This is a genomic window from Caballeronia sp. dw_19, from assembly GCF_018449515.1.
Lineage (GTDB): Bacteria > Pseudomonadota > Gammaproteobacteria > Burkholderiales > Burkholderiaceae > Caballeronia.
Genome location: NZ_JAAVUQ010000017.1, coordinates 1 through 57,671, shown reverse-complemented (window position 1 = coordinate 57,671; position 57,671 = coordinate 1). Strand labels below are relative to the sequence as shown.

Below are 57,671 nucleotides of genomic sequence, written 5' to 3'. Positions count from 1 at the left end.
ATGCAGCAGCATCGTCGTGCCGATACCCACAGCCCCGCCCGCCACCGCCGCCACCACCGGCTTCTGCGCGGTACTGATGCGGCGCAGGAACTGGAACACGGGCGCGTCCTGCTTTGCCGGCGGCGCCTTCATGAAGTCCTCGATATCGTTGCCCGCGCTGAACGTATCACCCACGGCGCGAATCAGCACCACACGCACGGCCGGATCGTTTTCAGCATCGAAGAAAGCGTCGGCCATGGTTTGATACATCGCGGCCGTCAGCGCGTTCTTGCGGGCCGGACGGTTGATGGTGATGCTCAGCACGCCGTCGACGTGTTCGGTGATGATGTCCATTCTCGTCTCCTGAACGAATCCTGAATGAAGAAACGGTTCGCGAACCGGATGGTGCGCGAACCGTCGTTTTGCATTGGCTAATAAGCGCTTACATCCGTTCGATAATGCCCGCCGCGCCCATGCCCGTTCCCACGCACATGGTCACCATGCCGTACTTCAGGTTGCGCCGGCGCAAGCCGTGAACCACGGTCGCGGCACGAATGGCGCCGGTCGCGCCAAGCGGATGACCCAACGCAATCGCGCCGCCAAGCGGATTGATCTTCGATGGATCAAGTCCGAGGTCCTGAATCACAGCCAGCGATTGCGCCGCGAACGCTTCGTTCAGTTCGATCCAGTCGATATCGTCCTGAGTCAAACCCGCCGCTTTCAACGCGGCAGGAATGGCTTCCTTCGGCCCGATGCCCATGATTTCCGGCGGCACGCCGCGCACCGCGAAACTCACGAAACGCGCGAGCGGCGTCAGGTTGAATTGCTTCAGGATTTTCTCGCTGACCACGATCAACGCGCCTGCACCGTCCGACGTCTGCGAGCTATTGCCCGCCGTGACCGACCCCTTCGCGGCGAAGACGGGGCGCAGTTTGGCGAGCCCTTCCATGGTCGTACCCTCGCGCGGACCCTCGTCGTTCTTTATCTCGCGTGCGTTGACGCGAATCTCACCCGTTGCCAGATCCGGGAAACGTTCGTTCAGCGTGAACGCCGCGATTTCATCGTTGAACTCGCCGGTGCGTTGGGCTTCCAAAGCGCGCCGATGCGATTCCACCGCGAACGCGTCCTGCGCTTCACGGCTGATCTTCCAGCGCTCCGCCACGCGTTCTGCCGTCAGGCGCATGCCGTAAGCAATGCCGACGTTCTCGTCACGATCGAAGATATGCGGCGACAGCGACGGCTTGTTGCCCATCATGGGCACCATGCTCATCGATTCACATCCACCCGCAATCATCACGTCCGATTCACCGACGCGAATCCGGTCGGCGGCCATCGCCAACGCGGTCACGCCCGAGGCGCAAAAACGGTTCACGGTCACGCCGCCCACGGTGTTCGGCAAGCCGGCCAGCAACGCGCCAATTCGCGCCACGTTCAGCCCTTGCTCGCCTTCGGGAATTGCGCAACCGATGATCGCGTCTTCAATCAGCTTCGTGTCCAGCCCCGGCACTTGCGCCACGGCTGAACGAATCGCGTGGACCAGCAGCTCGTCGGGCCGCGTGTTCTTGAAGATGCCACGCGGCGCCTTGCCGATAGGCGTCCGGCTCGCGGCGACAATATATGCGTCCTGCACTTGTTTGCTCATTTGCAGCTCCTTTGTTGACCAGAGTTGGCGTGTCGGCTGGAGTTAGCGCTTCAGCGCCTACTCCAGCCCCATAGCGCCTTACTCTGGTCCCATGCATCTATTTGCTGTACGCCCGCGTTAGTTACGAACCGGCTTGCCGGTTTGCAACATGCCCATGATCCGTTCCTGCGTCTTTGCGGTGCCGAGCAGGTCGACAAACGCGCGACGTTCGAGCGCCAACAGCCATTCCTCATCGACGAGACTGCCTGCTTCCACATCGCCGCCGCACACCGCTTCCGCGATACGGCTCGCAATCAGGAAATCGTGGTCGCTGATGAAACGGCCATCGCGCATATTCACGAGCGACGCCTTGATGGTCGAGATCGCCGAGCGCCCTGCTACGGGGATTTGCGTGGCACGCAACGGCGCACGATAACCAGCTGCCGAAAGAGCACGTGCTTCCTTCTTCGCGATATCGAGCAATTCGTGCACGTTGAAAACGATCGTGTCGGACGGTTTGAGATACCCCATCGCGCGTGCTTCCAGCGCCGATGCTGAAACCTTCGCCATCGCGGCATTTTCAAACGACTTCTGCAAGAACTTCAAAAGATCGCTGGTTGCGTTCACGGCGCCGGCTGCGCTCGCTGCGCGCAACGCGGCTTCCTTCAAACCACCGCCCGCCGGCACGAGACCCACACCCACTTCCACCAACCCCATATAGCTTTCAATGTGCGCCACGCGCTTCGCAGAATGCAACGCGAGTTCACAACCGCCGCCGAGCGCAATACCCGACACGGCGGCAACCACCGGCACGCTCGCATATTTCACGCGCAACATGCCTTGCTGGAAGTTCTTCACGAACGGTTCGATCCCCTTCGCGCCGCCCATCATGAACGCGGGCATGGCTTCTTCGAGATTCGCACCGGCCGAGAACGCGCCGCCCGGATTGCCGAGCTTCAACGCGGACGTTTGCCAGATCACGACGCCCTTGTAATCGGCTTCGGCGAGTTCGATCGCTTTCGTCAAACCTTCGATCACCGACGGTCCAATCGTGTTCATCTTGCTTTTGAACGACACGATCACAACGTCGTCTTCGCCTGCACGGTCATCGACCCAGGCGCGCACGGCATCGGTTTCGAACAGCGTCTTGCCGTAGGTTTTCGGATCGATACCCGCTTCACCGATCAGCGGTGCGCGGAACACCTGCTTGTTATAAACATCAAGCGATGAGCGCGGAATGAATTTAGAAGCCGTAGCCGACCACGATCCTTCAGCCGTATGCACGCCGCCCTTCTCGGCCACCGGACCGTCGAACACCCACGAAGGCAACGACGCTTTCGACAACGCCTTGCCTGCGTCGATATCTTCCTGCACCCACTTCGCCACTTGCGTCCAGCCAGCCGCTTGCCAGCTTTCGAACGGACCTTCGTTCCAGCCGAAACCCCAGCGGATAGCGAGATCGATATCGCGAGCATTGTCTGCAACGGATTCCAGATGCACGCCGATGTAATGGAACACATCGCGGAAAATGGACCACAGGAACTGAGCTTGCGGGTTTTCAGACTCACGCAAAAGCTTCAACCGCTCCGCCGGCGGACGCTTCAAGATACGGCCGACGAGTTCATCCGCCTTGCCGCCGCCATCGACGTACGTTCCCGTCTTCGGGTCCAGCACCTTGATTACTTTGCCTTCCTTCTTGTAGAAACCAGCGCCCGACTTTTGCCCCAACGCGCCGTTCTTCACCAAACCGGCGAGCACGGCCGGCGTTTCATACAACGCGAGGAACGGATCGTCCGGCAGGTTGTCCTGCATCGTCTTGATGACGTGCGCCATGGTGTCGAGACCGACCACATCCGCAGTACGGAACGTCGCGGATTTCGCGCGGCCGAGACGTGCACCGGTCAGGTCATCGACTTCATCGAAACGCAGTCCGAACTTCTCTGCTTCCGCGATCACCGCGAGAATCGAAAACACGCCCACGCGATTCGCGATGAAATTCGGCGTGTCCTTCGCCCGCACGACGCCCTTGCCCACCACGCTGGTCAGGAACGTCTCGAGTTGGTCGAGGATCTGCGGTTGCGTGGTATCGGTCGGGATCAGTTCGACCAGGTGCATGTAGCGCGGCGGATTGAAAAAATGCACGCCGCAGAAACGCGCTTTCAACTCGTCCGAAAAACCCTTCGACAACTCCGTGATCGACAGCCCTGACGTATTCGTCGCGAAAATCGCCTTTTCACCGATATACGGCGACACCTTCTTGTATAGGTCGTGCTTCCAGTCCATACGCTCGGCGATGGCTTCGATCACGAGATCGCACTCTTTCAGCTTCTCGATATCATCGTCGTAATTCGCGGGCTGGATGTATTGCGCGTCGTCCTTCACGCCAAATGGCGCGGGCGACAGCTTCTTCAGATTCTCGATCGCTTTCAACGCGATGCCGTTCTTCGGACCTTCTTTAGCCGGCAGGTCGAACAGCAGGACTGGCACCTGGGCGTTGATCAGGTGCGCAGCGATCTGCGCGCCCATCACGCCGGCGCCGAGCACGGCCACCTTGCGTATGTTCAGATTGCTCACGTTGTGTCTCCGGGAGAGGTATTCGAAAAGACGATGCGCTACGCCATTCAAAACGTAGATAACGTAGCGCAGTGCAAAAGAGGCCTAGAACAAGGCTTCGTCGTAGTCCATCAGCGTCTTCGATCCGGCGCGCGCCGCGCGAATCGTCGATGCCGTTTCAGGCAGCAGCTTGGCGAAGTAGAACCGCGCGGTGGCGAGCTTCGCTTTGTAGAACGGATCGCCTTCGGCTTCCTTATCCAGCGCGATACGTGCCATGCGCGCCCAGAAATACGAGAACACCAAGTGCCCGACAGTACGCAAATACGGCACGGAAGCGGCGCCGACTTCGTCCGGATTCTGCATCGCCTTCATGCCGATTTCCATGGTCAGCTTCTGCACCTTATCGCCAATGTCCGCGAGTGGGTTGATGAACTCCTGCATCTCCGGCTTCACGCCTTCTTCTTCCACGAAGTCGGTGACGAGCTTGCCGAACTTCTTCAGCTTCGCGCCCATGTCGCCGAGAATCTTGCGGCCGAGCAGGTCCAGAGCCTGAATGGAATTCGTGCCTTCGTAGATCATGTTGATGCGGGCATCGCGGACGTATTGCTCCATGCCCCACTCGGAGATAAAGCCATGGCCGCCGTAGATCTGCATGCCCATGTTCGTGCCTTCGAACGCGTTGTCCGTCAGGAACGCCTTGATGACCGGCGTGAGCAGCGCGACGAGATCGGCGGCGTCTTTACGCGCGGATTCATCGGCGTGGGACAGTTCTTTATCGATGTTCAGCGCAGCCCAGTACGTGAACGCGCGGCCCGCTTCGGCGTAGGCTTTTTGCGTCAACAACATACGGCGAACATCCGGATGCACGATGATCGGATCGGCGGCCTTCTCCGGCGCTTTCGGACCCGTCAGCGAACGCATTTGCAGGCGTTCCTTCGCGTACACGAGCGAGTTCTGATACGCGATTTCCGTCAGTCCCAGCCCTTGCATGCCGACGCCCAGACGCGCGGCGTTCATCATCACGAACATGGCATTCAAGCCCTTGTTCGGTTCACCGACAAGCCAGCCCTTCGCGTTATCCAGATTGATCACGCACGTTGAATTGCCGTGAATGCCCATCTTGTGTTCGATGGAACCGCACTTCACGCCGTTGCGTTCACCAGGAGCGCCCGCGTCAGTCGGAATGAACTTCGGCACGATGAAAAGCGAGATGCCCTTGGTCCCGATCGGTGCGCCCGGCAAGCGAGCCAGCACCAGATGCACGATGTTCTCGGCCAGATCATGTTCACCGCTGGAGATGAAAATCTTCGTGCCGATGATGGCGTAGGATCCGTCACTGTTCGGTTCGGCCTTCGTGCGCAGCATTCCCAGATCCGTGCCGCAATGCGGTTCGGTCAGGCACATGGTGCCGGTCCAGGTACCGTCCACAAGTTTCGGCAAGTACGTTTTCTGCAGCTCCGGCGCGCCGTGCGCGTGAACGCATTCATACGCGCCATGCGACAAGCCGGGGTACATCGTCCAGGCCTGGTTCGCCGAATTCAGCATTTCAAACAGCGCGTTGTTCACGAACGCGGGCAAGCCCTGGCCGCCGTATTCCGGATCGCAACCCAGCGCCGGCCAGCCCGCTTCCACGTATTGCTTGTAGGCTTCCTTGAACCCCGCCGGCGTGCGCACGACGCCATCGCCTTCGTACGTGCAACCTTCGCGGTCGCCAATCTGGTTCAGCGGAAAAAGCACCTCGGCGCAGAACTTGCCGGCCTCTTCGAGAACCTGATTGATGGTATCCGCGTCGAGGTCGGCATGCTTCGGCATGTTCTTGACCTCGGCTTCCACGTTGAGCAATTCATGCAAGACAAATTGCATGTCACGCAGCGGCGCTGTGTACTGTCCCATTTTTCTTCTCCAAGTGTCCAGGAAGCTTGAGCCTTGGTCGCCGCCGAATCTGCTTTACAGCATGCCCTCTGCCGATTCGCCCGACGCCTAACGGCCGTTGCTTTGATACGAAATAATCGTTTTTTCCAGCGCGTCCCGCGTCAGTTGCACTGCTTCCGGCAAGTGCAGGAAACGCGCATCATGATGCAGGCCGAGCGTGAAGCTATAGAGTTCAAACAGCATCAGCGCAGGATCTGTGTCCGGGCGCAAATGCCCTTCATCTTTCGCCTGGTTGATCGCACGCGTGAGCGCCGCTCGCCAGGTGGTCACGCTGTGCACGAGTTGCTCGCGGACCGCGCTGTCGGCACGATCGTCGTATTCCACCGCACCGCTGATGTAGATACAGCCCGTTGTCACTTCCTCGATGCGCTTTTCCATCCAGCGCGCCAGCATTGAACGCAAGCGCGGCAAACCGCGCGCTTCGCGCAGGCTCGGGTAGAACACTTCGTCTTCAAAGCGACGGTGGTATTCCTTCACCACCTCCACCTGAAGATCCTCGCGCGAGCCGAAATGCGCGAACACACCGCTCTTGCTCATTTGCATCCGTTCGGCCAGCAAGCCGATCGTCAAACCCTCAAGCCCGTCCCTGCTTGCCAGGTCCAGCGCAGCATCGAGGATCGCGACTCGTGTCTGTTCGCCTTTTCGCATGATCTTTACCGTTTTCGTTGAATCGAAATAAAATCGAACGGCCGTACTATTGTTATAGCTAGCCGCTCATGAAACAAGCTTTTTATTAGAAACCGGGGTCTAACTTGTGACTATATCTATCGGTTGAGTCTTAGTTTGTCCCGGTTTATAGGCGGACAGCCAGTCGGGGCGGCCCGGGTTTGACCGCACGGCGTTTTTTACGCCTCAATCGTAGCGGCCGATGGTGAGCATTTTCATCATCGTGCGATACGTGTTGTAGGCGAGCCAGTTAAGCAGACGCTCACCAACGGAGCGCGCCGCGTATTGCTCGACGGTAATCGGGCGGCCGTCGTGGAAGGCGGCCAGGATAGCGTCGCGCAGCTTCACGATCTCGTTCTCGTGATTCACCAGCACCATGTTCGCCTCATTGTTCAGCACGAGGCTCAATGCGTCCAGATTCGATGATCCAACCGTAGCCCAGTTCGAGTCCACCACGGCCACTTTGCCATGCAGGATGGTTTTCTCGTATTCCGCGATCCGCACGCCGTACTTCAGGAGATTGCGATACAGGAACGGCGTGGCGTAATCGAGCGCGACAAACTCCTTTCGCCCGATCACCAGTGTGACGCGTACGCCACGCTGCGCTGCGCGCGCCAGCGCGCGGCGCAGCTTGCGCCCCGGCATGAAATACGGATTCGCCAGCATCACTTCTTTTTCCGCGTGCGAAATCGCGGCAAGATACGCCTTTTCGATTGCGCGCCGATTGAGCAGGTTGTCGCGGGCGACGAACGCCACGCACGGTTGATCGACCGCGTGGATCAGGCCCCGTCGCGCTCGTAAGCGTGCTCGCAATGCGCGCCGGTTCGTCCTCGACGATGCCCCCGGCGTAGCTTGCTGATCCTGCGGCCGCGGCGCCAGCGGCTTCACGCCGAGGCGAATCCGTTGCCATTGGAGATCGAAGGCTTCCCGCACGTCCTTGACCACCGGGCCTTGCGCCTCCAGCGCAAAATCCCAGCGCGCGTGGTCGAGATGGACGCCGTTCTGCTCGAAGTCATCGACAATATTGATGCCGCCGCAGAACGCAATGTGATGGTCGATAACCGCCAGCTTACGGTGCGTCCGCGAAAAACCGAGCTGCCCGAACAGATGCGGGTTGTACACGCGATGCTCGACGTTCGCCTGCGCCCATTCGTCGAAGAGCGGAAGCTTCGCCGTGCCGATACCGTCCGTGATCACGCGTACATGCACGCCGCGCCGGGCCGCGTTCATCAGGGCGGTGGAAATGGCGCGGCCGGCTGCGTCGTCGCTGAAGATGTAGGTCTCAAGCGAAACGTCGTGCTGCGCGGCGTCGATGCGTTCGATCAGCGCCGGGAAAAATTCCGCGCCGGATTTGAACAACCGCACCGTGTTGTTGATGGTGAAGCACAACCGTACTGGCCGGCGTCCGCCAAACAGGGCTAGTTTGAGTCGCGCAAACCGCCGTTTGGGCGTGCCGAAACCGATCACCGGTTGTGCTCCGCGAGACGCTCGGGCAATTGCAGGATCGCCTCACGATTCGACGATGAAAAACACTTCGCTGCCGCCTCACGAAGCGGCAGCCAGAGAAAGGCGGTGTGCTCGCGCGGCGCGAGCGTCACTTCCACGCAATGCGGGACGAGCAGGCTGAACTGGTGCTCGACGTTACGCACGACGCCTTCAGCATAGCGATGCCGCCATTCAGGATAGATGTCGTATTCAATCTGGTGATGCCAGTCGAGCAGCGAACGCTCCGGCACGCCCGGGCTGCCGACCACGATCCCCGTTTCCTCGGCGACCTCGCGCGCTGCGGTCAGGACCAGCGGTTCGTCGATGTGATCTTTTGAACCCGTCACGGACTGCCAGAAACCCGGCCGGTCGAAGCGCTCGATAACGAGCACGTCCAGTTCGGGCGTATGGATGACAACGAGGACAGACTCGGGAATTTTCGGCGGCTTGGACATGGTGGGAACGTTGCGGCCTTTATAGAAGGCTGGCCGAAGAATGTAACCTAAAAACGGGACAAGGCGCACCGGGCGGCGGTTTCGTTTCGTCTGTTGCAAATGGGGGACGGGGCGGGGGTTGGCGCGGACAATCGGCCCCATAAACGAAAAAGGCGCCTGCGGCGCCTTTTTCGTTTCAACCATTGTGACTCGTTACGCTTACTGCGGCTTCGGCTCCGGCGCGCGCAAACGAATATGCAGTTCCTTCAACTGCTTTTCGTCCACTTCGCTCGGCGCTTGCGTCAACAAATCGGTCGCGCGCTGCGTCTTCGGGAAAGCGATCACGTCGCGGATGGAATCGGCGCCTGCCATCATCGTGACGATCCGGTCCAGCCCGAACGCAATACCACCATGCGGCGGCGCGCCGTACTGAAGCGCGTCAAGCAGGAAGCCGAACTTGATACGCGCTTCTTCAGCGCCGATCTTGAGTGCGCGGAACACCTTGCTCTGCACTTCTTCCTGATAAATCCGCACCGATCCGCCGCCGATTTCCCAGCCGTTCAGCACCATGTCATAGGCCTTCGCGAGGCAGCGGCCCGGGTCCGTTTCCAGATATTCCAGATGCTCGTCCTTCGGGCTCGTGAACGGGTGATGCGCAGCCACGTAACGGTTGTCTTCCTCGTCGAACTCGAACATGGGGAAGTCGGTCACCCACAGCGGCTTCCAGCCCTTTTCGAACAAGCCGTTCGCACGGCCGAATTCCGAATGGCCGATCTTCAGACGCAACGCGCCCAGGCTGTCGTTCACGACTTTCGAACGATCCGCCGCGAAGAAAATGATGTCGCCGTTCTGCGCGCCGGTCCGCTCGATGATCGCGGTGATCGATGCATCATGCAGGTTCTTCACGATCGGGCTTTGCAGGCCGTCGCGACCCTTCGCGATGTCATTCACCTTGATCCAGGCCAGACCCTTCGCGCCGTAGATGCGCACGAATTCCGTGTAGCCGTCGATCTCGCTACGCGACATCTCGCCGCCACGCGGCACGCGGATTGCCGCCACGCGGCCGTCCTTGGAATTGGCCGGCGTGCTGAAGACCTTGAAATCGACGTCGCGAACCGCGTCCGTCAGGTCCGTGAATTCCAGCTTCACGCGCAGATCCGGCTTGTCCGAGCCGAAACGGCGCATGGCTTCCGAGTACAGCATGACCGGGAATTTCTCGTCGAGCGCGACGTTGATCGTTTCCTTGAAAACGTGACGGATCATCGCTTCGAACAGATCACGGATTTCCTGTTCCGTCAGAAACGACGTTTCACAGTCGATCTGCGTGAATTCCGGCTGACGATCCGCGCGCAGGTCTTCGTCGCGGAAACATTTCACGATCTGGTAGTAGCGGTCAAAGTTCGCCACCATCAGCAATTGCTTGAACAATTGCGGCGACTGCGGCAGCGCGAAGAACTGACCCGGGTTCGTACGCGACGGCACCAGGTAATCGCGCGCACCTTCCGGCGTGCTCTTGGTGAGCATCGGCGTTTCAATATCGATAAAACCCTGCGCGTCCAAATACTTGCGCACTTCAATAGCCACGCGATAACGCAAACGCAGGTTCTGCTGCATCTGCGGACGGCGCAAATCGAGCACGCGATGCGTGAGGCGCGTGGTTTCGGAGAGGTTGTCGTCGTCGAGCTGGAACGGCGGCGTCACCGACGGGTTCAGCACATTCAGCTCATGGCACAGCACTTCAATCTTGCCGCTCGTCAGCCCGGCGTTCGCCGTGCCTTCCGGACGAGCGCGCACGACACCCTTCACCTGCACGCAAAACTCGTTGCGCACGCCTTCGGCCACCTTGAACATTTCAGCGCGATCCGGATCGCAGACGACCTGCACGAGGCCCTCACGATCGCGCAAATCGATAAAAATAACGCCGCCATGGTCGCGCCGGCGATGTACCCAGCCGCACAGCGAAACGCTTTGGCCCAGCAGAGCTTCGGTCACCAGACCGCAGTATTCAGATCTCATCGACATGATGTTGTGTCTTTCGTTATTCATTGATCAACGGCGCGCGCGCACAAGCCCTCAAGCGTTGTTCGCGGCACGCCGGCATTACAGCGGCGGATCGACGGGGCGACGCGGCGCGGCCTGCGCTTGCGGCATGGACGGCGCGACTACTCCCATCGAGACGATGTACTTCAACGCAGCATCGACAGACATGTCGAGCTCGATGACTTCGCTTTTCGGCACCATCAGGAAGAAACCCGAGGTGGGATTCGGCGTGGTCGGCACGTAGACGCTCACATGATCTTCGGTCAGGTGATTGACCACGTCGCCGCCGGGAATGCCCGTCAGGAAACCGATGGTGTAGGACCCCGAATGCGGGTAACGGATCAGCAGTGCCTTGCGAAACGCGTTGCCGCTGCTGGAGAGCAACGTGTCCGACACCTGTTTAACGCTGGTATACAGCGGTCCGACCACGGGAATGTGACGCACGATCACATCCCACCACTCGACCAGTTTCTGGCCGACGAAGTTCTGCGTGAGCAAGCCCACGACGAAAATGAAGGCGAGCGTCAGCACAGCGCCGAGGCCCGGCAGATGAAAGCCGAACAGCCGCTCGGGCTGCCAGGATTCCGGCAGCAGCAGGAGCGTCTGGTCCATGGTCCCGATCACGAGCCCGATCACCCACAGCGTGATGGCGAGTGGAACCAGCACCAGCAGGCCGGTCGCGAACACGGATTTCAACGTAGTCTTTTTGGTCGTCATTTACACAGCCGGAAGGCCGCCCCGCGTGGGCCTCAACGGTTTGGCTGGTTCGCCGCCCGGTGCACATTCATGGCGTCGGGCGGTCATCTTCTTGCGTGCGATCGGACAGATCGAGCAGATCGTGCAACGGAGCGCGCTGGAAGCACAGGTAGGACAAGATTGCGTTGCAGGCTTCGCGCTTCGCTCCAGCAACAAGCATCAATTCGATGCAGGCGACGCCGGTTTGCCCGATGACGCAGCAGCCGACGTCGTGCTGCCTGCCGCCGGCGCGCTTGCAGTGGCCGAATCGGTCTTCGACGACTGATTACCTGAATCCTTGCTCGACTCTTTACTCGAATTACCCGAATCCGATGCGCCTTCGCTCTTCGTTTCGGCTTTGGCGCCCTCGTCCTTCTTACCGCCCTCTTCCTTCCGGGCAGCGGCGGCGCCATTATTGCCACCGCGGAAGTCGGTCACGTACCAGCCGGAACCCTTCAACTGAAAGCCCGCGGCCGTCACCTGCTTGACGAATGTTTCCTTCCCGCACTGCGGGCACTGTTTGAGCGGTGCATCGCTCATCTTCTGGAGCGCGTCTTTTTCGAAGCCGCAGGACTCGCAGCGGTACGCGTAGATCGGCATGTCACTCTTCCTACGATTAACGTTTCGGCGCTTGCAAAGCCTTGAATTATAGCCGCAAACCATCGGCCAACCCTTAATTTTGGGCTGGCAGGCTTAGGTTTCAAGGGGATGCGGCAGGTTTGCGCAGGTTTCTTTTGTCGAAACAGAGCGTGTGCAAGCGCAGGCCGCTTGATGCAGGTACGGGGTCGTGTCAGCCGACTACAGGCGACACGCTGGATACGGTGGATTCAGGCGGGAGGGTTAGCTGTCGGCGCACGCCGACGCCAGGTAAGCCAGCGTTCGCGTCCCGCGAAGACGTCGATGGATCCGGTCACTTCAAGCTCTTCCACGAGCTCGAAATACGGCGTCAGCAGGGCATCAAGCGCGCCCCGCTCAATGCCGAACGGCGGCCCCTTGGGTGTCTCGCCAAGGAAATAGAAACCCGCCAGCAGCGCGCCGGGCCGCAGCAGTTCGGCCATGCGCACGGCGTAATCCTGCCAACGGCCTCGCGGCAAAGCGCACAGGAATGCGCGCTCATAAATCCAGTTCGTTTCGAACGGTGGCTGGTACGTGAAGAAATCGGCTTGCTCAACCACGCCAGCGTGTTCGCCCAATTGTTCACGTGCCGCAGCAACGGCGCTTGGTGAAAAATCGATAGCCCGGACCGGCCAGTTTTCGCGCGCAAGCCATAGCGCTTCGTACGCACTGCCGCAGCCGGGGATCAGCACATTCGCCAAGGCGTTCCGATGCTTGAGGGCAAACGCCTTGAACGCCTCGGGCACGCCAGCCTGATCCCAAGGCATAAAGCGCTGGTCGAAGCGCTCGTTCCAGAAATCGGGGGAATTCGGGTCGCGCGTGTCGAAGCTGGGCGGAACAGCGGGCTCAGCAGGTTTGCGAGTGTCAATCATGGTGCCCTCAACCTCCGTATGCAAATACCTGCCAGAACTGGACAAGCACAGCGCCCGCGCCCACCGCTAGCCCGAATATCAGCAACGCTTGCAGCAAACGATTCGTGCGTTTTTGCTCAAGCAGGATCATGCGCATGAGCTCGTCGTTGCCGCCGCGCGGCTGGTCGTGCCGGTCAGCCAGTACTTGGTGAATCAGGCGTGGCAACTGCGGCAGCGTCTTGCTCCATTGCGGCGCTTCCAGTTTCAGCCTTTCGTACCAGCCGCGCCAGCCGACCTGCTCGTTCATCCAGCGCTCGAGATACGGCTTGGCGGTTTTCCACAGATCGAGTTCGGGATCGAGCGACCGGCCGAGCCCCTCCACGTTCAGCATCGTTTTCTGCAGCAGCACGAGTTGTGGCTGAATCTCGACGTTGAAGCGGCGCGAAGTGGAAAAGAGCCGCATCAGCACCTGGCCCAGCGAAATATCCTTCAACGCCCGGTCGAAGTAAGGCTCGCAGACCGCGCGGATAGCACTTTCCAGCTCTTCGACACGCGTGCTCGGCGGCACCCAGCCCGACTCCAGATGCAGCGTGGCCACCCGGTGATAATCGCGCTTGAAGAACGCCAGGAAATTCTGCGCCAGATAGTTTTTATCGAAATCGGACAACGCGCCGACAATCCCGAAGTCCAGCGCGATATACCGCCCGAACGTCTCTTCCGCGAGACTCACCTGGATGTTGCCGGGATGCATGTCGGCGTGGAAAAAGCCGTCGCGGAATACCTGCGTGAAGAATATCTCGACGCCTTCCTGCGCCAGCTTCGGAATATCCACGCCGGCCGCTCGCAGCACTTCCACCTGACTGATCGGCACGCCGACCATGCGCTCCATCACCAGCACGGTGGGCGCTGAATAGTCCCAATACATCTCGGGCACCATCAGCAAATCAAGGCCCGCGAAATTGCGGCGCAACTGGCTGCCGTTCGCAGCCTCGCGCATCAGGTCAAGTTCGTCGTGCAGATATTTATCGAACTCGGCAACCACTTCGCGTGGCTTCAGCCGCTTGCCGTCCGCCCATAGCCGCTCGGTCCAGTACGCAATGTCGCGCAGCAGCGCGAGATCCGAGTCGATCACGGGCAGCATGTTCGGCCGCAACACCTTCACCGCTACTGCCTTGCCCGCATGCGCGCCGGTCTTGATCTTGGCGAAGTGCACCTGCGCGATCGATGCGCTCGCCACCGGTACACGTTCGAAGTCGTCGAACAAAACGTCGATGGGTGAGCCCAGCGACTTCTCCACAAGGCCGATAGCAACATCCGAATCGAATGGCGGCACTTGATCCTGAAGCTTGGCGAGTTCGTTCGCTATGTCGACAGGAAGCAAATCGCGCCGCGTTGACAGCACCTGCCCGAACTTGACGAAGATGGGTCCAAGGCTTTCGAGCGCGAGACGCAGCCGCACCCCGCGTGGAACGTCGAACTTGCGGCCGAACGTGGTGACGCGCATGAGCAAGCGGACACGGCGGTCCTGGATGCCGCTCATCACCAGTTCGTCGAGACCGAATCGCACTACGGTGAAAAAAATCTTGAGGAAACGCAGAAGACGCATGGTTCAGCCCATTACTTGCTCGTGCCGCGCGCTGACGCGGCGCCGGACGCTGACGCGCCTCGGGCTTCGGCTTTTTGTTCGAGTCGCTCGATGCGTTTTTCGACGCGCGCAAGCGCGTCCCGGGCTTCCGACAGTTCGGCATTGAACGTGTCGAGGGCGCTGCGGCGCACGAGTTGAGGTTGTTCGTCGAGCAGATATTCAGCCACCGATTCAAGCAGATTCCGACCGGAGCGGCGCGCTTGTTCACTCACCTTGCGTACGGTCGAGCCAATGCGGTGAGCGGGGCCGTCGCCAATTACGCGGGCCAGATCTTCTTCGGGCTCCCAGCGCAGATGTTCGGCCAGCTTCGCTATGGTCGTCGCGAACTCCGCGTCGCCTTCTATGCGGACGTGTTTCATCACAGCCGCCTGGCCGCCTTGCAGGAACGCCGGGACGGCCTCGGCGGGAACAGAGAGGGTAACGTCGAAAGTGCGCGCCTCGGTTTCGTCGACGACGGCAATGAACCCGTCCGGCTGGACCATCAACAACAGCGAGAACGGCGAGAGTGCCAGCTGCGCGGTCTTGCCGGCGTAAGGCACAAGGCGCTCGCGAGCCCAGGATTCGCGCGCGAGCACATGGTTCACAGCGGCCGCGAACGCTTTCGATGCGGTTCTGGCTGCGGCCTGAGTGGCAGAAGGTGCTGCGGGGGGGGCGAATTCGTCTGCGTGCGTCATCGGCTCTGAGATGAAAAAACCCGCGCAAGCGGTCACTCGCGCGGGTTTCTATTCTACCTTTGCAACCGGCGTTATCGTTTGCCCCCTGTCTACGCGAACGTCACGTTAGCCATAAGGCCTACACTCCAACGCCCGGACGACCGGCTTTTTCAGCCCGTCATCCAGCTTGCTACCTGCCAATTAACTGACCTGCTGAATCCCGGCCAGCAACCAGCCTTCGTTGCCGTACTTCTGCTTCGACAGGTTCCAGATCTCGATGAACGGTTCGGCAGCAGCGCCTTCCGTTTCACGAATCAGGCCGTGGAAACGCACGCTGGCAAGGCTTTCCGTGCCGCGCTCCTCGACGCCCAGGATGTCGGCGTTGAGTTGCACGACGTCAGTGCGGTTCGGCTGCGTACCGCGTGCATCGATATCCAGCTTCACTTCCGCGAACATTTCCGGCGTGGTGAATTCGCGGATATCGTTGGAATTGCCTCGGTCCCATGCGTCCTGCAAGCGCACGAAATAGACCTTGGCGTTACGCACGAACGCTTCGCTGTCGAAGCCTGCCGGCACCTCAACTTGCGGCGCCGCGTCCACGGCGCCCACCGTGTTCGCGCTGCTCAGCGCAGCGGCGGACGGACCATAACCACCCGGCGCCGACGGCGGAACATAGCTCGGCTCGTGCTGGTTAAACCCGGTACGTGCCGATCCGCCGAACGGCGAACCCGCGCCGGCGGCTGCATACGCCGGTGTGTTTGCGTTTTTCCTGCGGTTCATGATGAAGCGGAACACCATCACAGCGGCCATCACGATCAACGCGATCATGATCATGTTTGCCATTGCGCCGGCGAACGCGCCGCCAAGACCGAAGTGAGACAACAGCGCTGCTATGCCAAGACCCGCGGCGAGACCGGCGAGCGGCCCCATCCAGCGGTTACGCGCAGGCTGCGCAGCCGCGGCGGCAGGCGCTGCTGCCGGTGCTGCACGTTGTGCATTGGCGGCCTGGCTCGACTGCATGGACTGCGAGGGCGGCGTAGCTTGATTCTGTTGAGCTGCAGTCGTTGATTGACGACCCATGCTGCGGCCGCCACCCATGCGGCGTGCCTCTGCATCTTCAGCGATCAAAGCACCGGCCATGATTACGCCAGCCAGCGCAACGACCCCGGCTTTCCTGAATAACGACTTCAGGAAACCCCGAGTTTGGGGTAAGCGCGAATCGGACATTTCGAATCCTTATAAAAGTGGAACACTAAAATTTGGTCCCGACGTGTAAAGCTACCACGCCACCTGACAAATTGTAATATTCGACTCGATCCAATCCTGCGCGTTCCATCATTATTTTTAACGTTTCCTGGTCCGGATGCATCCGGATTGACTCCGCGAGATAGCGATAGCTATCTGCATCTTTCGCGAATTTGTCGCCAAGCCACGGCAAAAACTTGAAACTATAGAGATCGTACGCCTTCTTCAACGGCTCCCATACCTTCGAGAACTCCAGAACCAGAACTCGGCCACCCGGCTTCAGTACCCGGTACATTTCTGCTAACGCACCATCTTTGTGCGTCATATTACGAAGTCCAAAGGCAACTGTAACGATATCGAAATAATTGTCCGGGAATGGAATCTTCTCCGCGTCGCAGATCAGCGTGGGTGTGATCACGCCTCGATCGATCAGGCGGTCACGCCCGACGCGCAGCATGGATTCATTGATATCCGTGTGCCAGACTTCGCCTTTTTCGCCTGCCTGTTTCGCGAACGCTTTCGCCAGATCGCCCGTCCCGCCTGCCAGATCGAGCACTTTGTAGCCTGGACGAACCTTCGCCTGGCCGATCGCGAAGAACTTCCACGCGCGATGCAGACCGCCCGACATCAGGTCGTTCATCAAGTCGTAATTGCTTGCGACCGAATCGAAAACGCCCGCCACCTTCTTCGCTTTTTCCTGTTCGTCGACCGTTTCAAAACCGAAGTGGGTCTTGCTCATCGCGTTCGTCCTTGTCTTGTTCGTGTTGTTGGCCGCGCCCGAAAAGGGGTTTTGGCCGATTGCCGCGACAAATTGCCGCGACAAGGTAAAAATCGGTCAATGGCAGTGGCCACCGGACGCTTTTGGCGTCATTGGCGTGTCGCGGTCAACGCCCGCCGCTTCCAGTTTGGCGAGATAGCCTGCCCAGAGTTCATCCTGACGGACCGCGAGGTCATGCAGGATGTCCCAGGAATAAAGACCGGTATTGTGGCCATCGGAAAAATTGAGCTGCAACGCGTAGTGGCCGACCGGCTCGATCGCGATGATCAGCACGTCGCGCTTGCCCGTTTGCAGAGTTTCCTGCCCGGGACCGTGGCCCTGCACTTCCGCCGACGGCGAATATACGCGCAACAGCTCGAACGGGATCCGATACGTCTGATCATTGCCATATTGCAACTCAAGGGCGCGCGTTTTCGAATGCACGACAATCCCCGTCGGAATCGGCGTTTGTTTGGTCAGTCCGCTCATGGTGAGCCTTTTTATTGAATCAGGAGGTCAGTTAGCCCGGGTCAGAGGGTCAGCCGAACGCCAGCGCCATCTCGGCGCGCACTGCTTCGCGCAGCAAGGTGGCCTGCGCCCGGCGATTCGACAACAACGCTTGGGACACCGTGCGCTGGCGCGGCGCCCAGACAGGCAGCGGGAAACGGGAATCGTTGGAATGGCGCGGAATGACGTGCCAGTGAACGTGAGGAACCTGGTTGCCGAGGCTTGCCAGATTGATCTTCGCCGGCGCGAGCACGCGACGGATCGCGCGCTCCACGCCGTTTACCGCCGTCATGATCTTGAGCCGGGCGGCGTTGTCGAGATCGGACATCTCCGCCACGTGCGCATGCCAGATCACCCGGCAAAAGCCCGGCCATTCGGGCTCATCGGCGAGGATGACGCGCACTGCGTCATCCGACCACAAGACCTCGCCGCCGTCTTCACGGCAAAAGACACAGTCCATCATTTTCCTCTAGCGAAACAAGCCCCGGTTCCGCTATTACACCAGCACGCGCTCGATACCGCCATCGTTAGCGCGCGCCACGTAATCTTCCATCCAGCTCGCGCCGAGCACCTTGCGGGCAATTTCCACGACGATGTAATCCGCTTCTATGTTCGCGTCCTCGTTATACCGCGACAAACCCTGCAGGCAGGACGGGCAGCTCGTGAGGATCTTGACGTCGGTTCCGGTGGATTGTGCCCTGTCGCCCGCTTTTAGCACCGATCCCGGCGCAGCACCCGCCGTTCCAGCCGACGCGTTCGCCAGATTGATGCCGTTCGCACCCGCCTCGCCCACGAGCGGAATGTCGCGCAGCTTGGCCGCGCCCTTGCGGATTTCCTCTTCCTTGCGGAAACGGACCTGCGTGGAAATGTCCGGCCGCGTGACCGCGAGCGTGCCCGATTCGCCGCAGCATCGATCATTCTTCTCGATCTTGTAGCCATCGTGCGCCGAACCCATGATTTCATTCACGAGCTTGATCGGGTCCATGGTCTTGATCGGCGAGTGGCAGGGGTCGTGGTACATGTAGCGCGTACCGGTCACGCCTTCCAGCCGGATGTTCTTTTCCAGCAGGAATTCGTGGATATCGATAATCCGGCAGCCCGGGAAAATCTTCTCGAATTCATAGCCGGCCAATTGGTCGTAGCAAGTCCCGCACGACACCACCACCGTCTTGATATCTAGATAGTTCAGCGTATTGGCCACACGGTGGAACAACACGCGGTTATCCGTGACGATTTTCTCGGCTTTATCGAATTGACCAGCACCGCGTTGCGGATAACCGCAGCACAGGTAACCCGGCGGCAAGACCGTCTGCACGCCCGCTTCCCACAGCATGGCTTGCGTGGCGAGCCCGACTTGTGAGAACAGGCGCTCCGAGCCGCACCCCGGGAAGTAGAAGACCGCTTCCGTATCCGAGGTCGTCGTCTTCGGATTGCGGATGATCGGAACAATCTTGTTGTCCTCGATGTCCAGCAACGCCCGCGCCGTCTTTTTCGGCAGGTTGCCCGGCATTTTCTTGTTCATGAAGTGGATGACTTGCTGCGTCACCGCCGGTTTACCGACCGTTGCCGGTGGTTTCGCCGTCTGCTTCTTCGCAAATTTCTTCAGCACTTCATTGCCCAGCCGCTGCGCCTTGTAGCCGACGCCCATCATCGCCGTGCGGGCGAGGTTGATGGTCTGCGGGTTCGTGGCGTTGAGGAAGAACATGCCGGCCGCGTTGCCCGCGTTGAACTTCTTCTTGCCCATCTTGCGCAGCAGGTTGCGCATGTTCATGGTGACATCGCCGAAATCGATCTTCACCGGGCACGGCGTCACGCACTTGTGACAGACGGTGCAGTGATCGGCGACGTCGTTGAATTCGTCCCAATGTTTGATGGATACCCCGCGGCGCGTCTGCTCTTCATATAAGAACGCCTCGACCAGCAGCGACGTCGCGAGGATCTTGTTGCGCGGGCTATACAGCAGGTTGGCGCGCGGCACGTGGGTCGCGCAGACCGGCTTGCACTTGCCGCAACGCAGGCAGTCCTTGATGGAATCCGCTATCGCGCCAATATCCGACTGCTGCATGATCAGCGATTCATAACCCATCAAGCCGAAGCTCGGCGTGTAGGCGTTACGCAGATCGGCGCCCGCGAGCAACTTGCCCGCATTGAAACGGCCTTGCGGGTCAACGCGTTGTTTGTACGCGCGGAATTCCGCGATCTCGTCTTCGGTCAGGAACTCCAGCTTCGTGATGCCGATGCCATGTTCGCCCGAAATCACGCCATCCAGATCTCGCGCCAGCTTCATGATGCGTGCCACCGCGACGTGCGCGTCCTGCAGCATCTCGTAGTTGTCGGAGTTGACCGGGATATTGGTGTGGACGTTGCCGTCCCCGGCATGCATGTGGAGCGCGACAAATACGCGGCCACGCAGAACCTTCTTATGGATGTTCTGCGCTTCTTCGAGGATGGGCTTGAACTCGCCGCCGTTGAAGATGTGACGCAATTCGGCGCGGATTTCCTGCTTCCAGGAAACGCGAATGGTGCGGTCTTGCGCGACGTCGAATACGCGGACGCCCGGCTGCGAATCCACGCGATCGGCCAGTTTTTCGGCGAGCCCTTCATAGCCGAGCTGAACCATATAATGCTGCGCTTCGCGCAACGGCAGATCCAGCTTCTCGCCGACGAACGTCCAGCGTTCACGCACTCGCTGCAACAGATCGAGCGCTTGCTGTACACGATCCTCAAGCAATTCGGCGCTCGGGATCTCGTTGGCGTCGTCGCTCTTTCCGAGCGGCAGCTTGCCCGTCTTGAAGAACGTTTCGAGGGCATCCACGAGTTGCAGCTTGTTCTTGATCGACAACTCGATGTTGATACGCTCGATCCCGTCCGTGTACTCACCCATACGGTTCAGCGGGATCACGACATCTTCGTTGATCTTGAACGCGTTCGTATGCTTCGCGATGGCCGCCGTGCGCGAGCGATCCAGCCAGAAACGCTTGCGCGCTTCGGCGTTCACCGCGACAAACCCTTCGCCGCTCTTGCCGTTCGCCATGCGGACGACTTCGGACGTGGCCTGGGCGACCGCATCGGGATCATTGCCGACGATATCGCCGATCAGCACCATCTTCGGAAACGCGTTGCGCTTGCTCTTGGTCGCGTAACCGACCGCGCGCAAATACCGTTCGTCGAGATGTTCGAGACCGGCGAGAATCGCGCCACCCTGTTTCGACGTCTCGAACAAGTAATCCTTGATTTCCACGATGCTCGGAATCGCATCGCGTGCCTGGCCGAAGAATTCCAGGCAGACGGTGCGCGTATGCGCGGGCATCTTGTGCAGGATCCAGCGCGCCGATGTGATCAGACCGTCGCAGCCTTCCTTCTGCACGCCCGGCAGACCCGACAGGAATTTATCCGTCACGTCCTTGCCGAGCCCTTCCTTGCGGAATTTGCTGCCGGCAATATCGAGCGATTCAGTGCGCAGCAATTTCTCGCCCGGCGCACGCGATCCGTCGAACCAGTCGAGCCGGAAACGCGCCACGGGGATGTCATGAATCTTGCCGCAGTTGTGATCCAGGCGCGTGACTTCGAGCCAGTCGCCCTGCGGATCGACCATGCGCCACCAGGCCAGATTGTCGAGCGCCGTGCCCCACAGAACGGCCTTTTTGCCGCCGGCGTTCATCGCGACATTGCCGCCGACGCACGATGCATCGAGCGACGTCGGATCGACGGCGAACACGAAACCGGCCTGTTCCGCCGCTTCCGTTACGCGGCGCGTAACCACACCCGCGCCCGAGAAAATGGTCGCGACTTTATGATCGACGCCCGGCAGATCCGTCATTTCGACGGGTCCGAGTTGCTCGAGCTTTTCGGTATTGATGACGGCCGCGAACGGCGTCAGGGGAATCGCGCCGCCGGTGTAACCCGTGCCGCCCCCGCGCGGAATCACGGTAAGTCCTAGTTCGAAACACGCCTTGATCATGCCGGCGATTTCCGCTTCGGTATCCGGCGTCAGCACGACGAACGGGTATTCGACACGCCAGTCGGTCGCGTCCGTCACGTGGGAAACCCGCGACAGCCCGTCGAACTTGATGTTGTCTTTCTCGGTGACCTTACTGAATACCTTCGATGCCTTCTTGCGCAGATCGTAGGTTTGCTCGAATTCCTTCTTGAAATCTTCGACCGCGCGGCAGGCGGCGCTGATCAGCAGTTCCACACGCGCTGCGCGGTCACGGCCGGCGTCGTCCTGATGTTGCGACAGATCCGCTTTGCGGCGCTTTTCGATATCGCCCAGACGGTGATTCAACGCTTCGATCAGCAATGCGCGGCGTTTCGGGTTATCGAGCAGGTCGTCCTGCAGATACGGGTTGCGACGCACGACCCAGATATCGCCGAGCACTTCGTACAGCATGCGAGCCGAGCGGCCCGTGCGGCGTTCGCTGCGCAGGATGGCCAACGCGGCCCAGGCTTCCTCGCCCAGCAGGCGGATTACGATTTCGCGATCGGAAAACGACGTGTAGTTATAGGGAATTTCGCGCAGGCGCGGCTCGGTATCCAGGGCCACGGCATGCGCGGCGCCGTTCGGATCGAAGGCTTGGGGTGCGTTCATATTCGACAGTTCGGTGAGCCGGCGCCTGTGCTGACAATGAAATCACGAGCAGCGCTATAGCCGGCATTGCGCGGGGAGGCGCAGATTTTCGAGTGATACTTTTTTTTGTGAAGGTGCTCGCCGGCAGGGGTGGCAAACGATGCAAAACCTTCGGAGGGTCCGGAATCAGCGGCACGATCGCTGATGACGCGCATGTCGTTCCGAAACCGCGTGGATAGCGCAGCAGAGCGCGCAGCACTCGCGTAGAGCGCCGCGGGGAACATGCGTCAAAAAGCCGGTCCGGGACTGCCGTTGCATCTTCCGATCCTGTATCGAAAAAGGAATTCTAACTCATCGGGGTGTTTGTCGTTCGCACTCGGTAGTGGGTTGAAGGGCTTTGTGCATGTCAGTTTTCGACGGGGTTTTGGTGGTTTTTTCAACTGTTGTTGGGTTTGGTGGGGATCGCCGAGGGGGCGGGCAGCGGCGGGGATGTCGTTGGTTCTGGGGTTTGCGGTCGGGTTGGTGCCGGGGTGGTGGGTTCTAGGTTAGCGGTCGGGGTTCATGCCGGGTTGCTGCTTTCAGTGTTAGTGGTCTGCAGGAGTCGGATTTTCTCTTTATCACTATTAGCCACTGTGCGTGGCGGCACGTCATTTCTTTGTCCAAAGCGACAAAGAAACGAAGCAAAGAAAGCGCTTTAACCGCTCTACCCTAAGTGTCCACAGCGTGCAGTTTCTATTCATGGGTGCCCCAAAAGCACGGTGCTCGCCAGAGCGAAGGATGTGTGAACCCCTCCTTCTCGCGAATCCTGACACGAACACGCTTCGCCCCGTACGCTCTCGGGCAAGCACCATTGCCAAGGAACCCGCACGGCCTTACAGGTATTTACGGCTGCGTTTTTTTGACAGGTTACCTACCTGGTCTGTGCGCATTCATAGGCCACGGCTTCATGCGTGTTTGTGTTTACTGCTTCAGTTTTTGTGAATTGGCTGCGCGTTCTGTACAGCTATCTTCGTCGGTTACGGCCGCCCGCATCTTCGCGGCTTCGTTTCTTCGCGGGTTGGCGACGAGGTTCGAGGCGCGTGCACATTTGGAGGTTGGTTATCCGCGGATAGCGCGGGGTGCTCCTTGGGCAGGTTCAATCACTGGTGGCGAAGCGTGTGGGTATCGGTGTTCGGAGAAGGAGGGGTTCAAACATCCGTGGTTCTGGCGAGCACCGTGCTTTTGGGGCACCTATGAATAGAAACTGCACGCTGTGGACACTTAGGGTAGCGTGGTTGAAAGCGCTTTCTTTGCTTCGTTTCTTTGTCGCTTTGGACAAAGAAATGACGTGCCGCCACGCACAGTGGCTAACAGTGATAATGAGAAAATCCGACTCTCGCAGACCACCACGGCCGAAAGCACCAACCCGGCATAGACCCAGAACCGCTAACCCAGAACCTAGCAACCCAGCACCGACCCCGACCGCTCCCCCCAGAACCAACGCCCCCCAAAAGCCCCAAAAGCCCCAAAACCCGAGCGCCAGCGAGCCCCTACGCTATTATCAACGTTTTCGCTCACAAAAAATGGCGCGCAAAGCCGCGCGCGAACGGCTCCGCAATGACATACCCCGATTACCTCAAGAAAGTCCTGACCGCGCGCGTCTACGACGTCGCCCGCGAAAGCGAACTCGAACCCGCCCGCAATTTGTCCACGCGGCTGCACAACTCGGTCTACCTGAAGCGCGAAGACAACCAACCGGTGTTCTCGTTCAAGATTCGCGGCGCGTACAACAAGATGGTGCAGCTTTCCTCTGACGTGCTGGCACGCGGCGTGATTACGGCATCGGCGGGAAATCATGCTCAAGGCGTCGCTTATTCGGCCACGCGGCTCGGCTGCAAAGCCGTCATCGTCGTGCCGGTCACCACGCCCCAGGTCAAGATCGACGCCATGCGAGCGTTCGGCGGCCCGACCGTGGAAATCGTCCAGCACGGCGAATCCTATAGCGACGCATACGGCCACGCCGTCAAGTTGCAGGCAGAACGTGGCCTGACCTTCGTTCATCCTTTCGATGACCCCGACGTCATCGCCGGCCAAGGCACCGTCGCGATGGAAATCCTGCGCCAGCACCAAGGCCCGATCCACGCCATCTTCGTCCCCATCGGCGGCGGCGGGCTCGCAGCCGGCGTCGCGGCGTACGTCAAAGCGGTGCGCCCGGAGATCCGCGTCATCGGCGTGCAAGCCATCGACTCGTGCGCGATGAAGCAATCCATCGCGGCAGGCGAACGCGTCACGCTGGCCGAAGTCGGGCTGTTCGCCGATGGCACCGCGGTGAAACTCGTCGGCGAGGAAACATTCCGGCTGTGCCGCGAATTGCTCGACGAAGTCATTACGGTGGACACCGACGCTCTCTGTGCCGCGATCAAGGACGTCTTCCAGGACACGCGCAGCGTGCTGGAACCGTCGGGCGCGCTGGCGGTTGCGGGTGCAAAGCTATACGCGGAGCGCGATGGGCTGGAAGCGCAGACGCTGGTCGCCGTGACGTCCGGCGCGAACATGAACTTCGACCGGATGCGTTTTGTCGCCGAACGCGCCGAAGTGGGCGAAGCGCGCGAAGCCGTGTTCGCGGTGACCATTCCGGAAGAGCGTGGCAGCTTCAAACGGTTTTGCGAACTGGTCGGAACACGCAGCGTGACCGAGTTCAACTATCGGATCGCCGATGCCCACGCCGCCCATATCTTCGTTGGCGTGCAGATCAAGACGCGCGGCGAAGCGGTGCAGATGGCGAACGCGTTTATCGAACACGGATTTGCTACGGTCGATCTCAGCCACGACGAGTTGTCGAAGCAACATATCCGCTACATGGTGGGCGGCCATTCGCCGCTCGCGCAAGACGAAAGGCTGCTGCGTTTCGAATTCCCCGAGCGCCCGGGCGCGCTGATGAAATTCCTGTCGTCGATGGCGCCGAACTGGAATATCAGCCTGTTCCACTACCGGAATCAAGGCGCGGATACGAGTTCGATTCTCGTTGGCGTTCAAGTGCCGGCGACGGAGAACGCGGCGTTCGGGCAATTCCTTGCGACCTTGGGTTATCAGTGGTGGGACGAAGGCGCGAACCCCGTGTACAAACTGTTCCTGGCCTGACGGGCGGATGTTTCGCATGGCTTTCACGCTGGACGACAAGCTGGTGGTCGCGATTTCATCGCGGGCGCTGTTTGATTTCGAAGAAGAGAACGAAGTCTATGAAACCGGTGACTTGCGCGAATACGAGGCGCTGCAGCGTTCGCGGCTTCATGTTCCGGCTAAACCCGGTATCGCGTTCTCGCTGATCGAGAAGTTGCTCGCGTTGAACGTGGACAGCGAGCGGCGCGTGGAAGTCGTGATCTTGTCGCGTAGTGATCCCATCAGCGGTTTGCGCGCGTTCAGTTCGTGCAAGGAACACGGCTTGGCGATCGAGCGCGGGGTCTTTACGCGCGGTGAATCGCCGTTCCGGTATCTGGAGCCGTTCCGAGCCTCCTTGTTCCTATCCGCGAATTCCACCGATGTCCGCGCCGCCCTCGCCGCCGGCTTTCCCGCCGCGACGGTCGTGCCGCGAGCGCCGCTTGCCGCGAGCCGGTATCCTGACGAAATTCGGATTGCTTTCGACGGCGATGCCGTGCTTTTCTCCGACGAAGCCGAGCAAGTGTTCCAGGCGCAAGGCTTGCCCGCGTTTGTGGCGCACGAAGTCGGCAAGAAAGACCTGGCGTTGGCGAACGGCCCGTTGAAACCGTTGCTGGAAGCGCTTCACAAGCTGCAAAAACTTAGCCACGACACCACGCGGATGCGGATTCGCACGGCGCTTGTGACAGCGCGATCCGCGCCGGCGCACGAGCGGGCGATCCGGACGTTGATGGACTGGAACATCGAAATCGACGAAGCGATGTTCCTCGGTGGATTGGACAAAGGCCCGTTCCTGGGCAAGTTCGAACCCGACTTTTTCTTCGACGACCAAATTGGCCATTGCGAGTCGGCCCGCGTCGTGACAGCGACGGGGCACGTCCCGAGCGGCATATCGAACGAATAATGAATACGCCCGAACACTCACCCCTTGGCAAGCCGGTCCAGTACTTCGAACGGTACGATCCGGCGCTGCTTTTTCCCATCGGCCGAAAGCCGGGGCGCGACGCGCTCGGTCTCACGGGTCCGCTACCGTTCTTCGGCACCGATATCTGGAACGCCTACGAACTGTCGTGGCTCAACCGTAAGGGCAAACCGCAGATCGCGGTGGCAACGTTTATCGTGCCGGCGGATTCGCCGAATATTGTGGAGTCGAAATCATTCAAGCTGTATCTGGGATCTTTCTCACAGACGGCGTTTGATTCTATCGATGAGGTTCGTGCGGCGATTCGCAAGGACGTTTCCGCGGTCTGCGGTGCGAACGTGTCCGTGCAGCTTGTCGCGCCTTATGAGTTTGGCGTGAAGCTCAAGATGGAAGAGTTTGAAGGTTTATCGCTGGATCGGCTGGATCTGGATACCGATGTTTATGCCCCCGACCCCTCGTTACTGCGTGCATCTTTTGGTGAATCGCCGGTTGATGAGACGCTGTTTTCCAATCTGCTGAAATCGAATTGTCCGGTGACCGGGCAGCCGGATTGGGGCAGCGTGCAGATTCGCTATGTCGGTGCGCCGATCGATCATGCGGGATTACTGCGATATATCATTTCTTATCGTGAACATACCGGGTTTCATGAACAATGCGTTGAGCAGATATTTCTGGATGTGATGCGTGAATGCAAACCGGAAAGATTAGCCGTCTATGCCCGATATACACGGCGAGGCGGACTGGATATCAACCCGTTCCGGACCAACTTCAATCTTCCACTGCCGGATAACGCGCGTCTCGCGCGGCAGTAGATTGACCTTATTCCTATCGCAGGCGGAGTATGCTCCGCCTGCGGCAGTCCGCTATTCGCGACCAACACCGCAGGTCGCACGTCGCGAAGCTCACTGTGTCAGCGCATCACGGCGGAACAGAAACATTGACCGCCTTATACATCAAGTCGTCTTATAGACAGCGCGTTGGCCGCGTCCTTTTTTATGTCTAATATTTTTCTGCTGGGGTGCTGGGCAATACATAGCTCGCCAAGCATCACTGTCTCGTAACCAAGCCCCTTCTGCACCAGGCTCATCAAGCGGTTTCGCTTTCCTGCCTGCCCCTTCATATAGTCCCCCCATACCTCATATAAAATTGGTGGGAACCCAGAAAGTTCAAGCCACTTTCTAGAACCTTTTAGCACTTCAAGTTCAAGCCCTTCAACATCAATCTTGATTAAACTTGCGTAAGGCAAATTTAGCGTATTGAGAGTGGAAATTCGTACTTTCTCGATTTCAGTTGGCACCGTACTTAGCATTTTCTGCTCAAGACGTATGCTTGGATCAAGCGACAGCGATCCGACATTTTTTTCTATCGTCAAATCAAGCACAGGGACGTCAATGCTACCGTCATAATCGCCGATAGCCATGTTATGAGCATAGCAATGTGTCAGGTGATTAGAGAAAAAGTTTCCACACAGTTGGTAAAACACTTGGCGTTGTGGCTCAAACGCGTGGAGCTGACCGTTTTTGCCTTTTATGTACATTCCAATAGGAACAGCATAAGCGCCCAGATTAGCACCAATATCAAGAACAACTGGATTCTTCGTATTCTCCAACAGAAGCTCAGATATCTGCAATGTTGGTGATTCCCAAACCTTTCCTTCTCTAAGGTGAGAATTAATCATGTCCATGCCGGAAGTCAGCAAATACTGGGCAGCGCCGACGGTATACAGCTTTATTTCTTTATTAATTTCGGTCATCTTGTTCGTGATCTGGAGAATGTCGAAATAGCTTACATTGGTTTTTTAATGATTACACGAAAAATAGACTCATTCGTACAAAACAAGAAAACTCTTAAGTACAGTGTTCGATACACCCAAGCCAAGCATTACTTTTTATTCCCGTTTGCAACTTGTTTGTTGCAATATCGGCGTCAAACTCAATATGCATTGTCACATTCGGAATTCATCTGGACCCGTATTTCATCGCCACACGTACCCGACCAATGACAATCTTATTTCACCACGGCTCAGAGTCATTACCCGGTTTCAAGCGAACATGCCATCTGCGCTGAAATTTATTATTATCGATTTCTAGCTTGACAATATTTTCCGAAATTTTTATTCAGAAAAATCACAATAAGGAAGCAGATAAAACGGAGGGTAACTTAGGTCTTGAAGCCGGTGCCTGTCGATCCGGGCACAAGCGTTAATTCGGTTGTTTGATTTGACGGATTCGCAACATCGGTAAGCGTTATTTGCGGATTTGCGCTCCCGTCGCAACTCAAGTCAATTCCAAAGGCGGTCGGGTAAGCGGTAGATCCTACGGCGGCAAGTTCCGGCACATGAACATTCTGAAGCGGTACGGCGTTATCGACGCCCAAGACTTTGCGGGCAGGAACAGTCGCGGAACTTATCGTATAACTATAAATTTAACCTGCCTGCGCCCGCACTTCCGCTGTTGGCATATTCCGTGTTCGCCACGGAAAGGTAGCTCGTGAAAGTGAAGGCGCCAAGCGCTACGGGTGTAGATATCTTAAGTGATCACGCTGGTCCCTTTTTACGACGTTCACATCGTCATCCGGATCATGCGAAAAAAATATTTGGGGGTGTAATTAGTTTTGTGTAAACGGTCATTTGGCAGGAGACTGCCAGCATCTAGGAGCAGCGATGACCGTAGCGAAGCGTATTAAACGAGTAAAGCCCGATCCTGAGTTGGTAAAACTGGCGGACAGCCTGTTGGCGAACTATCAGAAGCCTGAGGATTTGATTGGCGAGAATGGCCTGCTCAAGCAGCTCACCAAGATGTTGGTCGAGCGGGCTCTGGAAGCTGAGATGTCTGAGCATTTGGGCCACGGCAAGAGCGCAGCGGTGACCAACGCCACGGGCAATACCCGCAACGGCCACGACACCACGCGGATGCGGATTCGCACGGCGCTGGTCACGGCGCGATCGGCGCCGGCGCACGAGCGGGCGATCCGGACGTTGATGGACTGGAACATCGAAATCGACGAAGCGATGTTCCTCGGTGGATTGGACAAAGGCCCGTTCCTGGGCAAGTTCGAACCCGACTTTTTCTTCGACGACCAAATTGGCCATTGCGAGTCGGCCCGCGTCGTGACAGCGACGGGGCACGTCCCGAGCGGCATATCGAACGAATAATGAATACGCCCGAACACTCCCCCCTTGGCAAGCCGGTCCAGTACTTCGAACGGTACGATCCGGCGTTGCTTTTTCCCATCGGCCGAAAGTCGGGGCGCGACGCGCTCGGTCTCACGGGTCCGCTACCGTTTTTCGGCACCGATATCTGGAACGCCTACGAACTGTCTTGGCTCAACCGCAAGGGCAAGCCGCAGATCGCGGTGGCAACGTTTATCGTGCCGGCGGATTCGCCGAATATTGTGGAGTCGAAATCATTCAAGCTGTATCTGGGATCTTTCTCACAGACGGCGTTTGATTCTATCGATGAGGTTCGTGCGGCGATTCGCAAGGACGTTTCCGCGGTCTGCGGTGCGAACGTGTCCGTGCAGCTTGTCGCGCCTTATGAGTTTGGCGTGAAGCTCAAGATGGAAGAGTTTGAAGGTTTATCGCTGGATCGGCTGGATCTGGATACCTATGTTTATTCTCCTGATCCTTCGCTTTTGCGCACTTCGTTTGGCGAATCGCCGGTTGATGAAACGCTGTTTTCCAATCTGCTGAAATCGAATTGTCCGGTGACCGGGCAGCCGGATTGGGGCAGTGTGCAGATTCGTTATGTCGGTGCGCCAATTGATCATGCGGGATTGCTGCGATATATCATTTCTTATCGTGAACATACCGGGTTTCATGAGCAATGCGTTGAGCAGATATTTCTGGATGTGATGCGTGAATGCAAACCGGAACGCCTTGCCGTATATGCACGATATACACGGCGCGGCGGCTTGGATATCAATCCGTTTCGGACCAACTTTAATTTGCCACTGCCGGATAACGCACGGTTGGCGCGGCAGTAACCACTATTGATACGTAAAGGTGAAGGTAGCTCTCCCGAGCACACTCCCGGGCGTTAAATTGCCGGTCCGTATATATCTCGCCGTGAATGGAAGATGAATACCACCGGAAACAGTGCCTAAATCCAGCGAATTGGTAATCGCAGCGCCCGATCCCGTGTAGAAGATTGGAGCAGGTCCCAGGCGTACCAGTGCGTCATTATAAAGAATCTGAATTGCGATGCCTGAAGCAGTAGAACCGGGGGCGAGCGTCAGCTCCGTAGATTGATTTAGCGGTGTGGCCGCATCTGTCAAAGTGATTTGAGGCCTGGCATTGCTTTCACACCGAAGATCTATTCCAAAATTCGTTGGATAGGCAATGGAACCTGGAGCCGGCAATTCGGAAACATGCACATTTTGCAGCGGCACCGCAATATCTGATTTTACGACGGAGCACGCGGCGACTGTCACCGGGTTGATGGTATAGCCCCAACTCAAAAGACTATTCGATCCGCTACCACCATTCGCATACTCGGTGCTTGGCGCGCTGACATATGCGCCAAATTTGAAAGACCCCGCCGCGACGGCGCTAGCGGTCTTAACTAGTTCGAATGATCCCTGGAGCACGCTCACGCCAGTTTGTGCCACACCGAAATCGAACGTATTTGATGTGCCGCTGTACGAAATGGGCTTCATGACTGTTCCATCAATCGCGCGCATCCGGAAGCCGATCCCTTGCGTTATCCCCGGAAACATATATACATCCGAATATCCATCCACCAGTGCGGCAGACAACCCGGACACTTGTGCGTACCAATGCACGGTTCCATTGAATTTATTTGTACAGGTAATGGTGATAGAAAAACTGGCCTTCGCGCCAGGAATATCTTGTCCGACTGCCAGGTTAGTCGGCACGGAAACTGATGGCAAGTTGACAAACGCTGGCAGCGGAGCAGTGCAGTCACTATATGCAGAAAATACCTTTGTCGAAAATAGCCCCGCCAGCACAAACATCAGATAGCGAATATTGCGAATTGTGTGGCACAAGATCGTGTCCGTTTGATTATTTGAAACGTCGACGTATTACTTTGACAGGGGACTATAACCCGCAAAAGCCATTTCGCCATGTTCGCTGAAAAAAATCAAACTGCACCTGAAAAAGACTTTTTCATTTTGTGCATCCGGACATTCACCTTCGCGGATGCACTCTGATTTATATAAATCAGCTTTTACTTAGCCGGCCTTCCTATAAGCCACGCAATCCACTTCGACCTTGCAATCGATCACCATCGATGAAACCACGCAAGCGCGTGCTGGCGGATGTTCCCCGAAGTACTCTTTGAATACCTTGTTAAACGACGCAAAATCCCGCGGATCGTCAAGCCAGACGCCGCAACGCACGACATGCTCCGCGCCATACCCAGCTTCCTTCAAAATCGCGAAAACATTCTGAATAGCCTTGTGCGATTGGGCCACAATCCCGCCTTCAATCACTTCGCCATTTTCCATCGGCGTCTGGCCGGAAACAAACAGCCATCCGTCCGCTTCAACGGCCCGCGAAAACGGCATGACCGCGCCGCCTTGTCCTTTACCACCTTCCACGCCATATCGTTTCATTGCACATCCTCAACGTTAATCAAAAGTGCCCAAGCGCGTCGAGTCTGGAACCCTCGCCACGCGCCACAAAATGTCCCGCTCTCAATCCCGTCACAGCACCATCGAGATACGAAAGCACCCCATTCACCCAAACCGCATCGATACCGTCAGCCGCCTGTCGAGGCTCGGCGAACGTTGCGGTGTCACTAACCTTGTCGGCATCGAAGAGCACCAGGTCCGCGTGATATCCCACTTGAATCTGACCGCGCTCCGACAACCCAAACCGCCGCGCCGATAACCCCGTCATCTTCCGCACCGCTTCTTCGAGCGCGATCAGCGACGTATCCCGCGCGTAATGCCCCAACACTCGCGGAAACGCGCCCCATAACCGCGGATGCGGCAGCGGATCATTCGGTAAGCCATCGGAACCGACCATTGTTGCGGGATGCGACAGGATCCGCCGCACGTCGTCCTCCGACATGTTGTGATAAACCGCCCCCGCCGGCTGCAAGCGCCTGCCCGCCTCCTGCTGCGTCACGCCCCACTCCGCCGAGATTCCCGAGATCAACTTCCCGGCCATCTCCGGATGCGGCTCCGACCACGTGATCGTGATCTCGATATCGCCGGTCACCTGCTTCAAATCGAGCGTTGATGAACTCCGGTTGTACGGATAACAATCGCACCCGACTGGCTGATCCTCGCGCGTATTTTCAAGCGACTTCAACACCTCGGCGCTGCGCCCCCAGTTCGATGGCCCCGCGCACTTCAAATGCGAGATCACGACAGGCACGCGCGCGTGTTTGCCCACCCGATACGCCTCGCCCATCGCGTCGAGAATGGCGTCGAATTCGGTGCGCATGTGCGTGGTGTACAACGCGCCGGCGTGGGCCAAAGGTTCCGCCAGCGCCATCACTTCTTCCGGCGGTGCACTAAACGCCGAGCCATAAGCAAGACCGCTGCTCAACCCCAGCGCCCCGTGCGACAACGCTTCTTCCAACTGCGCGCGCATGCCATCGATTTCCTGCGCGGAAGCACCGCGATCCAGCCGGTCCATATGGTTGTTGCGCAACGCCGTGTGCCCGATCAACGCGCCCACATTCACGGCCGGCCGCGCCTCGTTCACCGCGTCGATATAAGCCGCGAAGGTCGGATAAGAGAAATCGCCCCGCTCCCCTAATAAATTCATCGGATCGGGCGGATCGCCCTTCAACGTCACCGGCGACGCGCTGATGCCGCAATTGCCGACAATCACCGTCGTCACACCCTGCGATAGCTTCGGCAGCATCTGCGGGGACCGAATGACGTGGGTATCGTCGTGCGTATGGACATCGATAAAACCTGGCGCCAGCACGCGCCCTTCCGCCTCCACGACGTTCTCGGCCGTCCAGCCAGTTAGCTCGCCAATCGCCACGATCCGGCCATCTTTCACCGCCACATCGCGCTGAACCGCCGGCGCACCAGTTCCGTCGATCACCCGCGCGCCTTTGATCAGCGTATCGACGTGTTCTCCATCCGATGCCATGCTCTATCCCCTCACTATTCGCGCGTTGTTTGAGCGCAGGTTAATCGCCCAACGGCTGACGTTCATCGACCCCGCCGCCTCGATACGCGTCCAGCGCATGTTTCATGCGCCGCAAAAGCTCGCGGCTCGTATCGCCTTGCTTCACGGCAAGTTCAGTGACGAGCAGGTCGAGCGCCATCAACATGGCGTAGCGGGACGTCGAAGGCTTGTAAATAAAATCAGTTTCGTTCGCGATGATCGGGATCAGCCAGTTGGCCAGTTGCGCGAGCGGCGACGCGGGCGCGGTCAGCGCGATCACCCGCGCGCCATATTCCCGCGCGATCCGGCAACTCTCCACCATCTCGGGCGTCTGCCCCGTCACCGATAAAGCCACCACCACATGCTCACGCGAGAGCGTCGCGGCGACCATCCGTTGCAGCAAACCATCCTGATACGACGCCACCGGCCGGCCCAGCCGAACCAGACGGAAGCGCATTTCATCGGCTAAAGCGGTCGACCCGCCGCCCATGCCGAACACGTAGATCATCTGTGCATCGGCGAGCGCATCGGCAGCGGCGGCAATAGGCGCCGCTCGCAACGCGCCGCGATTGTGGGCGAGCGTGGTCTGGATATCGTCGAAAATACGGGCGGCGAGTGAATCGGCGGGATCATCGGCACCGGTTTCATCGTACGAACCGCCGCGCAAGAACCGCTGGCCGACCGCCGCCGCCTGAGCCAGCCGCAATTTAAGCTCGCGCACGTCATGGCATCCGACCGCCTTCGCAAAACGCGTCACGGTCGCAATGCTGACCTCGGCTTTTTTTGCGAGCGCACCAATGCTGGCGCGCGATGCGCCGGTCAAATCGTCGAGAATGAGCGCCGCGACCTTCCGTTCCGCCGAACGCAATTCGGGCGCGCGCTCGGCAATCCGGGCGACGATATCGAAGGCTGGCGGTTCGGACGACACGTTCATGAAAACCCTTTCGGAGCGCTTGGTACTAAATAACAATGTCTGAAGCATCGTACTTTCTGTACCATTGTCGCGTCAATCTCGATATAAATCGAACCCAACAAAACAAGCCCCCGACTCTATACAACCGAACGATGGAGTAGCAGCACATGAAAGTTACAAACTATCAAAGCGCGACAATCGACCCTTTCGGCAAGGGTCTGGGCATGGTGCCGGGTGTCAGCGTGCATCTGGTGGATGCCGCGCGCCTTGACTGGAATCTGCTGGACGAGGACGTGAGCCTGCCGGCCGCCGTGCTGTACGCGGACCGGATCGAGCACAACCTGAAGTGGATGCAGGCGTTCGTGGCGGAATATGGCGTAAATCTCGCACCGCACGGCAAGACGACCATGGCGCCGCAATTGTTTCGACGCCAGTTGGAAGCCGGCGCGTGGGGCATTACGCTTGCCACCGCGCATCAAGTGCGGGCGGCGTATCGCGGCGGTGTGCATCGTGTGCTGATGGCGAACCAATTGGTCGGCAAGCGCAACATGGGCATGATCGCGGAATTGCTGACCGATCCCAATTTTGAGTTCCATTGCCTCGTTGATTCGGCGGACAACGTCGATCAGCTCGGCACGTTTTTCAGCGATGTGAACAAGCAGGTGAACGTGCTGCTGGAACTGGGCGTAGCGGGCGGCCGAACCGGCATTCGCGACGACGCGCAGCGCGACGCGGTGCTGGCCGCAATCGCACGCTGGCCCAATGCCGTGAAGCTCACCGGCGTCGAGATTTACGAAGGCGTGCTGCAGGACGAATCGAAGGTACGGGCGTTTCTACAGAACGCGGTGGAGGTGACGCGTGCGCTGGTCGCCGACGGCAAGATCGAACGCAAGCCGGCCATTCTGTCGGGCGCGGGATCGGCGTGGTACGACGTCGTCGCCGATGAATTCGCGAAAGCGAATAGCGATGCAATCGAAGTGATCCTGCGTCCGGGCTGTTATCTGACGCACGACGTGGGTGTGTACAAGAAAGCGCAGAACGAGATTTTCGCGCGCAACCCGATTGCGAAGAAAATGGGCGAAGGGTTGAAACCGGCGCTGCAATTGTGGGCCTATGTGCAATCGATTCCGGAGCCGGATCGCGTGATCATCGGCCTGGGAAAACGCGATGCCGCCTTCGACGCCGGCATGCCCGAGCCCGCTCGCCATTTCCGTCCGGGCACGCAATGGCCGCGCGACATCACGACCGATGAAGGCTGGGAGATCTTCGGCATGATGGATCAGCACGCCTACTTGCGGATCAAGCCGGGCGACGACATCAAGGTCGGCGACATGATCGCGTTCGACATCTCGCACCCCTGTCTCACCTTCGACAAATGGCGCCAGATTCTGGTCGTCGATACAAAATATCGCGTGAAGGAAGTGATCGAAACGTCGTTCTAGGCTTCGTCGGAGACGGCGCTGCCCGGCTCGCCCGGGCCGTTCAGTTCGGCAGTTCCGGCGGCAACTTCCTGAATGCGCTGCTCGAGCGCGCGCAGCGCGCCGGAGAGCGCGGTGACGGCGTCGTCGGGAAGGGTCGACAGTGTCTCGTGAAGAAAGGTATTGCGGCGCGGCATGCCGGCTTCGGTGACCGCGCGGCCGGTATCGGTCAGGACCACATTCGATACCCGGTTGTCACGCTGATCAACACTGCGCGCAATCCAGCCCAGCGCCTCCAGCGTCTTCAACTGCCGCGTGAGCGCGCCCGGGTCCACGCGCAGCCTCTCAACCAGCCGCTTCTGCGACAACTCGCCCGCATGATCGTGCAGCGCGAGCAGGATGCGCCAGCGCGGCATCGGATGGCCGACCTGCGATTCGAACGCCTGCATGAACGCACGATAAGTGCGCCCGAACTGCTGTATGAAGGCGATACGTTCCGTCTCGTCCATGCTGAGTGGTTCCCGGCTGACTGCTTTGGTGCTGGTTACTTCCGTGTTGCGCGTTCGCGCGTCGTTCGTGGCCGTGGTGCGGGTGGTGCCGTCGGCGTGCTTGCTTTCTGCTGTCGAGCTCATTCCGCCACAATCGTCGGTTCGATCTTCGCGCCCTTCAGGCGCACCGGCGGTACGCGACGCGATTGCCACACAGCCAGCACCGCCACAACCGCCGCCACCGCCAGACCGATGTGAATGGCCGCAACCAGCGACTCGCGTGCCGATTCAAGCAGCATCGCGCCGTTATGACCCGCGGCCGCGAGTTGCGAAAGCAGCGTGGCTTGCGCGTCGTGGTTGATGAGAATCTGCGGATCGCTCAGGTCCCCGAGCCAGTGAGTGGCGCTGTCCTTGTCGAGCGCGAGCTGCACCCCGCTCGCATACAGATGGCCGATCAGCGTGCCGGTCAACGCCGTGCCGATCATCCCGCCAATCATGCGCAGCGACTGCAGCAGCGCCGTCGCAATCCCCAGATGCTCCCTTCCCGCGGTCAACTGCGCGAACACGGTCAGGTTCGGCATGACAAAACCCAGCCCCATTCCGCCCAGCACCATGAACATCATCAACAGCGGACGCGGCATTGAGCGCGTGGCGATCACCACGCCGAGACACGCCACCGCGAGCAGCGCGAAACCGACGAACAACATTGCGTTGGGATTCTTCACGCGTGTCACGATCCGGCCATTCACGATACTGCCGATCGTAATGAACACCACCAGCGGCGTGATCATCAGGCCGGCGTCTTTCGGCGACATGCCAAAACCGCCCTGAAACAGCAAAGGCGCGTAAAACAGCAGCGAAAACATGGCGAAACCGCCAAGAATCGCCAGCGTAAAGAGCGCGGACAGGCTCTTGTTGCGGAACATATCGACGGGAAGAATGGCGTAATCGCAGCTACGTTCCCATTTCCAGAGCGCATAGCTGGACGCAACGCTCGCGGCCAGCAGCAGCAACGACTCGGCCGACAAGCCGTGCTTCGGCAACATTTCGACAAACAGTTGCAACGAACCCAGCGCAATCGCGATCAGGCCCGCGCCTTGCCAGTCCAGACGCATCTTGCCCTCGTGCTTGATGTGCCGAAGGTGCGGAAGGAAGCGCCAGACGAAAAACACTGACAGCAGGCCGACCGGCAGATTTACGTAGAACACAGAGCGCCAGCCGTAGTATTGCGTCAGAATCCCGCCAAGCGAGGGCCCGACTGCGTTCGCAATACCGAACGCCGAACTCATCATCACCTGCCACCGCAGACGCACGACGGAGTCAGGAAACAGATCGGCAATGCACGCAAACGCGGTCCCGACCAGCATGCCGCCGCCAATGCCCTGAAGTCCGCGCGCGAGCACGAGGAACAGCATATTGTTGGCGAGGCCGCAAAGCGCGGACGCAACGGTGAACACGACGATAGACGCGATCACGAACGGTTTGCGGCCGTAATAGTCGCCGAGCCGGCCGAAAATAGGCACGGTAATGACGGACGTAAGCAAGTACGAGGTAGCGACCCAGGCGTAAAGGTCAAAACCCCTGAGTTCGGCGACGATGGTGGGCAACGCCGTGCCGACCACGGTTTGATCGAGTGCGACCAGCATGGTCACGAAGCAGATGCCCAGCATCGCCATCAACGATTCGCGAAACGGGAGCACTTGTCCCGCAGAGTGGTGCTCGGCAGTATGAACGGCCATTTTTTGATACCGCAATGATTGACTTGTCAACAGAATGTGAATCATAGCACGCTGAAAGGCTCTAATCCAAGGCCAGACGCCTTCTCAACCTTTTTCTGAAATTGCCATGGAACCGACGCCGATCGCCGCTTCGCCCCTCTCGCAGGAAGATCTCGCGACCTTGCGCCGTGCCAAGGAAGCACTGGAAAGTCCATCGCTGACGATGAAACTGGCGAGCGTGGTTGGCTCGCCCATCGAAAAGCTGATGGCGCGGATGCCGAACGTCGCGCAGGAAAAAATCGACGACGCAACCCAGGCCGCGCTCAAAAAATGCCTGCAACTCGCGCTGCGCACGCTGAGTAAAAGTACGGTTGACGGCGTCTTGCTGCCACCCGAAAAACCGCACAACCTGATGCACAAGCTGGCCGTCGCGACAACAGGCGCAGCGGGCGGCGCGTTTGGGCTGTTCGCGTTGCCGGTGGAATTGCCCGTCACGACCACGCTGATGTTCCGTTCGATCTGCGACATTGCGCGCAGCGAGGGCGAAGACGTGCATCTGATCGACACCCAGTTGCAATGCATGATGGTGCTCGGCATGGGCGGCCCGAGTTCGAGTGACGATGCCGCCGATATCGGCTATTTCATTGTGCGTGGGACCTTGGCGCAGTCGGTATCGAAGGCGACGAGCGAGCTTGCGTCGAAGGGTTTGAGCGGACACGGCTCGACCGCGTTGCTCAAGTTCTTGCAGACGGTGGCGTCGCGGTTCTCGGTGCAGGTCAGCGAACAAGTTGCTGCCAAGTCGATCCCGGCAATCGGCGCGGTGCTCGGGGCCATGGTCAACACGGTGTTCATCGATCACTTCCAGCAGATGGCGCATGGGCATTTCACCGTGCGCCGGCTGGAGCGGGAATATGGGCAACTGGCCGTCGAGCGCGCTTTTCAGACCATCGATATAGCGAGCGGGAAGTGAACCGCTAGCTTGTCTACTTTCTACAATGCTTCCACGGCTTGCGGAGCCGTCACCCGGCGCGCGAACTCCGCCGCCCGCTCCAGCGCGCGGTTCGCCTCAGGCACAAACGGCGCGAACATCTGGAAGACGTGCGGCATCTTCGGCCAGATCTCGAGGTCCACGTTCACGCCGGCCGCACGCGCTTTCTCGGCCACGCGCGTGGAATCGTCAAGCAGCACTTCGGTATCGCCGACCTGGATGAAGAGCGGCGGCAAACCGTCGAACCGCCCATAGAGTGGCGACACGTACGGGTTACGTACATCGGCATCGCCGGTATAAAGCTTGCCCGCCGGCGCGAATGCTCGACCGTAGAACATGGGATCGAGGCCATCGTTGGTCGTCACCGACGCGCCGGTCGCCGCCAGATCCGTCCACGGCGCAAACAACGCCGCGCCTGCGGGAAGTGAATCGCCTGTATCGCGTAAAGCCAGCAACGTCGCGAGCGCGAGACCGCCCCCGGCCGAATCGCCGGCTATCACGATGGACGCAGGCGGCACGCCATCGGCCAACAGCTTTCGATAAGCAGTCAGTGTGTCGTCCAGCGCGGCGGGAAACGGGTGCTCGGGGGCAAGCCGGTAATCGAGGGAAAAGGTCCGCGCGCCCGACCGTCTCGCGAGGGGAAACACGAGCCCGCGATGCGTCGCGGGCGAGCAAAAATAATAACCGCCGCCATGCAGGTACAGGATCGTGATGCCAGACGGCTGAGCGGGCAACAGCCACTCACCGCGAAGCGGGGCATCGTCCTGGCCGTATCGCTCTTCAAGACGCCAGCCCGACGGCACTTTCGGCAACCACGCGCGCTTCGACGTCAACGCTCGCGCTCGCGCAACATCGATACCCGGCTTAGCCGTTTCGGGTCGCATCCGGCGACGTAAAACCCAGCAGGCCAATGCACTTTGCCAACTCATAGCGACTCCTCTTTCGATGAACGTCAATAGTACGATCGTTCGCGAAGCCGTGTATAGAGAAGAGAAGGCCGCAGCGCGTGTCCTGCAAACCAAACGCCTTGTCAGTTCGCCGGCATTACCTGGCCGCGAATCTCTCCGGTCGGGTTCTTCTCGGTGTGGATATTGAAGTAGTACTGCCCGGCCATCAGGTCGGTGGACTGTTGCTCAGAAAGCGTGGCCTGGCCGGCGATTGGACTGGGCAGCGCGTTCTTGTCGATAGCAACCTGCACCTTCGCGTTCTGCCCCACGGGCGCGGGGCCGTGGAAATGGGCCATGGTCGCGGGACCCGACAAGTCAGCGTACGTCACGGTCCACTGCAGCGTCTTCGTGGTGGTGTCGAAGGTGGCTTTCAGCACCCCATGACCCTTGCTCACGCGCGGCGGCACTTCACTCGACGGTTGCAGGTTCGCTTGCAAAGCGACGGTATCGGCGAAAGCTGAGCTTGACGCGATTGTCGCGACAGACGACATCAACACCATGCTCAAACCCAACACGCTGTTACGCAGACGAAATCTCGTGAACATGTTTGCTCTCCCCTGGGTGACTGACGAGCGGACGAGTCGTCTGCTCATCGACGCGCCATGGTAGTGCATTTTGCTTGTCAAGCCTTTACCCATGAACCCGGGTAGCCGATACCGGGCTGGAAATGCGAAAAGGCGCCTTGCGGCGCCTTTTCGTTACAACATCAAACTTTCAGCAATTTAGAAGCGGTGACGGATACCCGTCGATACCACAACCTGGTTGCCGTGAACCGAGTTGGCGTTCGTGCCATAAATCTGCGCTTCAGCACCTTGCTTACCAAGCTGAACGATGCCTTCAGCATAGATGTCCGTACGCTTCGACAACGAATAGTCCGTCTGCAAGCCAAACTGATGGAACTTCATGTGGTCGTTGTTGTTCGGACCGGCGGTGTAACCCTTCACGTCGGTGTACGTATACGCGGCGCCAAGTGCCAATGCCGGCGTCAGTGCATAACGTGCATTCACTTCATAGTTGTTGAAGCGCGCAGTGGAATCGCCTACCGCGAACTGGAAGCGGCTTTGCGTCCATGCACCGCCAACCGTCACCGGCCCGATCGCGTAGTTGCCGCCAACACCGTACGTGCGTTGCGTCTGCACTGACGCGCCCGCACTTTGTGCCACCAGGTTCGTCCCAGCGCCGTTGTCCGTCATCGCACCGCCAGCGAGGTTGGAATCAGGATTTTGCAGTTGCAGGTAAGCCGCTGCAATCTTGAACGGACCGTTTGCGTACTGTGCGCCAGCGCTGTACGCACGGTTGTTACCGAATCCACCAGCCTGGTTCGAGAAGCCATACAGACCGCCAAACGTGAAGCCGGAGTAGTTCGCGCTTTGGTACTTGACCGAATTGTTGACGCGGAACGAGTTCTGCGTGTTGTCATTGTCGAACGGATGCGCGAAGTACGTACCACCCCAGCTACCGGTAGCCGTCATTGGGGCAAGATAGTCGACTACGGAGTCGTACTGACGACCCAACGTTACCGTGCCGAACTGAGCAGTCGAGATACCTGCGAATGCCTGACGACCGAACTCAGTACCGTTGGTGCCGCCGTTCTGCTTTTGAAGCGCCGAACCATCGCCCATGCTGAAACCGCTTTCCAACGTGAAGATTGCCTTCATGCCGCCACCGAGGTCTTCCGTGCCCCTCAGGCCCCAACGGCTGCCGTTGAGGTTGCCGCTCGACAGGCGGAATGCTGCAGCGCTGCCCTTGGCAACGTTCGTAGCAGCTTCATTGTTCACATAGCTGAAACCAGCATCGATAAGGCCGTACAACGTAACGCTGCTCTGCGCATTTGCGGCGGTCGCAAAAGAAGCGGCAACGGCCGCGACGATCAGAGTCTTTTTCATGTGTGATCCCTTTAATGAGTCTAACGACTCGACTGGTTGCATAACGCGACGCCTTCCTGCGTAACACCAAGGCGACTCGTTTCCGGTCTTCACCGGACACCGTGATTCGGCTGAAACAAAGTTTAGGGCGCTGGCTTTTAACCCAACCATCAAGACGCACACAAAAGGCTTTTTGAATAAGTCGAAAAATGGGGTTCGTTTTCGCTCAAACGCTTGTTCCGTCAGGCATTCGTGTTATCTCGAATTAACCTCTGGATACCTAATTAGTTGAACGCGTTGCAGAGTTGCGACAGTAGCAACTGCGCGACACAAACGCGCTTTCATCGGCTTTCGTCTTATTCCTATTTCACCGACAATCCCACCGCATTAGCATCGCGCACGCGAGTGAGGCTTGAGAAAGAGCGCCCTCACTCGTGTCTTTTTTCGGCCCCGAGGCGTGACATACACGGGGCGACTCTTTGTTCATCGGTTGGTCAATGAATCATCTTCAAGCCATGCGCGTCTTCGTGAAAGTCGCTGAAACCGGGTCATTCGGCCGGGCTGCGGCTGCGCTCGATTTATCGAACGCTGTCATCACGCGTTACGTCGCGTTGCTCGAGGCGCACCTCAATACGCGACTGCTCAACCGCACGACGCGAAGCGTGTCGCTCACCGAAGCCGGCGCGTCGTACGCCGAAGGCTGCCGGGCGGTGATAGAACAGGTCGAGTCGATTGAATCGACGGTCTCGCAAACATCGTTCGATCCTTCGGGCACGCTGAAGCTCGTGGCATCGGCGTCGTTCTCACTGTTCGGACTCACGCCGCTGCTGTGTGAGTATCGCGACGCGTTTCCCAACGTGAAACTGCGTCTCACGCTGCTGCATCGGCCAGTGGATCTGGTGGATGAGGGTTTCGACGTTGGTATTGTCGTGCCGCGCATGGTGAACAGCGGCACGTTGATCAATCGGCCCTTGTTCAAGGTGACGCCGGTCATCGTGGCCGCACCGGATTACCTCGCGAAACACGGCGTACCGCTGCGGCCCGCTGATCTGGCCGCTCACGCGTTCCTGTCGCCGTCAGCGGACATACACGGGTCCACGTGGTCGTTCACGGGCGCGACCGGTGAGGACGAGGATATCGTCATCGATCCGGATTACACGGTCAACAATTCGCAAATGCTTCGACAAGCCGCGCTGTCCGGCATGGGCGTCACGGCACTGCCGGAAAGCCATGTCGCAGACGATCTTGAACAGGGCACGCTCGTGCGGTTGCTCACTGACTACGCGGTAAGTAACGCGGACAAGGAAGTCTCGCTGGTGTATCCAGGACGCCGTCACGTGTCCGCAAAAACGCGTTCGTTTGTTGATTTCGCGCTCGCACATTTCAGGAAAGACACGGCGATGAACGCCTTGTTTTAACGGGCTTGAAAACGCAGGCATGACGAACAAACGGGCCGATTCCAATCTGCGTTGAAATTGGCCCGTTTTGTTTGCAGCGCCTGGTTGAAACTTCAGCGCTCGATCACCATGCGTTTAGCCGCCGGCAAGAAGACCGGTGCTGCAGCACCAGACTAACGCCCCAATCCGCAAACATCACGCCATCTCCGCGCGTTGCGCTTCAATCCGCTCGAGTAGAACCTCGCAGCGCACGATCAGCGCTGCGCCATCCTGGCGGCGAAGGCCGTCCGGTTTGTCGACGAGATCACGTCGGAACCTGTCGAGGGCAATCTGCAACGGCCGGTAGTGCAAAATACTGGCCGCTCCGATCACCCGGTGATGCCACTCGCGCAACTGCGCCACGCTGCCGCCATTGAGCAAGGTTCTGAGCGTGTCGAGATCATCACGGAATGACGACACGAATGCGTCGAGCAACGCCTTGACCGTGGTCCCGCTGCCCCAGAGTTGCGTCATGTAGTCCAGATCGATCTCATCGGTTTCTGCGTCGAAGGTATCAACATCCTGCTCCTCGACAACAACCGGTTCCGGCGCCGCCGATGCGCTGTCCATGACACGCCATCGATTCAAATGGTCGCGCAACGTGACGAGCCGCGTGGGCTTGATGAAGCAGTCGTCCATGCCGGCGTCGCGGCACATGGACAACTCCTCGGGCGCCGTGCTCGCGGTAATGCCCAGGATCGGCAATCTCTTCGACAACCCCAGTTCGCTCGCGCGCACGCGCCGCGCCAGTTCATAGCCGGTCATGTTCGGCATGTGGCAATCGGTGATGAGGAAGCCGTAGTGCGTCTGCTTGAGCGCCGCGAGCGCCTCCACGCCGTCCTGCACCACGTCGCACGCAAAGCCCAGCAGCGCCAGTTGATGGCGGATCAGTTCCTGATTCACGGGATGATCTTCCGCGACGAGCACAAGCCGCCCCATGCGGATTGCGCGCTCGCGATCGGGCGGCTCGTTGTTTGTATCGATACCGCGCGTTGCACGCGAGACAAGTTGCGGCAACCCTGTCAACGCGGCCACGCATGCAGCGCCCAAACCGCGCCAGGAGATTGGATTGACGCTTACGCGAATGTCGTTGTCCAGAATGCGATAACCCGTGGGTTTCGGTTTTTCCGTGACGTGAATCACGCGCGTTTTCAGTGGCAGCGCTTGCGGATGGGTGTCGCTGAGAAACACGAGATCGATGCCGTCGAAGGTATGCGGATCACGCAGCGCGGCGTCGTCGCTGGACCGGATTGCCAGCTTGAGGCCGAGCGCCTGACCATAGTCAACAAGCGCACGCGCCACCCGCTGATCGTCGATAGCGATAATCCCGCTCTTGCCCCGCAAGCCATCGATCTGATAGTTGGCCGTTTCGACCGGCATGTCGAGCCGCACGATCATTCGCGTGCCCACGCCTACCTGACTTTGCAGCTCCAGCGTTCCGCCCATCAGTTCGACCAGCTTGCGACAGATCGTCAACCCGAGGCCCGTGCCACCGAAGCGGCGTGTAGTGGACGATTCCGCCTGCACGAACGGCTCGAACAGACTCGCCTGGGCCTCAGCCGCAATCCCGATCCCTGTGTCTTCCACGTTCAATTCGACTGTCTGCACGCCGTGCTCGCTGTCGACCAGATTCACCGTCAGCGCGACCTCGCCTTTCATCGTGAACTTGATAGCATTGCTTATCAGATTGAAAAGAACCTGCCGCAGCCGAACGCTGTCACCGCGCAAACTCGCGGCAATATCCGGCGATACATCCACCCGCACGCGCAATCCTTTTTCGTGTGCGCGCCCCGCGAGCAAACCGATGGCGTTATCGACCAGTTCACGCAGGTCGATCGGCATGGATTCAATGGTGAGACGCCCCGCCTCGATCTTCGAATAGTCGAGCAGGTCGTCGAGAATCTGCAGCAACGCGCTCGCCGAGTCCTGGATCATGCCGAGCATCTGCGATTGATCGGGATTGAGCGGCGTGTTCTCGAAGACCTCCACCAGTCCGAGCACCCCGTTCATGGGGGTACGGATTTCGTGGCTCATCATCGCGAGAAAATCATCCTTGGCGCGGGAGGCCGCTTCCGCCGCATCGCGCGCCGCGGCGAGTTCGTCGGCCCGCGCGCGCTCGACACTGGCGTCGACCCAATAGCCATTCCAGACCACCGATCCGTCCGCCTCGCGGTGCGCCACGAGATGCGCGCGAATCCAGTGGCGGCCTTCGTCGACGATCGAGCGAAACTCCATGTGAACCGGATCCAGCGTGAGCGCCGAACGTTCGATCGCCTCGCCCAGACCGCGCTTGTCGTCGGCGTGAATCAGTGATAGACCCGCCACCTGGTCGCTGCCGAGCGCCGCGAGATCAGTGCCGAATAAATGACGCGTATCGCCGCCGATGTACGGGAAGCTGTACGCCCCATCCTTCGTGCGCCGCAACTGAAACACGATGGCCGGCAGGGAGCGTGTGACGTCGTGCAGGCGGCGTTCGTTTTCGCGCGCGCGCATTTCCGCGTCGCGAATGTCCGTGATGTCGATCATCGTGCCGACGACACCCGCCATTGCCCCATTCGCCGCCGCGAATGCGCCGGTCCAGAAGAGCCCGTGACGCAGCGCGCCGTCGCGATTGTGAAACGTGATTTCGATCTGCTCGCGCCGCCCGTGCTCGATACTCATGCCCACGAGATCATGCAGGCGCTGGCTGTTATCAACCCCCCACGACTGAACCTCGAGCGTCGTGCGTCCGATAATGTCCTCGCGCTTCAGCCCGAGCGTCTTTTCGAACGCGCGATTCACCGCGATGTAGCGATTCTCCCGATCCTTCGCGACCAGCGGATACGGCACGACCTCCATCATGGTCTGCTGGAAACTGAGTTGCGTAGCGAGACGCTGCTCCGTTTCCACGCGCCGTGCCATTTCGCGCTGGAGGAGGACGAACGCCCTCAACGTGACCGCCAGCACCACGGCAATAGCAATCAGCGCCGGTAGCAGCCGCATGGCATTGACACTCCAGCCGCTTGCCGGCGGGTCGAGCGCTGCCCGACGGACGGCGAGGATGCTCTGTTTGTCGGCGTCCGACATGGCGCTCAACGCACGGTCGATCAGTGGCACGAGACGGCCGAATTCCGGACGCAGCGCGAAGCTCATATGCTCGAAATTGCCGGCCGGCCCGACGATCTTCAACTCGTCCTCATAACGCGCGGCGAGGGCGATATCGACAGTAACGAGATCGCCGACGAACAGATCCGCCTTGCCCCGGACCACGCGGTCGAGCGCGGCATTCAGGTTGGGCGCGATGATAAGCGCGGCGCCCGACGGCAAATTGCCAAGCCGCCCGCTAGCCGCCAGCCGCGCCGTCACGACGATCCGCCGCGATGACGCCTGCTCTATACCCTTCATCACCGGTTCGCCCAGCCGCCCGACCATGACGAGCGGATAGTCCACCAGAGAGCCGGTCGGGATTCCGCCGGCAAGACGCGGCGTCTCGCGCTCGGTAGTCGCTACCATGTCGATCTGCCCGCGAGCGAAGGCGTTCAACACATCGCCCCAGTCCTGATACACACGCCGCTCGAGATCGATATCCAGCGCCTTCGACAAATAGCTTGCGTATGCCATTGCGATGCCTCTCGACTCGCCGCTGGAATCCACATAGGTGAACGGCGCCCAACTGGCGTCGACGCCGAGCGTAAGAGGCGGCAGCGAGTGCAAATAGGCGCGTTCGTCGGCGCTTAGGCTCAGCGTCTGCGGCTGTTCGGTACCGGTGCTTCCGGGAATGGGTTCTGAGCGGCGAGCCTGGGATTCGTCGCGGGTCAGCGTCGAATTGTCTTGCGTAGTTTGCTTCGCGGGTTGAACACGCAAGGGTCCGGCTGAAACGCACGATGCTGCCCACACGAGCACCAACAGCGTCATCAGGCGAACCAGACGGAGGATGGAGGGAGAGGACATGATGTTCGCGCTCGTTACGACAGCTGCTTATCGAGCGCGCCGTCGATACCGAGCGCGCCGTCGATACGGCCGACGTGTGTCAGCGGCTCGCCGTTACTCGAAGCGCCGCGCTGGAGCATGGGATGGACGAGGCCTGCCAGCACGCCGCCCGCAAGGGGCGCCGCCCAAAACATCCAGAGCTGATCCAGCGGCCAGCCAGCCACCACGAGCGCGACGCCAGTGGAACGAGCCGGGTTCAAAGACGCATTTGTCACCGGAATGGCGAGCAGCGAACACAACGCCAGCGACAGCCCGATCAGCACGGCGCCGCTCAAACGCGCTTGCCGGTCAGACTCGACACAGAGATTCACGAGGACAAAGACGAAGGTCGTCAGCGCCTCGACGATCAGCGCCGCGTGCAACTGATATCCGGCCGGCGAATGAGCCCCGTAACCATTGGCGCCGAATGCGATGAGATGGGGCGAGACACCCGGGCGTGCGCTCGCAACGACATATAGGAGCCACGCGCCGGCGGTCGCTCCCCCGACCTGAGCAGTGATAGCCGGGATCAGGTCCCGCACGGGAAAGCGGTTGGCGACGGCAAACCCGACGGTAACCGCGGGATTGAAATGAGCGGCGCAAACGGGACGTAGAACGTAGACCAGCGTGGTTGCCGCAAGGCCGAAGACCACCGCCTGGCAGACGAGTCCGATGTCGGGGCGAAAATTACCACTCGCCAGTGCGATGCTGCCGCAGCCGAAGAAGACAAGCGAAAAGCTTCCCACGCACTCGCCTATCAGTTTCTTGAACATCCCGTCACCCCGTCTGAAATTCGCCCTCGGCCGACACACGTCCGACCGCACAGAAAAAATTGGCTGGGTCACGCGCGTTGGCGAAGTAAAGCGTTCAAGTCTGGAGCGAAAGGCGAACCTATTTAATCAGAGCATTCCTAAACATTTCTGAGAAACAATGCGTGTCCGTTTGTTGCCTATGCGATTCCGGTGGTGTCGGTTGGAAAGGGAATTTCAACGTGGTTTGAACGTGGTTTCGACGTTATGCGAGGCCAATTTGCCTCAAGTAGTCGATCAATTCAGTCTCGCTTCTCAGCCCAAGCTTACGCATGGCGCTGCGCCTTTGCGTGCCAATGGTTTTCACGCTGCGCTCCAGGCGTTGCGCAATGCTGATCAGCGACAAGCCGCTCGCGTACAACTGGAAAACTTCCCATTCGCGGGCGCTTAGTACGCCGGCGCGGCCGGTGACATTGACGAGTTCGTTGCCCAGGAGCGCCCCCGCGTGCTTCGAGACGAAACGTCCGCCATCGACCACCTCGATAACCGCCTGGTTCAGCGCCTCCATGCAATCGCGCTTGTCGACCAGGCCGTCCACGCCCAGTTCCAGCAACCCTGTCAGCATTTGGGGCTGAGCGATCATGGTCACAATGATCACTCGCGGCCGCCGTGCTTGCCTCAGGAAACGTCGTAGATACGCTATGGCATTGTTTTCGCCGTTGATACCCCGCATGCCAATGTCGGATATCACGACCTCGCACGGAAAGCTGTCTATCCGGTCTGCGAGCGATTCGGTATCTGCAGCCGTAGCCACTACCTTTACTCGCGGATCCCGCTCAAGCCAGATGCGGATCCCCTCTCGCACGACCGCATGATCGTCTGCCACGATAATCCGGATTTTCGAATCCATTTTTGTTTTATACGCCTGGTACGTGATGGCCCACGTGTCTCCTGGACCTGATGTATACAAGTCGTGCTTGTATTGCGACGGCTTTTAATGCCGTTGGCTAAACTCCCAGCCGTTGTGCCTGGACCAGGCCACTGTCGAATGCAAACCGGTAAAGCTCGGCATCCGTCAACAACTCGAGCTTGCGCATGGCGGCGCATTTTTGCGCGCTGATTGTCTTGACGCTGCGACCGAGTTCGCGCGCAATTTCGGTGACGTTGCCACCGCGCGCATAGCGAGCAATGACGTCCAGTTCGCGGCGCGTGAGTTTCTGTCGAATGATGTCCACCCGGTTTGCCGAACTCGCGTCCGCGAGCAGTGCGCGCACTGACGGTCCAAGATAATCCTCGTGCGCGAGCACCGTCACGATAGCCACATAGATAAGCTCTAGCCGGTCCTGCTTGCTGACTACCGCGTTGGCGCCCGCATCAAGGGCGCGCGAGATCAGGTCCGCATCCGTTGTCATGGATAAAACGACGATTGCCGCTTTCGGATGATGTTCGACGATGTATTTGATCAGATCGATACCATCACCATGCTCGCCGCCCGGCATGTAAAAATCCATGATGACGACGTCGCATTCCTGCTTCTCGAGTGCTTCCACCAGCCCGGTTGAATCCTGCGCCCGAGACACAATTTCAATATTCTGCACATTAGCGATCAGGCGCTCGATGGCAAGAACAACTAATGGATGATCGTCCGCTACCGCCAATTTGATTCGTTGAGTGAACGCAATCATTTACTAACCTCTTCTAACCTGAAATTCGCCCAGGTGATGCGTCCGCTCGCGGCGGGTTTCAATTTACCGGTGGTTGCACGGCCCGCTGAAGGATCGTTGATTCGCGCCGTCATCGACATAAGATGCCTCCGAAAGCCTTTCGCAATCTGCAACATCACGTCATTCCGTGCGCACGTGCAAACGCGAATAATCCCGGATCGTTCTGGACCCCGAGCTTGCCCATGGCGTCGCGTTTCTGACGGCTGATCGTGCGGACATCGCGCTTCATGAAACGCGCGATCTCGGTGATCGACAAACCGCTCGCGAACATCCGCACGACTTCGATCTCTCGCGGCGAAAGGCGCGGGCCCTCTCCTAGTGCGTCGGTTTCTGCTCCGGCCACCGCCAGCGCCGAGACGATCGACGTGCTCAGGTAACGGCGTCCAACGCCTGCAAACTTGACCGCTGCCGCAAGCTCGTCCATGGACTCGACCTTGTTGAGCAAGCTCATTGCGCCAGCGGCCAGGATTGAACGGAGGATTGCGACGTTGCTCATGCTGGTTAGCACGACAATGCTGATGGCCGGCCAGTCTCGCCGCAAGCGCTTGATGAGACGCAGGCCGTCTTCCGCCTGTGAGCCTTGCTCGGGCATCGCGAAGTCGGTCACCAGCACGTCGCATGGTGTGTACACCAGCAGCCTCAGCAGCTCTGCAGCGCTTGCAGCCTCGGCCACGACTTCCAGATTTTCATCCATGCTGAACGTCGCTCGAATGCCGAGCAAAACGAACGGATGATCGTCTGCCAGAACGATTCGCAGTTTCAATGCTGCCTCTCAGTTTTTTTTGTATGCACTTCGGGTTGAATCCGCGCCGAGTGGCAACAATCAATTTGGTAATGCGCCGTTGCACATAAGAACACGGCGATAAGCCGCTCCATATAGGAACACTCTCAATGTTCCTGCTACACAGTGCGTCACTTCCAAGAGTTGTCTTATTGCACGCGGATCGGCGCGCTCGTTTGCCTGGCTTGTGCCTGCTATGGGCGACTTGTGGCCGGCATGCTGTATCGCGCGGTTCAACGAGGATCAGAGTAGTTTTTAAGTGCCCGACGATTCCATACGAATTGTCCTAATCCTCTCGATCTAGAAACGATGCTCTAATTCGTTGCGAAATACGCAATCCGACGATGCGCACGGAGGACGGCTATATGTACCCGCCAACAGAGTGGCGGACAAAAATTGGGCGTTGTCGAGATTGATCACTCATGGCACGGTCATCTGTCCACGCGCCTTTTATCCCGGTGATGAATACGCTGGAAACCCCTTCATCCTGACATCGTGCGCTGGAGCCGGCGAAGTGAGCGCGGCGACGTCCTGCGTTTCATATCGGACATTTTTTCTTGGTCTTCATATTTTTCGGTGGTCGCGTGCTGGCCCGGTGGCACGTGGCGCGATCACAACGCTTATCTTCTCGATACCACCGGTCGAGCCGTACCGAGCCCCGACAAGGCGGTGAACGCCAGCGACCGGTTGATCGTCGCCTCGACGTACGCACAACGCAAAAAGCCCGCACGAGGCGGGCTTTTTAGTCAAACGCAGCGAAAACTGCTTTGGTCGACTTTAAAACGGAATATCGTCGTCCATTTCGTCGAAACCACCACCCGCCGGCGCGCTCGGCCGACTCGCGCCGCCGGCGCTGCCGCCGCCTGCCGGACGTCCGGCCGCCGCTGCACCGCCCCGGCTAGCACCGCCGCCGCCGCTACGCTCGGCAGGCGCACGGCTGTAGCCTTCATCACCACCGCCACCGCCGCCCGCGCCGCTGCGTCCACCCAGCATCTGCATTTGTTCCGCGACAATCTCGGTCGCGTACTTTTCCACGCCGGCCTGATCGGTGTACTTACGCGTACGGATCCGGCCCTCGATATACACCGACGAGCCCTTCTTCAGATATTCGTTCACGATCTCGGCTAGCCGCCCGAAAAACGACACGCGGTGCCATTCCGTCAGCTCCTTCATCTCGCCGGACGTCTTGTCCTTGAAGCGATCGGTGGTGGCAAGACGGATGTTGGCCACGGCGTCGCCGCTCGGCAGATAGCGGGTTTCCGGATCGGCTCCCAGATTGCCGACGAGAATGACTTTGTTGACGGATGCCATGATTTCTCCTGTTGATTCAATTCAATTCAATTTGACCTGATGCGGTGCGCTCGCAACGCGACACGCGGTGGCAGTCGACCTGTTCAGCAAGACCTGCAAAACCCGCAAACCTCATGCACCACGCTGCGGCAGAATTTCGCCAACACGGCGAAACACGCCCGACTAGAAACTAACATTGCTCAAACCGTGCGCCGGACTTTCTGCGGTGGCGGTTTCATGTTCGCCGCCACGATCAGCCATGCAAAAACCAACCCTGAGCACGCGAAAAATACAGCGCTCTGCCCGTCCACTTTCAGCAGCCAGCCGCCGATCACCCCGCCTATGGCGAGGCCGATCGACTGCGTTGTGTTGTAGACGCCTGCCGCCGCGCCCTTTCTCGTGCCAGGCGCGAGTTTGGAGACGAGTGACGGCTGCGACGCTTCCAGCACATTGAAGCCCAGGAAGTACACGAACAAAACCGCTGCCACTGACCACAGGGTATGCGGAGCGGCGCCGAGTAACAACTGGCCAATCAGGATAAGACCTATGGCGCTGACCATCACGGCCTTCATTTTTCCACGTTTTTCCGCGGCAATAATGGCCGGGACCATCATGACGAACGCCAGTCCCATCACGGGTAAGTAGACTTTCCAATGGGCTGCGACCGGCAAACCGCCCGCCTCCAGAATGCGTGGCACAACGAGAAACAGTGCGGTTTGCGTGGCGTGCAACACGAGCACGCCGAAGTTCAGTCGCAGCAATTCCACGTTGTGCAGCACTTCGGCGAACGGCGCCTTCACGTGCACGGGCGGCTTGGGCGCGTCCGGGACAACCCAGATCACGACGCCGACCGCGAGTATCGATAAAAATCCGATCAGCGTGAACAGTCCGCTCATGCCGACCCATTCGAACACGATCGGCGCGCCGACGATGGCCACCGCGAACGAGACACCGATGCTCGCGCCGACCATGGCCATGGCTTTCGTGCGGTTTTCTTCTGAGGTCAGATCCGCGATAAACGCAATCACCGCCGACGATACCGCTCCCATGCCCTGGATCACGCGGCCGACGATAATCCACGTCATGGAATGGCCGACCGCCGCCACGAAGCTGCCGATGGCGAACACGATCAGCCCGAACGCGATCACCGGCTTGCGCCCGAGTTTGTCGGAGACCCAGCCGTAAAAGATGTACAACAGCGACTGCGTGACCCCGTAAGCACCGAGCGCGATGCCGACCAACAGCACGTTGTCGCCGCCGGGAAGGGTTTTCGCATAGATGGAAAACACCGGCATGATCATGAAGAGACCGAGCATGCGCAGCGCGAAGATAGCGGCAAGCGACACGGTCGCACGCAACTCGGGCGCGCTCAAACGTGTGGACGTAGCAGACGGATTGGACATCGGGAAGAGGTAATGTGGAAACGCGTCTGGCCGTGCGCGCGGACGCGGAACTCAAGCACGGCCGCCTTGTGGTTGCCCGGAACGGCACTATATGAGACGGGTAGCTCAAGCGTCTGGACCTGCTCCAAACCTGCGCCAGGGCGGCACGCAAAACTCGCGCGTATTGCCCGAGCACCGCTTAAATGGACCGTCAGTGGACCATCAGTAATCCGCCAACACCCTTCGTAACCCCGCCGCACGCTTGATTGACGCCGATGAGCGCGGGCAACGCGCCCTCGAAAAGTCGTTATAGTAGCAGGTTTAGCCCCCTTACTTTCCGCCCGGTTCATGGAAGAAATTCGTATTCGTGGGGCTCGCACCCACAATCTTAAGAACATCAATCTCGACTTGCCGCGTCACAAGCTGATCGTGATTACGGGCTTGTCGGGTTCGGGGAAATCGTCGCTCGCGTTCGACACGCTCTACGCCGAAGGCCAGCGCCGCTACGTCGAAAGTTTGTCCGCCTACGCGCGTCAATTCCTGCAGTTGATGGAGAAACCGGACGTCGACCTGATCGAAGGATTGTCGCCGGCCATTTCGATCGAGCAGAAAGCGACTTCGCATAATCCGCGCTCCACCGTCGGCACCGTCACCGAAATTCACGACTACCTGCGCTTGCTGTTTGCCCGCGTCGGTACGCCGCACTGCCCGGACCACCACATTCCGCTCGAAGCGCAAAGCGTGTCGCAAATGGTCGACGCCGCGCTCGCCATGCCCGAGGAAACGAAGCTGATGATCCTCGCGCCCGTGGTGGCGGATCGCAAGGGTGAGCATCTCGAATTGTTCGAGGCCATGCAGGCGCAGGGTTTCATCCGGTTTCGCGTGCGTTCGGGTGGGGGAACAGCGAACGAAGGCGTGGCGAAAATCTATGAGATCGAGTCGCTGCCGAAGCTGAAGAAGAACGACAAACACACGATCGATGTTGTTATCGACCGGTTGAAAGTGCGGCCGGACATGAAGCAGCGGCTCGCGGAATCCTTCGAAACAGCGCTGCGTCTCGCCGATGGCCGCGCAATCGCGCTCGAAATGGATTCCGAGAAAGAGCATCTGTACAGCTCGAAGTTCGCTTGTCCGATCTGTTCGTACTCGCTGCAGGAACTCGAGCCGCGCCTGTTCTCGTTCAACAATCCCATGGGCGCGTGCCCTGAATGCGACGGCCTTGGCCAGATCACGTTCTTCGACCCGAAGCGCGTGGTCGCTCATCCGTCGCTGTCGCTCGCGGCGGGTGCAGTGAAAGGATGGGACCGGCGCAACCAGTTCTATTTCCAGATGCTGCAAAGCCTGGCGTCGTTTTTCGAATTCGATATAGACGCGGCGTTCGAGGATCTGCCCGAAAACGTCCGCAAGATCCTGCTGTTCGGTTCCGGCAAAGAGGTCATTCCGTTCTCGTATATCAACGAGCGCGGCCGGACGACGGTCCGCGAGCACGCGTTTGAAGGGATCATCCCGAGTCTGGAACGCCGCTACAAGGAAACGGATTCGGCGGCGGTCCGCGAGGAACTGGCGAAGTATCAGAATAACCAGGCGTGCCCGGCGTGCGAAGGCACGCGGCTGCGGACCGAGGCGCGCAACGTCAAGCTCGGCACGGGCGAAAATGCGCGAGCCATTTACGAAGTGAGCGGCTGGCCGCTGCGCGAGACGCTGGGTTACTTTCAGACTCTGCACCTGGAAGGCGCGAAGGGCGAGATCGCCGATCGGGTCATCAAGGAAATCGTCGCCAGGCTCACGTTCCTGAACAACGTCGGGCTGGATTATTTGTCGCTGGAGCGCAGCGCCGAAACGCTCTCCGGCGGCGAGGCGCAGCGCATCCGGCTGGCATCGCAGATTGGTTCCGGCTTGACGGGCGTGATGTACGTGCTCGACGAACCGTCCATCGGCTTGCATCAGCGCGACAACGACCGGCTCATCGCCACGCTCAAGCACTTACGCGACATCGGCAATTCGGTAATCGTGGTCGAACACGACGAAGACATGATCCGCATGGCCGACTACGTGGTCGACATGGGGCCGGGAGCGGGCGTGCACGGCGGCGAGATTGTCTCGCAAGGCACGGCGAAGCACGTCGAGAACGACCCGAATTCGATGACCGGACAGTATTTGTCGGGCAAACGAAGCATCAGCTATTCGACCGACCGCACGGCGCCGGACGAACGGCGGTTGCGGATCATCGAGGCCTACGGCAACAATCTGAAGCACGTGTCGCTCGATCTGCCGGTCGGGTTGCTGACCTGTGTGACGGGCGTGTCCGGCTCGGGCAAGTCCACGCTCATCAATGACACGCTGTACCACGCCGTGTCCCAGCATCTATACGGTTCGTCCGCCGAACCCGCGCCTTACGAGGCCATTGAAGGGCTGGAACACTTCGACAAGGTGATCAACGTCGATCAATCGCCGATCGGCCGCACGCCGCGCTCGAATCCCGCGACCTACACCGGTCTCTTCACGCCGATCCGCGAGTTGTTCGCGGGCGTGCCGGCGTCGAAGGAACGGGGCTACGATCCCGGCCGCTTCTCGTTCAATGTGAAGGGCGGGCGCTGCGAAGCGTGTCAGGGCGACGGCGTGCTCAAGGTCGAGATGCACTTTTTGCCCGACGTCTACGTGCCGTGCGACGTCTGTCACGGCAAGCGCTATAACCGCGAAACGCTTGATGTCCAGTACAAGGGCAAGAACATCCACGAGGTGCTCGACCTCACTGTGGAGGCCGCGCACGAGTTCTTCAAGCCCGTGCCCATTGTCGCGCGCAAGCTGAAAACCTTGCTCGATGTGGGTCTTGGGTATATCCGGCTCGGTCAGTCGGCGACCACGCTGTCGGGCGGCGAAGCGCAGCGCGTCAAGCTTTCGTTGGAACTGAGCAAACGCGATACGGGTCGGACTCTGTATATTCTCGACGAACCGACCACCGGCCTGCACTTCCACGACATTGCACTTTTGCTCGAAGTGATTCATCGGCTGCGCGATCAAGGTAATACTGTCGTAATCATCGAGCATAATCTCGATGTAATAAAAACTGCGGACTGGGTCATCGACCTCGGTCCGGAAGGCGGCGCCGGCGGTGGCCAGATCATCGCGCAGGGGACGCCGGAGCACGTCGCACAGTCGAAGGCCAGTTTTACCGGCCGGTATCTTGCGCCTTTGCTGCAAAGGCCGAGATCGGCTGCATGAGGGATTCGCCCGCATCGCCACTATGAGCCGCGCGCCGTTCGGGCCGCGGCAGTCCGTAACCCGTTAGCGGCAGGAGACTGAAGGATTCATGGCAAAGCGCAACGAAGCGGCCGAAAACAGGCCCGCTGTCCGGCCCGTCCGGCTGACGAGCGATATGAGCATGCCGACGTTGTCGGCGGTGGAGATTGGCAGCTATATCGCCGCGTTCGCCGGTTTGTTCCTCGTGCTGCATTTGCAGTTGCTCGGCGCGCTGCTGGCGGGGATGCTGGTATATCAGCTTGTGCACGCCATCGCGCCCCTGATCGAAAAGACCATGACGAGCGGACGTGCGCGCTGGGTCGCGGTCGTGATCGTGGCGGTGGTGATCGTGGGGGGGCTGGCGGGCGCCACGATCTTGCTCATCGATCATTTTCAGCGCGATGTTCCTAGCGTGCAGAAGCTTCTCGATCAGTTGATGAAACTCACGTCGCATGCGCGTCTGCAGGTGCCCGACTGGATAGCGAACTACCTTCCTGTCGATGCAGAGCAGATGAAGGACAAGGCGACCGAGTTGATGCAAACGCACGCCGCCATGTTGCAGCAGGGCGGGAAAGACGCGGCGCGCGGTTTCGGGCATGTGCTGATCGGCATGATCGTGGGTGCGATTATCGCGGTAGGTGTGCCGCGGACGACGCATCGCCTGCCGCTTTCTACTGCGCTCGTGACGCGCGTGACGCGTTTCTCAGAGGCGTTTCGGCGGATCGTTTTCGCGCAGGTCAAGATTTCCGCGATCAACGCGACGTTCACGGCGTTGTATTTGCTGGTTGCGTTGCCGGTGTTTCACGAGCGGCTGCCGTTGTCGAAGACGCTGGTGTTGGTGACGTTTATCGTCGGGTTGTTGCCGGTGATCGGCAATTTGGTCTCTAACGCGATTATTGTGGGGATTTCATTGTCGGTGTCGTTTGGGACGGCTGTGGCGTCGCTGGTTTTCCTGATCGTCATTCACAAGCTCGAGTACTTTTTGAATGCGCGGATTATTGGTGGGCAGATCGAGGCGCGTGCCTGGGAATTGCTGCTGGCCATGCTCGCGATGGAAGCCGCTTTTGGACTGCCAGGGGTGATTGCTGCGCCCATTTTTTATGCGTATCTTAAGCGTGAGCTGGTTTATTTGAGGTTGGTCTGAGTGGGGGTGCTCGCGCCGGTGGACGGGGGGTTGGTCTGGTTCCGGGGTTGGTCTGGTTCCGGGGTTGGTCTGGTTCCGGGGTTGGTCTGGTTCCGGGGTTGGTCTGGTTCCGGGGTTGGTCTGGTTCCGGGGTTGGTCTGGTTCCGGGGTTGGTCTGGTTCCGGGGTGGGCGGTCGGGGTCAGTGCCGGGTTGCCTGGTTCT

At 59.2% G+C, this 57,671-nt stretch carries 45 protein-coding genes (1 of these 45 running past the window's edge); 10 read left to right on the top strand and 35 right to left on the bottom strand.

The window, feature by feature from the left end; all coding sequences use genetic code 11:
• The 18 genes from HB376_RS22135 to HB376_RS22050 all read right to left on the bottom strand — a co-directional run.
• On the bottom strand, positions 1 to 333 hold the start of the coding sequence (locus HB376_RS22135; protein ID WP_213765814.1) for an enoyl-CoA hydratase. The gene continues 432 nt to the left of window position 1, outside the view; the window shows 333 of its 765 coding nt (coding positions 1-333); the start codon lies at positions 331 to 333; its stop codon lies off the left edge, out of view.
• Positions 334 to 421: 88 nt separating this feature from the next.
• Positions 422 to 1,621, bottom strand: coding sequence for an acetyl-CoA C-acyltransferase (locus HB376_RS22130; RefSeq protein WP_213765813.1), 1,200 nt, complete (start codon positions 1,619 to 1,621; stop codon positions 422 to 424).
• A 117-nt stretch (positions 1,622 to 1,738) separates the two neighbouring features.
• Positions 1,739 to 4,174 carry a 3-hydroxyacyl-CoA dehydrogenase NAD-binding domain-containing protein gene (locus HB376_RS22125; RefSeq protein WP_213765812.1) on the bottom strand — a complete coding sequence of 812 codons (2,436 nt, stop codon included), beginning with the start codon at positions 4,172 to 4,174 and terminating at the stop codon, positions 1,739 to 1,741.
• 84 nt (positions 4,175 to 4,258) lie between these two features.
• Positions 4,259 to 6,046, bottom strand: coding sequence for an acyl-CoA dehydrogenase C-terminal domain-containing protein (locus tag HB376_RS22120; protein WP_213765811.1), 1,788 nt, complete (start codon positions 6,044 to 6,046; stop codon positions 4,259 to 4,261).
• An 87-nt stretch (positions 6,047 to 6,133) separates the two neighbouring features.
• Entirely contained in the window at positions 6,134 to 6,733 is a 600-nt protein-coding gene (locus HB376_RS22115) for a TetR/AcrR family transcriptional regulator (RefSeq protein WP_213765810.1), read from the bottom strand.
• A 204-nt stretch (positions 6,734 to 6,937) separates the two neighbouring features.
• A complete protein-coding gene (locus tag HB376_RS22110) occupies positions 6,938 to 8,167 on the bottom strand; it encodes a phospholipase D-like domain-containing protein (protein ID WP_218627343.1) in 1,230 nt (409 codons plus the stop codon).
• 47 nt (positions 8,168 to 8,214) lie between these two features.
• Positions 8,215 to 8,691 carry a dihydroneopterin triphosphate diphosphatase gene (gene nudB, locus HB376_RS22105; RefSeq protein WP_213765808.1) on the bottom strand — a complete coding sequence of 159 codons (477 nt, stop codon included), beginning with the start codon at positions 8,689 to 8,691 and terminating at the stop codon, positions 8,215 to 8,217.
• 198 nt (positions 8,692 to 8,889) lie between these two features.
• Positions 8,890 to 10,692 (bottom strand): aspartate--tRNA ligase, encoded by a 1,803-nt coding sequence (gene aspS, locus HB376_RS22100; protein WP_213765807.1) that lies wholly within the window; start codon positions 10,690 to 10,692, stop codon positions 8,890 to 8,892.
• 78 nt (positions 10,693 to 10,770) lie between these two features.
• A complete protein-coding gene (locus tag HB376_RS22095) occupies positions 10,771 to 11,427 on the bottom strand; it encodes a DUF502 domain-containing protein (protein WP_213765806.1) in 657 nt (218 codons plus the stop codon).
• A 198-nt stretch (positions 11,428 to 11,625) separates the two neighbouring features.
• Positions 11,626 to 12,045, bottom strand: coding sequence for a zinc ribbon domain-containing protein (locus HB376_RS22090; RefSeq protein ID WP_213765805.1), 420 nt, complete (start codon positions 12,043 to 12,045; stop codon positions 11,626 to 11,628).
• Positions 12,046 to 12,272: 227 nt separating this feature from the next.
• On the bottom strand, positions 12,273 to 12,932 hold the full coding sequence (locus tag HB376_RS22085; protein ID WP_213765804.1) for a methyltransferase domain-containing protein: 660 nt from the start codon (positions 12,930 to 12,932) through the stop codon (positions 12,273 to 12,275).
• 7 nt (positions 12,933 to 12,939) lie between these two features.
• A complete protein-coding gene (gene ubiB / locus HB376_RS22080) occupies positions 12,940 to 14,517 on the bottom strand; it encodes a ubiquinone biosynthesis regulatory protein kinase UbiB (RefSeq protein WP_213765803.1) in 1,578 nt (525 codons plus the stop codon).
• A gap of 11 nt (positions 14,518 to 14,528) precedes the next feature.
• On the bottom strand, positions 14,529 to 15,230 hold the full coding sequence (locus HB376_RS22075; protein ID WP_213765802.1) for an SCP2 sterol-binding domain-containing protein: 702 nt from the start codon (positions 15,228 to 15,230) through the stop codon (positions 14,529 to 14,531).
• 180 nt (positions 15,231 to 15,410) lie between these two features.
• Entirely contained in the window at positions 15,411 to 16,436 is a 1,026-nt protein-coding gene (locus tag HB376_RS22070; RefSeq protein WP_213765801.1) for a Tim44-like domain-containing protein, read from the bottom strand.
• A 25-nt stretch (positions 16,437 to 16,461) separates the two neighbouring features.
• Positions 16,462 to 17,193: a bifunctional demethylmenaquinone methyltransferase/2-methoxy-6-polyprenyl-1,4-benzoquinol methylase UbiE gene (gene ubiE, locus HB376_RS22065; protein ID WP_213765800.1), complete on the bottom strand. Its 732-nt coding sequence runs from the start codon at positions 17,191 to 17,193 to the stop codon at positions 16,462 to 16,464.
• A gap of 96 nt (positions 17,194 to 17,289) precedes the next feature.
• The gene (locus HB376_RS22060; RefSeq protein WP_213765799.1) at positions 17,290 to 17,700 is read right to left on the bottom strand and encodes a DUF971 domain-containing protein; all 411 of its coding nucleotides are present in this window, start codon (positions 17,698 to 17,700) and stop codon (positions 17,290 to 17,292) included.
• Between the two features lie 49 nt (positions 17,701 to 17,749).
• Positions 17,750 to 18,178, bottom strand: a complete 429-nt coding sequence (locus HB376_RS22055) for an HIT family protein (RefSeq protein WP_213765905.1) — start codon at positions 18,176 to 18,178, stop codon at positions 17,750 to 17,752.
• A 36-nt stretch (positions 18,179 to 18,214) separates the two neighbouring features.
• Positions 18,215 to 22,306 (bottom strand): DUF3683 domain-containing protein, encoded by a 4,092-nt coding sequence (locus tag HB376_RS22050; RefSeq protein WP_213765798.1) that lies wholly within the window; start codon positions 22,304 to 22,306, stop codon positions 18,215 to 18,217.
• A gap of 1,575 nt (positions 22,307 to 23,881) precedes the next feature.
• On the opposite strand from HB376_RS22050, the gene ilvA reads away from it, so the two are divergent.
• The 3 genes from ilvA to queF (HB376_RS22035) are packed head-to-tail and all read left to right on the top strand — an operon-like array spanning position 23,882 to position 27,154.
• Positions 23,882 to 25,405, top strand: a complete 1,524-nt coding sequence (gene ilvA, locus HB376_RS22045) for a threonine ammonia-lyase, biosynthetic (RefSeq protein WP_213765797.1) — start codon at positions 23,882 to 23,884, stop codon at positions 25,403 to 25,405.
• 16 nt (positions 25,406 to 25,421) lie between these two features.
• A complete protein-coding gene (locus HB376_RS22040; protein ID WP_213765796.1) occupies positions 25,422 to 26,324 on the top strand; it encodes a 5'-nucleotidase in 903 nt (300 codons plus the stop codon).
• Positions 26,324 to 27,154 carry an NADPH-dependent 7-cyano-7-deazaguanine reductase QueF gene (gene queF, locus HB376_RS22035; RefSeq protein ID WP_213765795.1) on the top strand — a complete coding sequence of 277 codons (831 nt, stop codon included), beginning with the start codon at positions 26,324 to 26,326 and terminating at the stop codon, positions 27,152 to 27,154. The genes HB376_RS22040 and queF (HB376_RS22035) overlap by 1 nt, the downstream gene beginning before the upstream one ends.
• A gap of 134 nt (positions 27,155 to 27,288) precedes the next feature.
• On the opposite strand, the gene HB376_RS22030 is transcribed toward queF (HB376_RS22035), so the two are convergent.
• Complete coding sequence (locus HB376_RS22030) at positions 27,289 to 28,095, bottom strand: FkbM family methyltransferase (RefSeq protein ID WP_213765794.1); 807 nt, start codon at positions 28,093 to 28,095, stop codon at positions 27,289 to 27,291.
• 909 nt (positions 28,096 to 29,004) lie between these two features.
• Here HB376_RS22030 and HB376_RS41145 point away from each other — a divergent pair.
• Both HB376_RS41145 and queF (HB376_RS22015) read left to right on the top strand, forming a co-directional pair.
• A complete protein-coding gene (locus tag HB376_RS41145; RefSeq protein ID WP_255631496.1) occupies positions 29,005 to 29,496 on the top strand; it encodes a 5'-nucleotidase in 492 nt (163 codons plus the stop codon).
• The gene (gene queF / locus HB376_RS22015) at positions 29,496 to 30,326 is read left to right on the top strand and encodes an NADPH-dependent 7-cyano-7-deazaguanine reductase QueF (RefSeq protein ID WP_213765793.1); all 831 of its coding nucleotides are present in this window, start codon (positions 29,496 to 29,498) and stop codon (positions 30,324 to 30,326) included. The genes HB376_RS41145 and queF (HB376_RS22015) overlap by 1 nt, the downstream gene beginning before the upstream one ends.
• 3 nt (positions 30,327 to 30,329) lie before the next feature.
• Here queF (HB376_RS22015) and HB376_RS22010 read toward each other — a convergent pair whose 3' ends face one another.
• The 4 genes from HB376_RS22010 to HB376_RS21995 form a co-directional block, all read right to left on the bottom strand.
• Entirely contained in the window at positions 30,330 to 31,349 is a 1,020-nt protein-coding gene (locus tag HB376_RS22010) for a fimbrial protein (RefSeq protein ID WP_213765792.1), read from the bottom strand.
• Positions 31,350 to 31,535: 186 nt separating this feature from the next.
• Positions 31,536 to 31,919 (bottom strand): Rid family hydrolase, encoded by a 384-nt coding sequence (locus HB376_RS22005; protein ID WP_213765791.1) that lies wholly within the window; start codon positions 31,917 to 31,919, stop codon positions 31,536 to 31,538.
• 19 nt (positions 31,920 to 31,938) lie between these two features.
• On the bottom strand, positions 31,939 to 33,420 hold the full coding sequence (locus tag HB376_RS22000; protein ID WP_213765790.1) for a D-aminoacylase: 1,482 nt from the start codon (positions 33,418 to 33,420) through the stop codon (positions 31,939 to 31,941).
• A gap of 40 nt (positions 33,421 to 33,460) precedes the next feature.
• The gene (locus HB376_RS21995; RefSeq protein ID WP_213765789.1) at positions 33,461 to 34,372 is read right to left on the bottom strand and encodes a MurR/RpiR family transcriptional regulator; all 912 of its coding nucleotides are present in this window, start codon (positions 34,370 to 34,372) and stop codon (positions 33,461 to 33,463) included.
• A gap of 146 nt (positions 34,373 to 34,518) precedes the next feature.
• Here HB376_RS21995 and HB376_RS21990 point away from each other — a divergent pair, with 146 nt between their 5' ends.
• Positions 34,519 to 35,793 (top strand): amino acid deaminase, encoded by a 1,275-nt coding sequence (locus HB376_RS21990; RefSeq protein ID WP_213765788.1) that lies wholly within the window; start codon positions 34,519 to 34,521, stop codon positions 35,791 to 35,793.
• On the opposite strand, the gene HB376_RS21985 is transcribed toward HB376_RS21990, so the two are convergent.
• Together HB376_RS21985 and HB376_RS21980 are read right to left on the bottom strand one after the other, a co-directional pair.
• Positions 35,790 to 36,278 carry a MarR family winged helix-turn-helix transcriptional regulator gene (locus HB376_RS21985; protein WP_213765904.1) on the bottom strand — a complete coding sequence of 163 codons (489 nt, stop codon included), beginning with the start codon at positions 36,276 to 36,278 and terminating at the stop codon, positions 35,790 to 35,792. The genes HB376_RS21990 and HB376_RS21985 overlap by 4 nt on opposite strands.
• 119 nt (positions 36,279 to 36,397) lie before the next feature.
• A complete protein-coding gene (locus HB376_RS21980; protein WP_213765787.1) occupies positions 36,398 to 37,996 on the bottom strand; it encodes an MDR family MFS transporter in 1,599 nt (532 codons plus the stop codon).
• 106 nt (positions 37,997 to 38,102) lie between these two features.
• Here HB376_RS21980 and HB376_RS21975 point away from each other — a divergent pair, with 106 nt between their 5' ends.
• The gene (locus HB376_RS21975; protein ID WP_213765786.1) at positions 38,103 to 38,945 is read left to right on the top strand and encodes an EcsC family protein; all 843 of its coding nucleotides are present in this window, start codon (positions 38,103 to 38,105) and stop codon (positions 38,943 to 38,945) included.
• A gap of 20 nt (positions 38,946 to 38,965) precedes the next feature.
• On the opposite strand, the gene HB376_RS21970 is transcribed toward HB376_RS21975, so the two are convergent.
• The 3 genes from HB376_RS21970 to HB376_RS21960 form a co-directional block, all read right to left on the bottom strand.
• Positions 38,966 to 39,892: an alpha/beta hydrolase gene (locus HB376_RS21970; protein ID WP_213765785.1), complete on the bottom strand. Its 927-nt coding sequence runs from the start codon at positions 39,890 to 39,892 to the stop codon at positions 38,966 to 38,968.
• Between the two features lie 101 nt (positions 39,893 to 39,993).
• Positions 39,994 to 40,410, bottom strand: coding sequence for a CHRD domain-containing protein (locus HB376_RS21965; protein WP_255631501.1), 417 nt, complete (start codon positions 40,408 to 40,410; stop codon positions 39,994 to 39,996).
• 222 nt (positions 40,411 to 40,632) lie between these two features.
• Positions 40,633 to 41,796, bottom strand: a complete 1,164-nt coding sequence (locus tag HB376_RS21960; protein WP_213765783.1) for a porin — start codon at positions 41,794 to 41,796, stop codon at positions 40,633 to 40,635.
• A gap of 476 nt (positions 41,797 to 42,272) precedes the next feature.
• Between HB376_RS21960 and HB376_RS21955 the strand changes: the two genes are divergently transcribed.
• Entirely contained in the window at positions 42,273 to 43,193 is a 921-nt protein-coding gene (locus HB376_RS21955) for a LysR family transcriptional regulator (RefSeq protein WP_213765782.1), read from the top strand.
• A 174-nt stretch (positions 43,194 to 43,367) separates the two neighbouring features.
• On the opposite strand, the gene HB376_RS21950 is transcribed toward HB376_RS21955, so the two are convergent.
• The 7 genes from HB376_RS21950 to HB376_RS21920 form a co-directional block, all read right to left on the bottom strand.
• Positions 43,368 to 47,141 (bottom strand): ATP-binding protein, encoded by a 3,774-nt coding sequence (locus HB376_RS21950; RefSeq protein ID WP_255631495.1) that lies wholly within the window; start codon positions 47,139 to 47,141, stop codon positions 43,368 to 43,370.
• A 14-nt stretch (positions 47,142 to 47,155) separates the two neighbouring features.
• A complete protein-coding gene (locus HB376_RS21945; protein ID WP_213765781.1) occupies positions 47,156 to 47,932 on the bottom strand; it encodes an aquaporin in 777 nt (258 codons plus the stop codon).
• Positions 47,933 to 48,173: 241 nt separating this feature from the next.
• Positions 48,174 to 48,818, bottom strand: a complete 645-nt coding sequence (locus HB376_RS21940) for a response regulator transcription factor (protein WP_213765780.1) — start codon at positions 48,816 to 48,818, stop codon at positions 48,174 to 48,176.
• Between the two features lie 97 nt (positions 48,819 to 48,915).
• Positions 48,916 to 49,593 carry a response regulator transcription factor gene (locus tag HB376_RS21935; RefSeq protein WP_213765779.1) on the bottom strand — a complete coding sequence of 226 codons (678 nt, stop codon included), beginning with the start codon at positions 49,591 to 49,593 and terminating at the stop codon, positions 48,916 to 48,918.
• Positions 49,594 to 49,747: 154 nt separating this feature from the next.
• Positions 49,748 to 50,395 (bottom strand): response regulator transcription factor, encoded by a 648-nt coding sequence (locus tag HB376_RS21930; RefSeq protein ID WP_213765778.1) that lies wholly within the window; start codon positions 50,393 to 50,395, stop codon positions 49,748 to 49,750.
• Between the two features lie 795 nt (positions 50,396 to 51,190).
• A complete protein-coding gene (locus HB376_RS21925; RefSeq protein WP_213765777.1) occupies positions 51,191 to 51,724 on the bottom strand; it encodes a single-stranded DNA-binding protein in 534 nt (177 codons plus the stop codon).
• A gap of 179 nt (positions 51,725 to 51,903) precedes the next feature.
• Positions 51,904 to 53,106 carry an MFS transporter gene (locus tag HB376_RS21920; RefSeq protein WP_213765776.1) on the bottom strand — a complete coding sequence of 401 codons (1,203 nt, stop codon included), beginning with the start codon at positions 53,104 to 53,106 and terminating at the stop codon, positions 51,904 to 51,906.
• Between the two features lie 327 nt (positions 53,107 to 53,433).
• Between HB376_RS21920 and uvrA the strand changes: the two genes are divergently transcribed.
• Both uvrA and HB376_RS21910 read left to right on the top strand, forming a co-directional pair.
• Entirely contained in the window at positions 53,434 to 56,307 is a 2,874-nt protein-coding gene (gene uvrA, locus HB376_RS21915; RefSeq protein WP_213765775.1) for an excinuclease ABC subunit UvrA, read from the top strand.
• An 88-nt stretch (positions 56,308 to 56,395) separates the two neighbouring features.
• Positions 56,396 to 57,469 (top strand): AI-2E family transporter, encoded by a 1,074-nt coding sequence (locus HB376_RS21910; protein ID WP_213765774.1) that lies wholly within the window; start codon positions 56,396 to 56,398, stop codon positions 57,467 to 57,469.
• Positions 57,470 to 57,671 lie beyond the last annotated feature (202 nt).

What these genes read in the sequence shown, in the direction of transcription:
- HB376_RS22130 (WP_213765813.1), bottom strand. Translation starts at nt 1,621, where the DNA reads ATGAGCAAACAAGTGCAGGACGCATATATTGTCGCCGCGAGCCGGACG.
- HB376_RS22120 (WP_213765811.1), bottom strand. Translation starts at nt 6,046, where the DNA reads ATGGGACAGTACACAGCGCCGCTGCGTGACATGCAATTTGTCTTGCAT.
- HB376_RS22115 (WP_213765810.1), bottom strand. Translation starts at nt 6,733, where the DNA reads ATGCGAAAAGGCGAACAGACACGAGTCGCGATCCTCGATGCTGCGCTG.
- nudB (WP_213765808.1), bottom strand. Translation starts at nt 8,691, where the DNA reads ATGTCCAAGCCGCCGAAAATTCCCGAGTCTGTCCTCGTTGTCATCCAT.
- aspS (WP_213765807.1), bottom strand. Translation starts at nt 10,692, where the DNA reads ATGTCGATGAGATCTGAATACTGCGGTCTGGTGACCGAAGCTCTGCTG.
- HB376_RS22095 (WP_213765806.1), bottom strand. Translation starts at nt 11,427, where the DNA reads ATGACGACCAAAAAGACTACGTTGAAATCCGTGTTCGCGACCGGCCTG.
- HB376_RS22090 (WP_213765805.1), bottom strand. Translation starts at nt 12,045, where the DNA reads ATGCCGATCTACGCGTACCGCTGCGAGTCCTGCGGCTTCGAAAAAGAC.
- HB376_RS22085 (WP_213765804.1), bottom strand. Translation starts at nt 12,932, where the DNA reads ATGATTGACACTCGCAAACCTGCTGAGCCCGCTGTTCCGCCCAGCTTC.
- ubiB (WP_213765803.1), bottom strand. Translation starts at nt 14,517, where the DNA reads ATGCGTCTTCTGCGTTTCCTCAAGATTTTTTTCACCGTAGTGCGATTC.
- HB376_RS22075 (WP_213765802.1), bottom strand. Translation starts at nt 15,230, where the DNA reads ATGACGCACGCAGACGAATTCGCCCCCCCCGCAGCACCTTCTGCCACT.
- HB376_RS22070 (WP_213765801.1), bottom strand. Translation starts at nt 16,436, where the DNA reads ATGTCCGATTCGCGCTTACCCCAAACTCGGGGTTTCCTGAAGTCGTTA.
- ubiE (WP_213765800.1), bottom strand. Translation starts at nt 17,193, where the DNA reads ATGAGCAAGACCCACTTCGGTTTTGAAACGGTCGACGAACAGGAAAAA.
- HB376_RS22060 (WP_213765799.1), bottom strand. Translation starts at nt 17,700, where the DNA reads ATGAGCGGACTGACCAAACAAACGCCGATTCCGACGGGGATTGTCGTG.
- HB376_RS22055 (WP_213765905.1), bottom strand. Translation starts at nt 18,178, where the DNA reads ATGGACTGTGTCTTTTGCCGTGAAGACGGCGGCGAGGTCTTGTGGTCG.
- HB376_RS22050 (WP_213765798.1), bottom strand. Translation starts at nt 22,306, where the DNA reads ATGAACGCACCCCAAGCCTTCGATCCGAACGGCGCCGCGCATGCCGTG.
- ilvA (WP_213765797.1), top strand. Translation starts at nt 23,882, where the DNA reads ATGACATACCCCGATTACCTCAAGAAAGTCCTGACCGCGCGCGTCTAC.
- HB376_RS22040 (WP_213765796.1), top strand. Translation starts at nt 25,422, where the DNA reads ATGGCTTTCACGCTGGACGACAAGCTGGTGGTCGCGATTTCATCGCGG.
- queF (WP_213765795.1), top strand. Translation starts at nt 26,324, where the DNA reads ATGAATACGCCCGAACACTCACCCCTTGGCAAGCCGGTCCAGTACTTC.
- HB376_RS22030 (WP_213765794.1), bottom strand. Translation starts at nt 28,095, where the DNA reads ATGACCGAAATTAATAAAGAAATAAAGCTGTATACCGTCGGCGCTGCC.
- HB376_RS41145 (WP_255631496.1), top strand. Translation starts at nt 29,005, where the DNA reads ATGACCGTAGCGAAGCGTATTAAACGAGTAAAGCCCGATCCTGAGTTG.
- queF (WP_213765793.1), top strand. Translation starts at nt 29,496, where the DNA reads ATGAATACGCCCGAACACTCCCCCCTTGGCAAGCCGGTCCAGTACTTC.
- HB376_RS22005 (WP_213765791.1), bottom strand. Translation starts at nt 31,919, where the DNA reads ATGAAACGATATGGCGTGGAAGGTGGTAAAGGACAAGGCGGCGCGGTC.
- HB376_RS22000 (WP_213765790.1), bottom strand. Translation starts at nt 33,420, where the DNA reads ATGGCATCGGATGGAGAACACGTCGATACGCTGATCAAAGGCGCGCGG.
- HB376_RS21995 (WP_213765789.1), bottom strand. Translation starts at nt 34,372, where the DNA reads ATGAACGTGTCGTCCGAACCGCCAGCCTTCGATATCGTCGCCCGGATT.
- HB376_RS21990 (WP_213765788.1), top strand. Translation starts at nt 34,519, where the DNA reads ATGAAAGTTACAAACTATCAAAGCGCGACAATCGACCCTTTCGGCAAG.
- HB376_RS21985 (WP_213765904.1), bottom strand. Translation starts at nt 36,278, where the DNA reads ATGGACGAGACGGAACGTATCGCCTTCATACAGCAGTTCGGGCGCACT.
- HB376_RS21980 (WP_213765787.1), bottom strand. Translation starts at nt 37,996, where the DNA reads ATGGCCGTTCATACTGCCGAGCACCACTCTGCGGGACAAGTGCTCCCG.
- HB376_RS21975 (WP_213765786.1), top strand. Translation starts at nt 38,103, where the DNA reads ATGGAACCGACGCCGATCGCCGCTTCGCCCCTCTCGCAGGAAGATCTC.
- HB376_RS21970 (WP_213765785.1), bottom strand. Translation starts at nt 39,892, where the DNA reads ATGAGTTGGCAAAGTGCATTGGCCTGCTGGGTTTTACGTCGCCGGATG.
- HB376_RS21965 (WP_255631501.1), bottom strand. Translation starts at nt 40,410, where the DNA reads ATGGTGTTGATGTCGTCTGTCGCGACAATCGCGTCAAGCTCAGCTTTC.
- HB376_RS21960 (WP_213765783.1), bottom strand. Translation starts at nt 41,796, where the DNA reads ATGAAAAAGACTCTGATCGTCGCGGCCGTTGCCGCTTCTTTTGCGACC.
- HB376_RS21955 (WP_213765782.1), top strand. Translation starts at nt 42,273, where the DNA reads ATGAATCATCTTCAAGCCATGCGCGTCTTCGTGAAAGTCGCTGAAACC.
- HB376_RS21950 (WP_255631495.1), bottom strand. Translation starts at nt 47,141, where the DNA reads ATGTCCTCTCCCTCCATCCTCCGTCTGGTTCGCCTGATGACGCTGTTG.
- HB376_RS21945 (WP_213765781.1), bottom strand. Translation starts at nt 47,932, where the DNA reads ATGTTCAAGAAACTGATAGGCGAGTGCGTGGGAAGCTTTTCGCTTGTC.
- HB376_RS21940 (WP_213765780.1), bottom strand. Translation starts at nt 48,818, where the DNA reads ATGGATTCGAAAATCCGGATTATCGTGGCAGACGATCATGCGGTCGTG.
- HB376_RS21935 (WP_213765779.1), bottom strand. Translation starts at nt 49,593, where the DNA reads ATGATTGCGTTCACTCAACGAATCAAATTGGCGGTAGCGGACGATCAT.
- HB376_RS21925 (WP_213765777.1), bottom strand. Translation starts at nt 51,724, where the DNA reads ATGGCATCCGTCAACAAAGTCATTCTCGTCGGCAATCTGGGAGCCGAT.
- HB376_RS21920 (WP_213765776.1), bottom strand. Translation starts at nt 53,106, where the DNA reads ATGTCCAATCCGTCTGCTACGTCCACACGTTTGAGCGCGCCCGAGTTG.
- uvrA (WP_213765775.1), top strand. Translation starts at nt 53,434, where the DNA reads ATGGAAGAAATTCGTATTCGTGGGGCTCGCACCCACAATCTTAAGAAC.
- HB376_RS21910 (WP_213765774.1), top strand. Translation starts at nt 56,396, where the DNA reads ATGGCAAAGCGCAACGAAGCGGCCGAAAACAGGCCCGCTGTCCGGCCC.